The sequence below is a fragment of the Pseudomonas sp. FYR_5 genome, assembly GCF_043106315.1.
Classification (GTDB): domain Bacteria; phylum Pseudomonadota; class Gammaproteobacteria; order Pseudomonadales; family Pseudomonadaceae; genus Aquipseudomonas; species Aquipseudomonas putida_Y.
Genome location: NZ_JBICMK010000088.1, coordinates 1 through 57,671, shown reverse-complemented (window position 1 = coordinate 57,671; position 57,671 = coordinate 1). Strand labels below are relative to the sequence as shown.

Here is a 57,671-nt window from a genome sequence, read left to right as displayed (position 1 = left end):
AAGCCTGGCCGATGCCTGGGCCGCAGTGGAAAACCTGCCAGTGCTGGCGGACGAGCAGCACCTGGTGCTGGGCGAAGCGCTCACGGCCGTGGCGCACATGCACGCCCAAGGCCTTTGGCAGGAAGACCTGCACCTGGACAACCTGCTGCGCCATGCCGGCAAGCTGTACCTGATCGACGGTGCGGGCATAAGGGCGGAAACGCCCGGTCAGCAGTTGTCGCGTCCACGCGTGCTGGAAAACCTCGGGGTGTTTTTCGCCCAGCTGCCCAAGCGCCTGGAGCCGTTCATCGAAGAGCTGCTGGTGCATTACCTGCTGGCCAACGCCGAGCATGCGTTGCCGCTGGAAGCGCTGCAGAAACAGGTGGACAAGGTGCGCACCTGGCGCCAGAAGGACTATCTGGACAAGGCTGGCCGCGAGTGCAGCCTGTTCAGCGTCCAGCGCACCCTTTCGGGCTTGCAGGCGATCCGCCGCAGTGAGGTCGAGGCCCTGCAGCCTGTACTGGAGCAGGCCGATGCGCTGATCGACACCGGCCATTTGTACAAGACCGGTGGCGCTGCCAGCGTGGCGCGCATTGAGGTCAACGGTCGCCAGTTGGTGATCAAGCGCTACAACATCAAGAACACCGCGCATTGGTTCAAGCGCTTCTGGCGCCCGAGCAGGGCTTGGCATTCCTGGATTGAAGGCCACCGCCTGGAGTTCCTCGACATCGCCACGCCACGCCCCCTCGCGGTGCTGGAACAGCGGGTGCTGGGCCTGCGCAGCCGTGCCTACCTGGTCACCGAGTATGTCGACGGCCCGGACCTGACGGCATGCTTCGCGCCCTACGTCGAAAGCGGCGATGCGCCCGAGGAGCAGGTGGAGGCCTTGGTGCACGTGATGCAGCAGCTGATTCGCGAGCGCATCAGCCACGGCGACTTCAAAGGCCATAACCTGTTCTGGCACAACGGCCAGTGGTCGCTGATCGACCTCGATGCCATGTGCCAGCATGCCACCCAGCTCAGCTTCGCACCGGCCTATGCCCGTGACCGGGCACGGCTGCTGCGCAACTGGCCCAATGGCAGTGCCTTGCATCAGCGGCTGGACCGGTTGTTGCCAAAACTGGTCGACTGAGGCCGCCGGCTCCGCTGTCAGTGGGCCGGCGCTGGTTGATCTGGCAGTGTCAGCCAGTCACTGCTGCGCCCTGCCTGGCGAACGCGTATCTGCCACTGGCCGTTTTCGTGGCGCAGCACCGCCCACGGCACCACGCTGGCGTTGCTGGCAACGGCAATCTGCAAGTGGTAATGATCCGGCAGCAGGTGGCGGCGCACAGGTAACTGCCCGTCCTTGAGCGCCAGGTACAGCTGATCGTCAGCCTGAAAAAGCCCTTGTTCGATGTTTACCGGCAGGCCAGCCATTGGCACTTGCAGATAGCAGTCCTGCAGCAACTGCTTCAGGTCGGGCAACCCGTCGTACCAGAGCACCGGTGAGTCGATCACCCATTGCCCGTCGGCTTTGCGCTTGAGCGGTTGCTGCAGATAGGCATCTGGCTGGCCAGGGTCGATGGCCCGCCAGCGGTAGCCGTCGAAGCTGACCTGATAGTAGCGGTTGTCGTTGTCCTTGATGAAGTACAGCGACAGCCCACCAAACGCCGAGCGTTGTTCGTATACACCTTCATCGTAGATACCGTCTATGCGATAGCGCAGGCTGCTGCTGCCCGGTTTTACCTGGAGGCGTGCGGGTAGCGGCAGTGGCGGTGGTTTGGGGATCCCGCGCAGGGATCGGCGTAGCACTCTGGAACCCAGAAAACTGGTACCCGCATCGTTGAGGTGGCTAAGCGCCTGATAGGCATGCCGCATCACCCCTTCCACATCCTCTTGCTTGAAGGCCTCGGCGCCATCCCAGATGTCGATTGCCATGCGGCCGATCGACAGTACCAGCAACGCGCGGTTCGGCAGCAGCAGGCTGATGAAGTCCAGTAAGCGCCAGCTCAGCGCCATGACCGACTCCACATTCACTTCTCTGGTCGTCATGCTGTCGGCATCGGCCTGAGCAATCAGCGCCCGGGCTTCGGCCATGTAGTAGACGAAGAACAGGTCGTCCTGGATCTCGGGTGTCCTCAAATGCGTGCTCATGCGCCCCTTGTCCAGCAGCTGCTGCACCGTAGCAGCAGGCAGCAATGGCAGGCGCTCGGCCACATATGCTCTCAACGTGGGCTGCTGGCGCAATGTGCGAAGCAGTTCGCGGGTCGTGCGAAAACGGCGCCAGGCCCTGCGGTCCGGGGCATCCGGGGTGTACAGCACGCATGCCGGAGACTTGTAGGGGGTGCTGTTGAGCAGCAGCACGCCCTGCACGGTATGGCCCATGATGTTCAACTGGCGAACAGTGACCGGGTAGCCTGCTACTGGCGCACGCAAGGCATTGTGTGGTTGGTCCAGCACTGCGCGCACCCAGTTGTAGCCATGTTCGAAAGGGTCTTCGCCAAAGTGTCCGGCGTAGTGCGCCTTGACTGCTTCAGCGCGCATGCGTGCACGGTTGACCTTGCTGTGCGCAGTCAGGCGCCATTTGCCTGCTCTGGAACTGATGAGTTGGGTGTGCAGGTACTTTGCGTAGCTGTCACCCACGTTCAGTTCCCGGACCATGTGCTTGACATACTGCGGCGTGAGCCCGGCGGGCATGGCTTTGCCGTGGGCATGGATCACCCGGGCAGTCAGCCAGTAGTCGGTATCGAACCACGGCAAGTTCTTGAGGGCGATCTCTTCGAGGGTGTTGATTTCCTCGACCATCTCCACCATCTCGTGGCCCACGCGTCGCATGCCTGCATAGGTGACATAGGACGAGAGGGCGAAGGGATGCATGATTGCGCCCGTGCGGCGGGCGCGTACGACCACGATCTTGATCTCGCGAGGATCTGTTTCGTACCCCAGGTCATGGCTCAGGCGCTCGCGAAGGCGTGCGTTGGCCCAGGCCAGCAGGCTATTGCGTTGCTTGAAGTCGTCAAGGCTCAGCACTCCCGGGGCAGCAGCCTGCTCGGCGATTGCCACCAGCGTTTGCATGGCCTGCATCATATGGCTCAGGCCTTGCGCAGATGTATTGCGCAGCCAGTTGGGCAGGTTCTTCTCAAGCAATTGGGAGTAGCGTGTTTGCAGGATGGGCTTGGCGCCGACTTCGTGCCATAGCGTGAGGGCTTTACGTATTCGGGTGTGCTGGTCGGGTGAGCCGTTGCTCCACAAGCCGGTGTCACTCAGGCGTTGGCGTTGGGCTTCTATCACGCTGTCGATCTGGGCCTCCAGCAGGCTGTCGGCGTACCATTCATAGCGCAGGCGCTGTGACCGGCGAGCGCGGTCCGCCTGCGTGTCAGTGTACAGATGCAGCAGCGGTCTGCTCTGGAGTGGGTCTTCCAGGCGTTCGCAAAGCTCCAGGTGCAGTGCGGCAAGGGAGTCGAAGGCCTCGATGCCTTGTGACAGGCTGCACAGCAAGGCAGCGCCTGCGGCATCCTGAGGCGTGAGCATGTGGCCCTCGGCTGTACCGGCAACGATGATCAGTGTGCCTGGCAGGTAGCTTCGCCAGTTGGGCCGTAGGCCTTCCAGCAGAACGCGGTAGACCTGTGGCCTTTTGGCCAGGGGCATATGCCTGCGCTGGGAGGGTAGTGGCTGTTGCAGGCAGGCCCATAGTTGATCGGCTGAGCGGTAGCCCAAGGTCTCGTCGCCCAGGCGCAGTTCAACCTCGGCCAGCATCAGCGCCTTGCGCAGTGCCAGCAGCTTTTGTCTGGGGGTTTCGCCTTGCTCATCGGCCGTGGTCCAGAAGCTGGCCAGTTCGCCGTGCAGCCAGGTGCGTGTGTCGGGGGCGATGGGGTGTTGAAGGTCGAGGGTCGGGAGGCCGTCGAGCAGGTCACCGATCTGTCGGTCGATCTGTTCCAGTTGTTCGAGGGGGCGCATGGGGCGGGTCCTTGGTTGAGGAAACCCCATGCTTGGCAATAGCTGCGGTTGCGGGGTGGTAGCGGGCTAGTGCCCCCGACGCCAGAGCAGCCCGCGCAGGCTCAGCAGGGCCGGCAGGCCCAGGCCGGCCCAGGCCAGAACGTCCCAGCCACCGTCGCCGAGCAGTGCGGCGAACAGGCCCAGGAAGCCAAGCAGGGAAATCAACGCTGGCCAGGCGAAGAGGCGTGCAGTGGCTTGTGACCTGTGGCTCATGCGCGCGCCTCCCTGGGTTTACGCTGCTTGCCCCACCACAGGTAGAGGCCGCTGCCGAGCACGATGATTGTCAGCACGTCCAGTAACGCCCAGAGGATCTGCATCGGTCGCCCGCCGTAGTCGCCGAAATGCAGTGGCTGCGACAGGCCCATGGCATCCATGTACCAGGGACGGTCGCCTACGGCAGTCACTTCAAGGGTGCGAGCATCGATCAGTACCGGCGTGAACAGGTGCGAACTCAGGTGGGTGGCACCGTTCATGAACACCGCATAGTGGTGCTCGCTGGAGAAACGCGTGCCTGGAAACGCGATGAAATCCGGGCGCATGCCGGGTGCGGCCTGCTCGGCAATTTCCAGCAGGCGAGTGGCTGGGGCGCGCTCGACGAGCGGCGGGGCGTCGCGGTAGGGGGCAACCATCGCAGCCAGGCTGTCATTGCGCCAGGCCGCGATGACCAGGTCGGACAGGGCACTGATTACCCCGGTCACGCTCACCGTCAATGCCCAGGCCAGGGTGACCACGCCGATCAGGTTATGCAGGTCGAGCCAGCGCAGGCGGCGGGATTTCTTGTGGCGTACGGTGCCGAATTCCAGGCGGCGCATGAATGGCGCATAGAGCACGGTGCCGGAGACAATCGCGACGATGAACAATACGCCCATGAAGGCCAGCAGCAGCTTGCCCGGCAGGCCTGCGAACATGTCCACATGCAGGCGCAGCATCAGCATCATGAAACCGCCGTTGGCGGCCGGCATGGCCACCGCCTCGCCGGTGCGTGCATCGAGCATGAAGGTATGCGACAGGTTGGGATCGGTGCCGGCGGTGGCGGCGGTAATGGCGACCACGCCGTTGGGCTCGTCTTCATCGTAGCCGAAGTACTGCATGACCTCGCCGGGGCGATGTTGTTCGGCCTTGAGCACCAGTTGCTGCAGGCCGAGGTGCGGGGTGCCTGCCGGCATTTCACGCAGTTCAGGGGCGTCGCCTAGCAGGTGTTCGAGTTCGTGGTGGAAGATCAGCGGCAGGCCGGTGACTGCCAGCAACAGCAGGAACAGGGTACAGACCAGGCTGCTCCAGGTGTGGATCAAGGACCAGCGGCGGATGGTGGGGCTTTTCATCACGGTACCGATTGTTGTCGGTTGGAACCCGGGGCCGCAAGGCGGCCCCAGTTCACTCAGAACTTGTAAGTGGCGCTGGCGACAACGCTGCGCTCATCGCCGTAATAGCAGTAGTACGAGTCACAAGTAGAGAGGTAATCCTTGTTCAGCAAGTTGGTGGCGGTGACCGCTACCGACGCGCCCTTCAGGCTGCCGTTCAGGCGACCCAGGTCGTAATGCACCGACCCATCGAAGACGGTGTAGGCCTTGGCCTTGCCCAGGTAGGTATTGCCTTGGTCACCGTAGGTATTACCGGTATAACGCGCGCCCAGGCCGATGCCGAAGCCGTCGAGTACGCCTGAGTGCCAGGTGTAGTCGCCCCAGATGGACGCTTGCTGGTTCGGCATCAGTTGCAGACGGTTGCCTTTGAAATCGCCGTCCTGAACCTCGGACTTGGCCAGGGTGTAGGCGGCAATGACCTTCAGGTTGTCGGTCACATCGGAAACCGCTTCCAGCTCAAGGCCGCGGACTTTCACTTCACCGGTCTGACTGGTGATGGTCACACCACCGACCGTGTTGGTGACCGAGACGTTTTTCTGAGTCAGGTCGTACACGGCTGCCGACAACAGGGTGTTGGACCCCGGCGGCTGATACTTCACGCCCAGCTCCCACTGCTTGCCTTCGGTGGGCTTGAACGAATCCGAGGCCGACACACTGGCATTGCTGGACGGCTGGAACGACTCGGCATAGGACAGGTACGGCACGAAGCCCGAGTCGAACACGTAGCTGATGGCTGCGTTACCGCTGAATTTCTTGTCCCGCTGGGTATTGGTGGCATCACCCTGGTTGAAGAACTTGGTGCCGGTATGCACCCAGTCTTCACGACCGCCCAGGGTCAGGCGCCAGTTACCAAGCGCCATCTGGTCCTGCACATACAGGCCGGTCTGACGGGTTTTCTGGTTGTAGTCGTAAAACGCGGTCGAGCGATCCGGGCGAGTGATCGGCAACCCGTAGACCGGGTTGTTGACGTTGCTGTCCGGCACGTTGAAGTCGAAGATCGACAGGTAGTTGGTGTTGATGCGCTGGTGGTCCAGGCCGATCAACAGCGTGTGGTCGATGTCCCCGGTAGCGAAGTCCGCCTGGAAGTTGTTGTCCACCGCGAACTGGCTGATGTCTTCATCGGTGTTGGTGGACATGCGGCTGACAGTGCCATCGTCCTGCACCGGTGGCGAGCTCTTGTTGTAACTGCCAGGGGTGATGGTCTGGAACGACAGGTCCGACTTGGTGTAGCGCAGGTTCTGGCGGAACTGCCAGACGTCATTGATGCGGTGTTCGAAGGCGTAACCCAGCGCGTAGTAAGTGCGGTCGTAGAACTCGTAATCCGGGTCACCCAGGTTCTTGTGGTGCGAGATCTTGCCGAACGGCATGTCGATCTTGGTGCCCTGGATGGGCCGGAACTGGCTGGTGGCACCGGTATCGTCACGGGTGAACTGGGTGAGGAAGGTCAGCGTCGTGTCTTCGTCAATGTTCCAGGTCAGGCTTGGGGCAATGTTGTAGCGCTTGTTGTCGATGTGGTCAATCTGGGTGCCACTGTCACGGATAACGCCACTGAGGCCATAGAGAAAGCGACCTTCATCGTCGATCTTGCCGGTGCTGGCGAAGTTGATCTGGCGATGGTTGTCGCTGCCGTATTGAAGCTCGATTTCGTGAGCGCTTTCCGCTTGCGGGCGGCGGCTGACCATGTCCAGCAGGCCGCCAGGTGGGGTCTGGCCGTAGATCGAAGAGGCCGGGCCGCGCAGCAGGGCGAGGCGGTCGAGGTTCCAGGTTTCGGCTTTCGGGTTGGCGTACACGCCGCGGGGCAGCGGCAGGCCATCGAGGAACTGCGTTGGCTCGAAGCCGCGCACGCGCATCCAGTCATAACGGGTGTCGCTGCCGAAGCTGGCGGAGACGATGCCTGGCATGTAGCGCACTGCATCATCCAGGCTGTGTACACCGCGGTCTTTCATTTGCTCGCGGGTGGCGACAGAGATGGAGCGGGGGACTTCCACAAGTGCCGTGTCAGTCTTGGTGCCAGCAGCGGTGCGCTTGGCCACGTAGCCTTCAACCGGGCCCCAGGCGCTTTCGCTGGCGCTGGTGGCATTCACGGTGGTTTCCGGCAAGGCCAGGGTGCCATCCGGCACGGCCACCAGGCTGTAGCTGCCCGCAGTGCTCTGCTGCAACTGCAGGCCGGTACCGCTCAGGGCGGCTTGCAGGGCGCCCAGGCCGTCGTATTGGCCGCTGACCGGGGCCGAGGTGCGGCCGCTGACCAGTGCCGGGTCGATGGCCAAGGCAATGCCGGCCTGGCTGGCGATCTGGTTGAGGGTGGTGGCCAGTGGCGCGCTGGGCAGGTTGTAGGCGCGCGACGTGGATTGCTCGGCGGCGAACAAGACAGGGCTGGTCAGCGGGGCAGCCAGGCCGATGGCCAGGGCCATCAGGCTGGGGCGCAGGATATGATCAACGGCACGGGACATGCGGCGGTTCCTCGACGGGTAAGTGCTTGCTGCTTCCTTGCCGAGCGAGATCTGAAAAGTGACAGGGTGAATCTGAAAAATATTGAGAATTATTTAAAATGGGTTTTGCCAGCACCGGCCTCTTCGCGGGTGAACCCGCTCCTACGATGACCCCAATGTGTGTCCACCACCGTGGTAGGAGCGGGTTTACCCGCGAATACGGTGGCGGCTGCAACGGTGAACGGCTAGTGGAAATTGGCCAGCAGGCCCGGCCTCTTCGCGGGTGAACCCGCTCCTACGACGACCCCGATGTGTGTCCACCACCGTGGTAGGAGCGGGTTTACCCGCGAATACGATGGCGGCTGCAACGGTGAACGGCAGGTGGAGATTGGCCAGCAGACCCGGCCTATTTGGAAGTGACCTTCACCCACCACTGCGTATGCCGCTCGATCTTCACCGGCAACGCCGGCACCAGCGAGGCCAGCGCCAGGTCGGTGTTGGTCAGCGGGAAGCTGCCGGTCACGCGCAGGTCGGCGACCTTGGCATCCACCCCGAGGTAGCCGCTGCGATACTGGCCCAATGTGGCGAGCAGGTCGCCCAGGCGTACGTTGTCGACCACCAGCATGCCGCGGGTCCAGGCATCGGCACCGGCGGGCACCGTGCCAACCTGGCCGAGGCCGTTGGCGTTCATCAACACTTGCTGGCCTTCGCGCAGCACCTGTTCGTCGCCGCTGTCATGTGGCATGGCGGCGACCGAGGCTTGCAGCACTTCCAGGCGCGTACCGCCGGCTTCGCGGCGCACCAGGAAGCGCGTGCCCAGTGGCCGCAAGCGACCGTCTTCAGTGCGGACCAGCAGCGGGCGTGGGTCCTGGTGGCCGGTTTCGACCGAGATCTCGCCCTGATGCAGCACGATCACCCGTTGTGCGCCGGCATAGTCGATGTCCACGGCGGTGTGGGTGTTCAGGCTCAGCAGTGTGCCGTCTTCCAGGCGCAAGGTACGCAATTCACCCGTGGCGGTGCGCTGGTCGGCCAGCCAGTAGCTGGGTGCCAGCGACGGCGCACCGACCCATGCCAGCAGCGCGCCGAGCAGAAACGTGCCGGCCAGCCCGCCGCCAACCTTGCCAATGCGTCGTCGCAGGCTGACGCGCGATTGCAGCAACGCCTGGCGTGCCGGGCCAGCCGCCGCGCTAACGCGCTGGTCCATGGCGCCGAGCTGGCGCCAGGCACGTGCGTGTTCTTCGCTGGCAGCATGCCAGCGCATGAATTCATTGCGTTCATCAGGCGTGCCGCTGCTGTCACCGAGGCTGAGTTTCCAGGCAATCGCGGCTTCCAGAACCCGGGACGAAACAGGGACGTTGCTCACGTCGGCTCCCCGTACAGGGCTACGTAGCACTGGCGCATGCCTTGGGCGATGTACTGGCGCGCCCGTGATACCGAAACGCCAAGGCGCTCGGCAATCTCGGCATGGCCCATGCCGTCCAGACGGCTGTGCAGAAACGCAGTGCGAGCCTTGCTCGACAGCTTGCCGAGCAGGCGGTCGATGGCTTTGAGGTCTTCAAGGATCAGGTGCTGCATTTCTGGCGAGGGCTGTTCGGCTTCAGGGATCAGTGCCAGCTCGGCCAGGTAGGCCTGTTCCAGTGCGGCGCGGCGGAAGTGGTCGAACATCAGCCCCTTGGCCACGGCGGCCAGAAACGCGCGGGGTTCGCGGGGTGTGTCCAGTTGCTCACGACCGAGCAGGCGCACGAAGGTGTCCTGGCTCAGGTCTTCAGCACGTTGGCGGCAGGCCATGCTGCGTTGCAGCCAGGCGAGCAGCCAGCCGCGGTGGTCGCGGTACAGCGCACCGACCAGATCGGCGTGTGGGCTTTGTGCAGAAGACAAGCAGCGTCCCCCCGGAACGAATGCATTAACTAACGATAATTATTCGCGATTGTTGCAGAGGGGAGGGGGTGGGTGCAATGGACGCTTATCGGATTGCCATCATGGAAAAGGCTGAAGGGTATGCCTTGGAATTTTCAGTGCCTATCCCTACAAACCATGACTCTGCATCTTGCGCCGTCGCCACCCGCGCAACCGCTGCTCCAACTGCAGCGGGCTGTCCAGCTGCTGGCGCCGGGCCTGGCTGAACAGGATCAACGCCAGCTCTGCGGTCACCAGGGCATCAGCACTGGCATGATGGCGCTCTTCTACCTGCAAGCCAAACCGCGCCACCCAGTCATCCAGCCCGGCCTCGCGAAGCACCGTGTCAGGGTTGAGCATCGGTGCCAGTTCGGCAACGTCGAGGAACCGTGACTGCAAGCGATGCCCAAGGCTCTCCTTTAGCGCACGGGCCAGCATGCGCTGGTCGAATGACGCGTGAAACGCCAGCACCGGGCTGTCACCAATGAAATCGAGCAAATCCAGCAGGGCCTCGGCCGGGTCGCAACCGGCAGCCAGGGCGCTGGGGCCCAGGCCGTGGATCAGTACGCTGGCGTTGGTCTTCTGCAAAGGCCGGTGCAGCGTGCGTTCGAACTGCTGGGCAAAGTCGATGGCACCGTCTTCGATCGCCACTGCCCCGATCGACAGTACCTGGTCCCGGTTGGGGTTGAGCCCGCTGGTTTCCAGGTCCAGCACCACCCAGCGCTGCTCGCGCAGGGTGCATACCCCTAGCGGCACGGGCTTGGGCAACCGGGCCAGGCGCTGGCGTGTGGTGTGGTCCAGCTCGGGCGCGCTGGGGCGCAGCCAGGCGAACAGGCTCACAACTGGTACCGCAAGGCCAGGCTGCTTTGCAGGCGCTGGGCCTGGCGCAGCGACTCGCGCAGGATGCGCCGGTCCAGGTGGTTGAGGCTGTCCGGGTCGAGCCGGTTGGAGTAAGGCAGGTTGTCGCGTATCTGGCGCTGGTGCTGCTGCATGCGGGTTTGCTGGATGAAGTGGTAGGCCTCTTCATAGGCGGCGCCGTCCAACGGCTCGATCACGCCCTTGGCCACCAGTTGGCGCAGGCGCTCCAGGGTATTGCAGGCAGCTATGCCATTGGCCAGGGCCAGCAAACGGGCACCGTCGACGAAGGGCGTCAGGCCTTGGACCTTGAGGTCGAGGGTCGCCGCCTTGTCGTTGCCCTGGCGGGTCAGCACGAACTCGCGCAACCGGCCCACCGGCGGGCGTTGGCGCAGGGCGTTGTCAGCCATCATGCGCTGGAAGATGCGGTTGTCGGCTACCTGTGCCAGCAGGCCCTGGCGCAGTTGCTCGCAGCCTTGCTCGTCGCCCCACACCACACGCAGGTCGAAGTAGATGCTCGAACCCAGCAGGTTCTCCGGGCTGGCTTCGCGAACAAACCCGGCAAAGCGTCGCGCCCACTCGCTGCGCGACAGGCACAGTTCGGGGTTGCCGGCCATGACGTTACCCATGCACAGGGTGAAACCGCACTGGGCCAGGCACTGGTTGATGTATTGCGCCAGCGGCAGCAGGCGAGCGCGGATGGCGTCGGCCTCGGCGCTGTCGACCGCTTCGAAGAGGATGCCGTTGTCCTGGTCGGTGTGCAGGGTCTGCTCGCGTCGCCCCTCGCTGCCAAAGCACAGCCAGCTGAACGGCACGCCCGGGTCGCCACGTTCGGCCAAGGTCAGTTCGATGACCCGGCACACGGTATGGTCGTTGAGCAAGGTAATGATCTGGGTGATCTGCGTCGACGATGCGCCATGGGCCAGCATGCGTTCCACAAGCTGGCTGATTTCTCCGCGCAGTGAAACCAGCGTATCCAGGCGTGGCGCATGGCGTATGGTGCGCGCCAGGTGAACCAGATCGACCCGTTGCAAGGAAAACAGGTCGCGCTCGGAAACCACCCCACACAGGCGCCGGTTTTCCACCAGGCATACATGGGCAATATGCCGCTCGGTCATGGCCATGGCGGCATCGAAGGCGCTGGCCTGGGGTGGGAGGTAGAACGGTTTGGCTGTCATGTGCTGGTCGATGGCGGCGCCCAGGTCAGTATCTATTGTCGCCACCACCTGGCGCAGATCGCGCAAGGTGAAAATACCGATGGGGTAGCGCTGCGGGTCGACCACCACGATGCTGCCCACCTGTTGCTCGTGCATCAGCCGCACGGCTTCGCGCAGGGGCGTATCGGCGCTGCACACCACCGGATGGCGCATGGCCAGTTCCCCCAGGGGGGTGTTCAGCGAGTATTGGGTGCCGAGGGTTTCCACAGCGCGCTGGCGTACCTGCTGATTGACCTGATCAAGCAGGCTGCTGACACCGCGCAGGGCAAAATCCCGAAACACTTCAGACATCGAGAACACGCGGATGAATGCGGCCTTGTTCAGTTGCAGGCAGAAGGTGTCTTCTCCGGCGAGGTGCTCGGTGCGGGTTGCCCGCTCACCCAGCAGGGCTGCCAGCGGGAAGCACTCGCCGCTGGTGATCTCGAACGTGGTCTCGACACCCGGTTTGGCCAGGTGCTGGCGCTCGCCAACCACGCGGCCCTGTTTGACGATGTAGAAGTGCTCGACCGGCCCGTCGGCAGGTTTGACGATGCTTTCACCGCAGGCGTAGAAACGCAGCTGGCACTGCTCGACCAAGAAGGCCAGGTGGCTGTGCTCCATCTGGTTGAACGGCGGAAAGCGCTGCAGGAACTGCAATGTGCCCTGGATGTTTTGCAGTACTGCCGTCTTGCCCGCCTGGCTGTAGGCGTCCTTTTTACTCATGAAACTGACCGTATCGCTATGCCGAACTATATATATCTATATATAGGTACCGGCCATGTTGTTCTCTGCCTCCATGGTCGGCTTGCGGCGAGGTGGTGCCCATTGGACGTAAGTCTATGAGCGCCCCTGTCAGAGACCCGACGAAAGGAGAAACGGGTTACGCAAGTACTGCGGTCCTAATGCTGAAGCGGAATTATTTTGACGAGACAAGCATGCCCGAGCACACCGACATCCTGAGCGACGCCGAGCGCGAGGCCTTGGCCGTGATAAACCAGAGTGCGCCTGTGGCAGCCAGGCCGTTGGTGCTTGTGGTGGATGACAACGCCGTTAACCGGGAGGCGCTGATCCTGTACCTGAAAAGCCGGGGCATCGATGCGGTTGGGGCGGATGGGGCCGAGGAAGCCAGGTTGTACCTGCACTACCAGAAGCGTATCGGGTTGATGATTACCGATTTGCGCATGCAGCCTGAAAGTGGGCTGGACTTGATCAGGACAATTCGCGCGTCGGAGCGGGCGGCGTTGTCGATCATTGTGGTGTCGGGCGACACCGATGTGGAAGAAGCAGTGGATGTGATGCACTTGGGCGTGGTGGATTTCCTGCTCAAGCCGGTGGATTTGGGCAAGCTGTTGGAGCTGGTGAAGAGAGAATTGAAAATGGATTGATGCGCAGTGGGGGCCGCAAAACGGCCCCCTTGGCGCAGATGTTACTTACAACCCGTTACGTGCCTTGAACTCGCGGCGACGGCGGTGCAGTACCGGCTCGGTATAACCGTTCGGCTGCTTGCCACCTTCCACCACCAGCTCTACTGCCGCCTGGAACGCCACGTTGTCGTCGAAGTTCGGCGCCATCGGACGGTACAGGGCGTCGCCAGCGTTCTGCTGATCGACCACCACGGCCATGCGCTTGAGGCTTTCCAGCACCTGTTCCTGGCTGACCACGCCGTGGCGCAGCCAGTTGGCCAGCAACTGGGCGGAGATGCGCAGGGTGGCACGGTCTTCCATCAGGCCGACGTTGTTGATGTCTGGCACCTTCGAGCAACCCACGCCCTGGTCGATCCAGCGCACCACGTAGCCGAGGATGCCCTGGGCGTTGTTGTCCAGCTCGTTGCGGATCTCTTCGGCCGACCAGTTGGTGTCGGCAGCCAGCGGAATGGCCAGAATGTCGTCCACCGACGCCGGGGTACGTGAAGCCAGTTCACGCTGGCGCGCCTGTACGTCCACCTTGTGGTAGTGCAGGGCGTGCAGGGTGGCGGCAGTTGGCGACGGTACCCAGGCGGTGTTGGCACCGGCCAGCGGGTGGGCGATCTTCTGCTCGAGCATGGCGGCCATCAGGTCAGGCATGGCCCACATGCCTTTGCCGATCTGCGCCCGGCCTTGCAGGCCGGTGGCCAGGCCAACGTCGACGTTGTTGTTTTCGTAGGCGCCGATCCACTTCTCGTTCTTCATGGCACCTTTGCGCACCACGGCGCCGGCTTCCATCGAGGTGTGGATTTCATCGCCAGTGCGGTCAAGGAAACCGGTGTTGATGAACGCCACGCGTTCGGCGGCTGCCTTGATGCAGGACTTGAGGTTGACCGTGGTACGGCGTTCCTCGTCCATGATGCCGACCTTGACGGTGTTGCGCGGCATGCCCAGCAGGTCTTCGACCTGGCTGAAGATCTCGGCGGCGAAGGCCACTTCCTCAGGACCGTGCATCTTCGGCTTGACGATGTACACGCTGCCGCTGCGGGTATTCTTGCGGCTGGTGTTGCCGTTGAGGTTGTGCAGGGCGATCAGGTTGGTGAACAGCCCGTCCTGGATACCTTCGGGGATTTCGTTGCCTTGGGCATCGAGGATCGCCGGGTTGGTCATCAGGTGGCCAACGTTGCGCACGAACAGCAACGAACGACCGTGCAGGGTCACGCTGCCGCCGTCAGGCGTAGCGTACTCGCGGTCCGGGTTCATGGTGCGGGTGAAGGTTTTGCCGCCCTTGCTCACGCTTTCGGCCAGGTCGCCTTTCATCAAGCCCAGCCAGTTGCGGTAGACGATGACCTTGTCATCAGCGTCTACGGCTGCAACCGAGTCTTCGCAGTCCATGATGGTGGTCAGTGCCGACTCCATCAGGATGTCTTTGACGCCAGCGGCGTCGGTGCTGCCGACGGGGGTGCTGGCATCGACCTGGATTTCGAAGTGCAGGCCGTTGTGCTTGAGCAGCACGGCAGTGGGAGCGGCGGCGTCGCCGTGGAAGCCGATCAGTTGCGCATCGTCGCGCAGGCCAGTGTTGCTGCCGCCTTTCAGGGCAACAACCAGCTTGCCGCCTTCGATACGGTAGCCCGTGGAGTCAACGTGCGAGCCGGCTGCCAGTGGCGCGGCTTCGTCGAGGAAGGCGCGGGCGAAGGCGATGACCTTGTCGCCGCGCACCTTGTTGTAACCCTGGCCTTTTTCAGCGCCGCCTTCATCGCTGATGGCATCGGTGCCGTACAGGGCGTCGTATAGCGAACCCCAGCGAGCGTTGGCGGCGTTCAGGGCGAAGCGGGCGTTCATCACCGGCACGACCAGTTGCGGGCCGGCCATGTGGGCGATTTCTTCGTCCACGTTCTGGGTGGTGGCCTGGAAATCGTCGGCTTGTGGCAGCAGGTAGCCGATTTCCTGGAGGAATGCTTTGTAGGCTGCGGCGTCGTGGGCCTGGCCTTTGCGTGCCTGGTGCCAGGCGTCGATCTTGGCTTGCAGCTCGTCGCGCTTGGCGAGCAGGGCTTTGTTCTTTGGAGCGAGGTCATTGATGATCTTCTCTGCACCCGCCCAGAACTGCTCGGCGACGATGCCGGTCCCGGGGATGGCTTCGTTGTTCACGAAGTCGTACAGGACCTTGGCGACCTGAAGGCCACCGACTTGAACGTATCCAGTCATTGCTTGCCTCACTCTGCTCAGCTATTTCGCTCTTCTGTATTAAGCCTGTAGCGCTTCTCTAAACACGGCACCAGTGCATGCCCACGGGTTTGCTCGGGGGCGGCTGGGTGCGGCCTGCCAGACAGGCTGGCAGGCAGTGTGCGTATTTTCACAGGCGCCTTGGCAGACATCCAAACGACGTTTTGTAGTCCGCGCCACGGGATACTACATGAAGCAGTAGGCGGGGCAAAATCAGACTAAAAGCGCCGTTATGCGACCCGTTGGTCGCGTATGGTCACGCTGGGAGTGGGTATGTTCGCAAAAAACAGGTGGATTGTTCCAGATAAATCTTGAAACAGTACACGATTATCTGTGCGGATTGCCCTGCGGCAGGTTGCCGCGCCTTGCCTATACTGACTCGATCACCTGATTTTCTGCCGCCCGGCGCGGTCCGACACGAGGAAGGGCTTGTGGATCATCTTGTACTGACTGTAATTGCCCCTGACAAGGCCGGCCAGGTCGAACGAATTGCCCAGTGCATCGCCGACCACAGTGGTAACTGGCTGGAAAGCCGCATGTCGCGGATGGCCGGGCAGTTTGCTGGCATTCTGCGGGTGGCGGTGCCGGCAGAGAATTACGCCGAGCTTGTGGCCTCGCTGCAGGGGCTGGCCAGGTATGACATTCGCGTGCTGATTGCCGAGAGCGGGATCGAGCCTTCTTGCACTTGGAAGCCGATTGCCATGGAGCTGGTGGGTAACGACCGGCCGGGGATCGTACGGGACATTACCCGCTTGTTGGCCGAGTTGCAGGTAAACGTCGAGCGGTTTTCCACAGAAGTGCGGCCGGCGCCGATGAGCAGTGAGCCGTTGTTCCACGCCGACGCATTGCTGGCGCTGCCGTTGACCTTGCCGCTGGAAGAACTGCAGCAGCGGCTGGAGAGCCTGGCGGATGACTTGATGGTGGAGTTGAAGCTGCGGGCAGAGGATTGATCAGCGATTGCCGGGGCCGCTTTGCGGCCCAGTCGCGTTATCCCGATATCACGGGGAAGGCCCTGTGGATAACCTGGGGGTGTACCTCTCCAGCCCAGGTATCACGTGCCTTGCAGAGCTTTGCTCAAAAAACACCCAATTATCAGCAGCTTGTGCACAAAGCACGGGGACGAGGGTGTGGATAACCTATGGAGATGTCTCTGCAGGCCAATAGCTACATGGCCTGCAGAGTTTTGATCGTTTTTCGATCAGTTGCGTTTGCGCAAGCTCAGCCATGCATCCACGCTGTAAATCGCCAAACCTGCCCAGATGAACATGAAGGCCACCAAGGTGCTCGACGACAAATGCTCATCGAACAGCAGTACGGCCTGCAACAGCACCAAGGTCGGTGCCAGGTACTGCAGGAAGCCCAGCGTGGTGTACGGCAGGTGCCGTGCGGCGGCGTTGAAGCATACCAGCGGCACCAGCGTTACCGGCCCTGCGGCCATCAGCCACAGCGCCTCGCTGCTGGTATAGAACGCGCCCTGGGCACTCATCGCTGACGGGTGCAGCAGTAGCCAGCCAAGGGCCAGCGGTACCAGCATCCAGGTTTCCACCACCAGGCCTGGCAGTGCTGCTACCGGCGCCTGCTTACGGATCAGCCCATAGAAGCCGAAGCTCAACGCCAGCACCAGTGATACCCACGGCAGGCTGCCCACTTGCCACACCTGCTGCGCGACACCTACGGCGGCCATACCCACCGCCAGCCATTGCAGGCGGCGCAGGCGCTCACCAAGAATCAGCATGCCCAGCAGGACGTTGATCAGCGGGTTTATGTAATAGCCCAGGCTGGCCTCGAGCATACGGCCGTTGTTCACCGACCACACGTAGGTCAGCCAGTTACCGGCGATCAGTGCCCCGCTCAGTGCCAGGATGCCCAGCCGGCGCGGGTTGTTGCGCAGTTCACGCCACCAGCCGGGGTGTTTCCACACCAGGAGCAGCAGCGAGCCGAACAGTGCTGACCAGAGCACCCGGTGGACAATGATCTCCACCGCCGGGACGCTCTGGATTGCCTTGAAGTAGAGGGGGAAAAGGCCCCAGATGATGTAGGCGCTCAAGCCCAGTATGTACCCGCGACGCGGGTTTGCGGCGTGCATGCAGAATCCTTGCTTAGGTTGCTAAATAAAGCGACGCCTATTGTAGACAGAGGTGGGCGTGCTTCTAGAACAATTTCAGCGGTGTTTCATCCAGCGCAGCCATCTGTTCGCGCAAGGCGAGAATCTGGTCGCCCCAGTAGCGTGGCTGGCCGAACCAAGGGAAGCTGGGCGGGAACGCCGGGTCGTCCCAGCGCCTTGCCAGCCAGGCGCTATAGTGCAGCTGGCGCAGGGCGCGCAGGGGCTCGATCAGGGCCAGCTCGCGCGGGTCGAAGTCGTGGAACTCGTTATAGCCGTCGATCAGCTCGGCCAGTTGCCCCAGGCGCTCCTCGCGGTTGCCGGCCAGCATCATCCACAGGTCTTGCACCGCTGGGCCCATGCGGCAATCGTCGAGGTCGACCACGTGGTACACCTCGTCACGGTGCATCAGGTTGCCCGGGTGCAGGTCGCCGTGCAGGCGGATGAGCTGGTGTGGTGTGCGAGCGTAGATGTCCTCCACCCGCTTGAGCAGATCGCGGGCCACGGACTCGAACGCCGGCAGCAGTTCACGCGGGACAAAATTACCCTCCAGCAAGGTGTTCAGCGAGGCGTGGCCAAAGTTGTCCACAGCCAGTGCCTCACGGTGCTTGAACGGCTTGCTGGCGCCCACGGCATGCAGGCGGCCAAGTAACTGGCCCAGGCGATACAACTGGTCGAGGTTGCCAGGTTCGGGGGCGTGGCCGCCGCGACGTGGGAACAGCGTGAAGCGGAAGCCCTTGTGTTCGAACAAGGTGCGGTCATCGTGCTGCATGGGCGCAACCACCGGGACCTCGCAGTCGGCGAGTTCGGCTGTGAAGGCGTGTTCTTCGAGGATGGCCGCATCGCTCCAGCGGCCTGGGCGGTAGAACTTGGCAATCAACGGCTGCGCGTCTTCGATGCCCACCTGGTACACGCGGTTCTCGTAGCTGTTCAGCGCCAGCACCCGCGCATCGCTGAGAAAGCCCAGGCTTTCCACTGCGTCCAGGACCAGGTCGGGGGTGAGGGTGTCGAAGGGGTGGGACATGGTGGCTCCGGAGGGTAAGCGGCGTGGGGCCATGGTACCGCTTTATACCGGTGCCGGCCCCTTCGCGGGCGTGCCCGCACATTTCGGCCCAGATGCATCGGGTGGTGCGGTCCCTGTGGGAGCGGGCAAGCCCGCGAACCGCGCACCGCGCGGCCAGACTAAGCGGGAACCCCGATCAACACATAAGACGGGTGAAACTGCACCCGCACCACACTGCCATCCACGACCTGCTGGGCAGCCAACCAGTGCGCGTCAGCCATTGCACACAGGGTCTGCCCGTTGCCTAACGCCAGCCTGACTTCACTGGGCCCATCGACCTCTGCCAGCACTTCCTCCACCTTCGTGCAAAGGCAATTGCTCCCCGCTTCGGCCTCTTCCCCCTCCGCCAACAAGCGCACCCACCCGGCCTTGAGCAGCGCCACCACCGTTGTTCCCACTGTCAGCTCCAGGCGCGCCGTGCTGTCGTGGGTGATCAGCGCATCGATCTCCAGCCCGCCACTCAATGCCAGGCTGACGCGGTCATACCGGCCTTCTGGGCGCAGGGCGCTGACCTGGCCCTGCAACTGGTTGCGCGCACTGGTGCGCAGCATCAGGCGCCCGAGCAGGTCGAGGTCGCTGGATTCTTCGGCGGCTTCAAGGATTTGTGCCTGCAGGGCCTGCAGCCGTTGGTACAGGCGCAGCACCCGCTCGCCTTCCGGCGACAAGTGCGCACCGCCGCCGCCACGGCCACCGGTGCTGCGCTTGACCAAAGGTTGGCTGGCCAGATTGTTGAGCTCGTCGATGGCATCCCAGGCCGCCTTGTAGCTGATACCCGCTGCCTTGGCTGCGCGGGTGATCGAGCCTTGTTCGGCAATGTGCTGCAGCAGCGCGATGCGCTGTGGGCGGCGGGCGATGTGCTGGGTGAGAAGGGGGGGTAGGGACATGGGTATTCCGTATACAAGGGTGCTTTACAAATGGGCAGGTCGCGCCTGGTCATACATACCCCGGTTTGGGCGTACGTGCCAGGCAATACACATCCACCCGCCGTGCACCGGCCTTGCGCAGTGCCATGGCAATAGCCTGCGCAGTGGCACCGGTGGTCAACACATCATCGACGATGGCGACATGCTTGCCTTCCAGCTCCCCCGTTACCGCGAACGCCTGGCGCAAATTGCGCCGTCGTGCCTTGGCGCCCAGATGCTGCTGTGCCGGTGTCTCGCGGGTGCGGACCAGCAATCGCTCGTTGCATGTTACCCCGACGTGCGACGACAACCACCGCCCAAGCATCCCCGCCTGGTTGAACCCCCGCTCGCGCAGTCGACGCCTGGCCAAAGGCACAGGCAACAGCAGGTCAGGGCGAGGAAACCCTTCGGCATAGCGATACAGCAGCCCCTGCCCGAGTAGCTCAGCCATCAGGCGCCCCAAAGGCCATTGGCGATTGTGCTTGAAGCGGCTGATCAACGTGTCCACCGGAAAGCCGAACTGCCAAAGGGCAATGACCTGATCGAAGGCCGGCAAGCGGCGGCTGCACAGGGCGCAGGTCAGGCCGGCCATGGGCAAGGGCAGGGCGCAATGCCGGCATTGATCACCCAGCCAGGGCAGCGCCTGTTCGCAGGTGATGCACAGCGGGTAGTGCTGCTCGGCAGGCTCATCGCATAACAAACACTGCTGATTAATAAGTGAGCACTTGTAAACCAGTCGCTTCCAGTACAGTTGACAGTTCATAGGCCTTCCATGACTATGCGAGCTATCCGTGATGCGCTGGCGGGCTTTCCTGTCCCGGCGCCAGCTACAGCCTAAACAAGGAAACGCCGATGAGCGCCAGCACAACTGCAACAACACGTCACGACTGGTCCCTGGCCGAGGTCAAGGCGCTGTTCCAGCAACCGTTCAATGACTTGCTGTTCCAGGCGCAGACCGTGCACCGCGCGCATTTCGACCCCAACCGCGTGCAGGTTTCGACCTTGCTGTCGATCAAGACCGGTGCCTGCCCGGAAGATTGCAAATATTGTCCGCAGTCCGGCCACTACAACACCGGGCTGGAAAAACAGAAGCTGATGGAAGTGCAGAAGGTGCTGGAAGAAGCTGCCCGCGCCAAAGCCATCGGTTCTACCCGTTTCTGCATGGGGGCGGCGTGGAAGCACCCGTCGGCCAAAGACATGCCCTACGTGCTGGAGATGGTCAAAGGCGTCAAGGCCATGGGCCTGGAAACCTGCATGACCCTCGGCAAACTCGACCAGGAGCAGACCAAGGCCCTGGCCCAGGCTGGCCTGGACTACTACAACCACAACCTCGACACCTCGCCGGAGTTCTACGGCAGCATCATCACTACGCGTACCTACAGCGAGCGTCTGCAGACCCTGGCCTACGTGCGCGATGCCGGGATGAAAATCTGCTCTGGTGGCATTCTGGGCATGGGTGAGTCGCTGGACGACCGCGCCGGCCTGCTGATCCAGCTGGCCAACCTGCCGGAACACCCGGAGTCGGTGCCGATCAACATGCTGGTCAAGGTGGCCGGCACGCCGCTGGCTGAGGAAGAGGACGTCGACCCGTTCGACTTTATCCGTATGCTGGCCGTGGCCCGTATCCTCATGCCCAAGTCTCACGTGCGCCTGTCCGCCGGCCGCGAGCAGATGAACGAGCAGATGCAGGCCTTGGCCTTCATGGCGGGCGCCAACTCGATCTTCTACGGCGAAAAACTGCTGACCACCGCCAACCCCCAGGCCGACAAGGACATGCAGCTGTTCGCACGCTTGGGTATCAAGCCCGAAGCGCGTGAAGAACACGCCGACGAAGTGCACCAGGCAGCCATCGAGCAAGCGCTGGTCGAGCAGCGCAGCAGCGAGATGTTCTACGACGCCGCGACAGCCTGACATGGCTTTCGATCTGGCTGCGCGCCTGGCCGAACGGCGCGCCGCAGACCTGTATCGGCAGCGGCCATTGCTGGAAAGCCCGCAGGGGCCGGAAGTGGTGGTCGACGGCCAACGGTTGCTGGCCTTCTGCAGCAATGACTACCTGGGCCTGGCCAACCACCCCGAGGTGATCGCCGCCTGGCAGGCCGGCGCCGAGCGCTGGGGGGTGGGGGGTGGTGCCTCGCACCTGGTGGTTGGCCACAGCACCCCACACCATCAGGTTGAAGAGGCACTGGCTGAACTCACCGGCCGCCCGCGCGCCCTGTTGTTCTCCACCGGCTATATGGCCAATCTGGGCGCCATCACCGCGCTGGTGGGGCAGGGCGACACGGTGCTGCAAGACCGCCTGAACCATGCTTCGTTGCTGGATGGCGGGCTGCTCAGTGGTGCCCGCTTCAACCGATACCTGCACAACGACCCGGCCAGCCTGGCCAGCCGCCTGGACAAGGCAGTCGGCAATACCTTGGTGGTGACCGATGGCGTATTCAGCATGGACGGTGACCTGGCCGACCTGCCGGCGCTGGCCGATGTCGCCCGTGCCCGCGGCGCATGGTTGATGGTTGATGACGCCCATGGCCTGGGTACCTTGGGCGCACAGGGCGGCGGTATCGTCGAGCACTTTGGCCTGGGCGTGGATGACGTACCGGTGCTGATCGGCACGCTGGGCAAGGCTTGCGGCACTGCCGGCGCCTTTGTTGCTGGCAGCGAAGCGCTGATCGAGGCGCTGGTGCAATTTGCCCGCCCCTACATCTACACCACCAGCCAGCCACCGGCGCTGGCCTGCGCCACACTCAAGAGCCTGGAGCTGCTGCGCCGCGAAACCTGGCGGCGGGAGCATCTGGCAGCCTTGATTCGCCAGTTCCGGGAAGGCGCGCAGCAGATGGGACTGCAGTTGATGGACAGCCCGACGCCAATCCAGCCCATCGTGATCGGCGACAGTGGGCAGGCGTTGCGCCTGTCACACCTGCTGCGTGAGCGCGGCTTGCTGGTGACGGCCATCCGCCCACCCACCGTGCCGGCTGGCAGTGCACGCCTGCGGGTGACCCTGAGTGCCGCGCACAGCGAGGCGCAGGTGCAGCTATTGTTGAATGCATTGGCCGAGTGTTATCCACAGTTGGAGAACGCCGATGCGTAATCGACTTGTTCTGTTGCCTGGCTGGGGCTTGGGAACTGCTGCGCTGGAGCCGCTGGCGGCTAGCCTGCGTGGTCAGGACGCCCGCCTGCAGGTAGAGCTGATGCCCCTGCCAGAATTGGCCCACAGTGATGTGCAGGCCTGGATCGACCATCTGGACCGCAAGCTGCCCAACGATGTCTGGCTGGGTGGCTGGTCACTGGGTGGCATGCTGGCCAGCGCGCTGGCGCACAAGCGTGGCGACCATTGCTGCGGGCTGCTGACCTTGGCCAGCAACCCCAGCTTCCTGGCCCGGCCAGACTGGCCCCACGGCATGGCCGAAGACACCTTCGGCACCTTCCTCGACGGCTGCCGCAGCCATACCCAGGTCACCCTCAAGCGCTTCCGTACCTTGTGCAGCGACGGCGCCCTGCAGCCGCGCACCCTGTTGCGCCAACTGGGTGTCGGCGTGCCGGATACCGACCCGTTGTACCTGGCCACTGGCCTTGAAGTGCTGGCCAAGCTGGACACCCGCGAAGCCTTGCAAGCCTATGGAGGCCCGCAGCTGCACCTGTTTGCCGGCAGCGATGCGCTAGTGCCGGCAGAGGCGGCAAAGGCGTTGAGCGAGCTGTTGCCCGATGTGGAAGTGGGCCTGGTCGAAGACAGTTCCCACGCGTTCCTGCTGGAGTACCCGCAGGAGCTGGCGACGGGCATCAAGAGTTTCCTGCATGAGAGTGGCGATGACTGACCTTTCCCGTCCGACCCTGCCCGGCGCATTGCCCGACAAGCGCCAGGTGGCGGCCTCGTTCTCCCGCGCCGCAGCGAGCTATGACAGCGTGGCGGCCCTTCAGCGCGCTGTTGGTCTGAGCCTGATGGAGCAGTTGCCGGTAGGCCTGCAGCCGTCACACTGGCTGGACCTGGGCAGTGGCACCGGCCATTTCAGCCGCATGCTGGCTGAGCGTTTCACCCAGGCCTGTGGCCTGGCGGTGGATATTGCCGAAGGCATGTTGCTTCACGCCCGTCATGTAAAGGGCGGGGCGCAGTATCACGTGGTTGGCGACGCCGAGCGTTTGCCGCTGCGCGATGGCAGCGTCGATCTGGTGTTTTCCAGTCTGGCGGTGCAGTGGTGCGATCAGTTCGCCAGTGTGCTGGCCGAGGCGCAGCGGGTGCTGCGCCCAGGCGGTGTACTGGCCTTCAGCAGCCTGTGCGTGGGCACCCTCGACGAACTGCGCGCCAGCTGGCAGGCGGTGGATGGCCAGGTGCATGTAAACCGCTTCCGCCGTTTCGAAGACTACCAGCGCCTGTGTGCAGCCAGCGGTTTTGAACAGCTTGAGCTGGAGCGGTGCCCGCATGTGCTGCACTACCCGGATGTGCGCAGCCTGACCCACGAACTGAAGGCGTTGGGGGCGCACAATCTGAACCCTGGGCGACCTTCCGGTCTCACCGGCAGGGCGCGAATGCAGGGCCTGTTGCAGGCCTATGAGGCATTTCGCCAGCCCGCGGGGCTGCCAGCCACCTATCAAGTGGTCTATGGTGTGTTGCGCAAGCCACAGGCGTAAGGGGAGCACGATGAGCCAGGCCTTTTTCATTGCGGGTACCGACACCGATGTTGGCAAGACCACCATCGCCGCCGGCCTGTTGCATGCGGCGCGTTTGCAGGGCATGAGCACGCTGGGTGCCAAGCCGGTTGCCTCAGGCTGCACGATGACGCCGAAAGGCTTGCGCAATAGCGATGCCCTGGCGCTGATCGACGAAAGCACGGTCAAGCTGCCCTATGAGCAGGTCAATCCGTTTGCCTTCGAGCCTGCTATTGCCCCGCATGTCGCGGCGCGCGAGGCAGGGGTGACGCTGGCAGTGCCAGACCTGCTCGCGGCGATGCGCAATGTGCTGCAACAAAATGCCGACTTCACCCTGATAGAGGGAGCCGGTGGCTGGCGCGTACCGCTGTCGGGTCTGGATAACCTGTCCGACCTTGCCGTTGCCTTGCAGTTGCCGGTGATTCTGGTGGTAGGCGTGCGGTTGGGTTGCATCAGCCATGCCTTGCTTAGCGCCGAGGCGATCGAGCGCGATGGGCTGCAGTTGGCGGGTTGGGTGGCAAACATCATCGAGCCGCGCACCTCGCGCCTGGAAGAGAACCTGGCCAGCCTTGCAGAGCGCCTGCCGGCGCCTTGCCTGGGGCGGGTTCCCAAGCTCAAGCAGGCCAGTGCCGACATGGTGGCTGAGCATCTGCAACTGGATCTGCTGGATTAGTGTGTTGCAGGCCCGGCCTCTTCGCGGGTAAACCCGCTCCTACGAGGGAACGCATACCGTTGTAGGCGCGGGGTTACCCGCGACTAGGCCAGTGCAGGAATACCCAAGGCCTATCAACTGGCATTGAGCCATTAGGGATTTAAACGGGCCTTTTTGTCCCCAGCCTGTTTTAATTGGGGCTGTTCGTCATCCAGCGTCAATGGAGTCCTGACATGGAAATCACCGGTAGCTCCGCCTACTACGCGGGCCTGAGCGCAATCCAGACCGGGCAGAACCGCGTCGATCAGGCTGCCAGCCAGATCGCCAACACCACTGCCGAACGCACCGCCACTAGCCAGTCCAGCGATTTTCAGGCCGAACGCTTGCGCGCGGTCGACCGCAGCCAGCAGATGGACATGGCCACCAGTGTCGTGCAACAGGCGGTGGGCAAGACCGAAGTCGAGCTTGGCGCAAAGGTCGTCAAGGCATCCGACGAAATGCTTGGCCGGATCATCGACACCTACGCCTGAACACTTGCGTCATCCCCTATTTCAGCGCCTGCCCATGTAGGAGCGGGCTTGCCCGCGAATGCGTCCGATCAGACAACAATTTTGTCTGGTCGGGCCTCTTCGCGGGCAAGCCCGCTCCTACAAGGGTTTGTGCCATGGTATGACTGATTTGCCATTTTCCGTGGCGTAAATGGCACCATAGTCCATCCTTGACAGAAAGCTAAGCTAAACGTAAGTTTCAAACAACTGTTTGATCGGCTTCCGCCAAGCGCGGGTCACCCCACAGAACTCACCTAGAGGTTCATCGCCATGCCTGACTACAAAGCCCCCTTGCGTGATATCCGCTTCGTTCGCGACGAGCTGCTTGGCTATGAAGCGCACTATCAGAGCCTGCCGGGCTGCCAGGACGCCACGCCCGACATGGTCGACGCGATCCTTGAAGAAGGCGCGAAGTTCTGTGAGCAGGTGCTGTCGCCGCTGAACCGTGTGGGTGACCAGGAAGGCTGCACCTGGAGCGAGTCGGGGGTGAAAACCCCAACCGGCTTCAAAGAAGCCTACGAGCAGTTCGTCGAAGGCGGCTGGCCTAGCCTGGCGCATGACGTCGAGCACGGCGGTCAAGGCCTGCCAGAGTCGCTGGGCCTGGCCCTGAGCGAAATGGTCGGTGGTTCGAACTGGTCGTGGGGTATGTACCCAGGCTTGTCGCATGGCGCGATGAACACTATTTCTGCGCATGGCACTGCCGAGCAGCAGCACACCTACCTGACCAAGCTGGTGTCCGGCGAGTGGACCGGCACCATGTGCCTGACCGAACCGCACTGCGGTACCGACCTGGGCATGCTGCGCACCAAGGCCGAGCCACAGGCCGACGGCAGCTACAAGGTGTCGGGCACCAAAATCTTCATTTCGGCCGGCGAGCACGACATGGCCGGCAACATCGTCCATATCGTTCTGGCCCGCCTGCCGGACGCACCGGCCGGTACCAAGGGTATTTCGCTGTTTATCGTGCCGAAGTTCCTGCCCAACGCCGAGGGTGGCGTGGGTGAACGCAACGGCGTGAGCTGTGGCTCGATCGAACACAAGATGGGCATCCACGGTAACGCTACCTGCGTGATGAACTTCGATGCTGCCACCGGCTACCTGATTGGCCCTGCCAACAAAGGCCTGAACTGCATGTTCACCTTCATGAACACTGCTCGCCTGGGGACTGCGCTGCAAGGCCTGGCCCACGCCGAGGTGGCGTTCCAGGGTGGCCTGAAGTACGCCCGCGAGCGTCTGCAGATGCGTTCCCTGACCGGCCCGAAAGCACCGGACAAGGCCGCTGACCCGATCATCGTCCACCCGGACGTGCGTCGCATGCTGCTGACCATGAAGGCCTTCGCCGAAGGCAACCGCGCGATGGTTTACTTCACCGCCAAGCAGGTGGACATCGTCAAGTACAGCCAGGACGAAGAAGAGCGCAAGAAGGCCGACGCCCTGCTGGCGTTCCTGACCCCGATCGCCAAGGCATTCATGACCGAAGTCGGTTTCGAAGCCGCCAACCACGGCGTGCAGATCTACGGCGGCCATGGCTTCATCGCCGAATGGGGCATGGAGCAGAACGTGCGCGACAGCCGTATCTCCATGCTGTACGAGGGCACTACCGGTATTCAGGCCCTCGACCTGCTCGGTCGTAAAGTGCTGATGACTCAGGGCGAAGCACTGAAGGGCTTCACCAAGATCGTGCACAAGTTCTGCCAGGCGCAAGAAGGTAACGAAGCGGTCAAGGAGTTCATCGAACCACTGGCGGCCATCAACAAGGAGTGGGGCGAGCTGACCATGAAAGTGGGCATGGCTGCCATGAAGGACCGTGAAGAAGTGGGTGCGGCTTCGGTCGATTACCTGATGTACTCCGGCTATGCCTGCCTGGCCTACTTCTGGGCCGACATCGCCCGCCTGGCCGCCGAGAAACTGGCAGCCGGCACCAGCGAGGAGGCGTTCTACACCGCCAAGCTGCAGACTGCCCGCTTCTACTTCCAGCGCATCCTGCCACGTACCCGTACCCATGTGGCGACCATGCTGTCGGGCGCCAACAACCTGATGGCGATGGACGAAGAGCACTTCGGTCTGTCGTACTGATACTGGCGCTGTACCCAAAAACCCGCCTGCCCTGACCGGCAGGCGGGTTTTTTACGTCTTCAGGTTCAGCCGCGAAAGGGCCGGGTCTGCTGGCCAATCTCCACCCGCCGTTCACCATTGCCGCCGCTACCGCATTCGCGGGTAAACCCGCTCCTACCACACTGATCGGTGGTGGCCACACATCAGGGGTTGGCCACAGGCCGTCGTGTAGGAGCGGGTTCACCCGCGAAGAGGCCGGCCCTGCTGGCCAATCTCCACCCGCCGTTCACCGTTGCCGCCACCACCGTATTCGCGGGTAAACCCGCTCCTACGCCGGATCGGTGGTGGACACAGGTCGGTGATTGGGCGCAGGCCCTCGTAGGAGCGGGTTTACCCGCGAAGGATGCAACACGGTGCATGGGAAGTTCGTTCATCCAACCGCAAATTCAACTGTTCCAGTGCACTGCCGATGAAGTGAGGGCACAATGCCATTATTGATCTGCCGGGTTGGAGATTACCCTTGTTTCGTCTTAACGCTGTTCGCGCTAGCCACTTCCTGCCGTCGCTGTTCTTGTTGCTGGCAGGGCTCGCCGCAGCCTATGTGAGAGACCTCAGCGTCTTTTTCACATCGCTGTTCAATGTCCTGCCTACCTTGGTTCTACTGCTGGGCGGCGCCTACTGCGCGGTTTACCGCCGCCAGCGTGAGCTGTTTCTGATGCTGACGGTGTACATCGCCTACTTCCTGCTCGATACCCAGACCGACTTCTACCGTGACCATGGCCGCGTGCGTGAGGACGCAGCGGTGATCTTCCACCTGGTCTGCCTGCTGCTGCCGGCGCTGTTCGGGCTGTATGGCGCCTGGCAGGAGCGTACGCACCTGCTGCAGGACCTGGTCGCCCGCGGTGCCGTGCTGTTTGCCGTGGGCAGTGTGGCGGTGGCCCTCCAGCAAAGCTACCCCGAGGCGTTGCTGACCTGGTTGGCGGAGATCCGCTGGCCGGCTTTGCATGGTCACTGGATGAGCCTGATCCAGATGGTCTACCCACTGTTCCTTGGTGTGTTCATTCTGCTGGTGGTGCAGTACCTGCGTGCACCCCGGCCGCTGCACGCCGCGCAGTTGATCGGCCTGCTGGGCATTTTCTGGATGCTGCCGCAAACCTTCATCCTGCCGTTTACCCTGAACATCATGTGCAGCCAGGTAATGCTGATGATCGCCGCAGCAGTGGCGCACGAGGCTTATCAGATGGCTTTCCGTGACGAGCTGACTGGCCTGCCGGGGCGCCGTGCGCTGAACGAGCGCATGCAGCGCCTGGGGCGTAACTATGTCATCGCCATGACCGATGTCGACCACTTCAAGAAATTCAACGACACCCACGGCCACGATGTCGGTGATCAGGTGCTGCGGTTGGTCGCCAGCCGCTTGTCCAAGGTCACCGGCGGTGGCCGCGCCTACCGTTATGGTGGGGAAGAGTTCGCCCTGGTGTTCGCCGGCAAGACCGCCGAGGAATGCGTGCCGCATGTGGAGGCTGTGCGTGAAGTAATCGCTAATTACGTGATGCACCTGCGCGACCAGCACAACCGCCCGCAGGACGATACCGCCGGCCGCCAGCGCCGCGCTGGCAGCGGCGGCGGCACGGTTTCGGTCACCATCAGCATTGGTGTGGCCGAGCGCCAGGCGGATCATCGCAACCCCGAGGCGGTACTGAAATCCGCCGACCAGGCGCTTTACAGCGCCAAAGGTGCGGGGCGCAATTGTGTCATGGTGCATGGGCGACAATCACCGCGTGGGGCAGTGCGTACGGCGTGACCGAGTTAGACTATGCAGTCGATTGATGACCCTATGTCTCGCAAAAGTTGTTCGGTTACACTGCCAGTAACCCCAGTGTCGCGGTTCCCCGAGACCGCCCCGACCCGACTAGCGAGAGGTTGTCATGGCTGACTATAAAGCGCCCCTGCGCGACATGCGCTTCGTACTGAATGAAGTCTTCAACGTGGCCGAGCAGTGGACGCAGTTGCCCGGTCTGGCCGAGGTTGTCGATGCCGACACGGCCATGGCCGTGCTGGAAGAAGCCGGCAAGGTCACCGCCAAGACCATTGCGCCGCTCAGCCGCGCCGCCGACGAAGAGGGCTGCCACTGGGACAACGGTGTGGTGCGCACCCCAGCCGGTTTCATCGAGGCCTACAACACCTACGCCGAAGGCGGCTGGGTGGGCGTGGGCGGTGACCCGATGTTCGGCGGTATGGGTATGCCCAAGGCCATCTCGGCCCAGGTCGAGGAAATGGTCAACGCGTCCAGCCTGGCCTTCGGCCTGTATCCGATGCTGACCGCCGGCGCCTGCCTGTCGATCAACGCCCACGCCAGCGAGGCCTTGAAGGCAAAATACCTTCCGAACATGTATGCCGGCGTTTGGGCCGGTTCCATGTGCCTGACCGAGCCACATGCCGGCACCGACCTGGGCATCATCCGTACCAAGGCCGAGCCCCAGGCTGACGGCAGCTACAAGGTCAGCGGCACCAAGATCTTCATCACCGGCGGTGAACACGACCTGACCAAGAACATCATCCATCTGGTTTTGGCCAAGTTGCCGGATGCACCGGCGGGGCCGAAAGGGATTTCGCTGTTCCTGGTGCCGAAGTTCCTGGTCAATGAAGACGGTAGCCTCGGTGCGCGGAACCCGGCCAATTGCGGCTCGATCGAGCACAAAATGGGCATCCAGGCCTCGGCTACCTGTGTGATGAACTTCGACGAAGCTGTCGGCTACATCGTCGGTGAGCCGAACAAAGGCCTGGCGGCCATGTTCACCATGATGAACTACGAGCGCCTGGGCGTCGGCATTCAAGGCCTGGCGTCGGCCGAGCGCTCCTACCAGAACGCCGTGGAGTACGCCCGCGATCGCCTGCAAAGCCGTGCCCCGACTGGCCCGCAAGCCAAGGACAAGGCTGCCGACCCGATCATCGTCCACCCGGACGTGCGTCGCATGCTGTTGACCATGAAGGCGCTGATCGAGGGTGGCCGCGCCTTCTCCACTTACGTGGCCATGCAACTGGACAGTGCCAAGTACAGCGAAGACGCCAGCGTGCGCAAACGCAGCGAAGAGTTGGTGGCACTGCTGACGCCGGTGGCCAAGGCCTTCCTCACCGACCTGGGCCTGGAGTGCGCAGTGCACGGCCAGCAAGTATTTGGCGGGCATGGCTACATTCGTGAATGGGGGCAGGAGCAGTTGGTGCGCGATGTGCGCATTACCCAGATCTACGAGGGTACCAATGGCATCCAGGCCCTCGATCTGATGGGGCGTAAAGTGGTGGCCAGCGGCGGGGCATACTACAAGCTGTTCTCTGATGAGATCCGCCAGTTCATTACCCGTGCAGGCAGCGAACTGGACGAATTCACCACGCCACTGGGTGCTTCGCTCGATCAGCTCGATGGGCTGACCGAGTGGGTATTGCAGCAGGCCAAGGGCAACCCGAATGAAATTGGTGCGGCTTCGGTCGAGTACCTGCATGCCTTCGGCTATGTTGCCTATGGCTATATGTGGGCACTGATGGCGCGGGCGGCGCAGGCGGGTGAGGGAGATGCGGCGTTCTATTCGGGCAAGCTGGGTACGGCGCGGTTCTACTTTGCGCGGTTGCTGCCACGGGTGGATTCGCTGGTGGCTTCGGTGAAGGCGGGAAGTGAGTCGCTTTACCTGCTGGATGCCGAGCAGTTCTGATCGTTTTTTGGGGCCGCGAAGCGGCCCCAGCCATGACATATCTGTGGATGAATCTCCTGTGTAAGCTTTTTCCTACACGACGTGGTGACTTTTCACCACTGTTCTAAGATTGGATCCACGGTTAATCTTTACCACATGGACGTTGCGCAGGAAGCGCAAAGGACAGATCAAGGACGACGACGAAGGACCACCTGCCAGGATGGCGGGGCGATACGGATGTCACAGGGAAACAGTCTGGAAAACCCCGCTTCGGCGGGGTTTTCTTTGCGTGCGTGTTTTTCAGGCCAGCACATCCCGCGGTGATGCCCCCAACAGGCGGGCGTCCGTCTCTTCCTCCAGCAACGTGCGCAGCAGCTCTACAGAGGCCTGCTGGCGCTGGGCATCGCGAAATACCAGGCCAACCTTCAACGGCACGCGCGGCTCGCTCAACGGCTTCCACAGCAGCCCTTGGTCATCTTCGGCGGCCTCCTTGGCGCGCCCTGGAAGAATAGTGGCCAGCGCCGTGTGCGCGAGGCTATCGAGAATCCCTGCCATATTGTTCATCTCTGCCTGCACCTGCGGCCGTCGGCCCTGGCTGGCCAACTGCGCCTGCCAGATCTGGCGGATCTGGAACTCCTCGCCCAGCATCAGCATGGGCAACTCGGCGGCCTGGCGGATGGACACCTTCTTGAAGTCCTTCAGCGGGTGGGTATCGGGTATGACCAGTTGCAGCTCATCTTCGTACAACAGCAGGCCATGCAGCCCTGGCTGGCGCGGCGGCAGGTAGCTGATGCCGATGTCCAGACTGCCGTTGAGCAGGCGGCGTTCGATCTCCAGCCCCGACAACTCGTAAATCTGCACGACCAGGTGAGGTTGAGCCTTGCGCAGGCGTTCAAGCAGCTGCGGTACCAGGCTTGGCCGCACGGTCTGCAATACACCGATAGCCAAGGTGCGCAGCGACTGGCCCTTGAAGTTGCGCATGGCCTCGTGGGCACGCTGCAGGCCGTCGAGCAACGGCAGGGCATGGTTGTATAACGTGTGGGCGGCCAGGGTCGGCAGCAAGCGTTTATTGCTGCGCTCGAACAGGCTGAGATCGAGGCTGTGTTCCAACTGGCGGATTTGCTGGGAAAGCGCCGGCTGTGACAGCGACAGGCGTTCGGCGGCGCGGCCTACGTGGCCTTCTTCGTACACCGCGACGAAATAACGCAGTTGACGGAAATCCATAAGAAACACTTATCGAAAATGCTGGAAAAACGAAATGGTCGAAAACCCTGTTGAAGCCTAGTCTATCGCCGTATTCCAAAGGGTTACAGCGATAATTCGGTCGATTGTTACCCCGGATGAAAAACACTTTTGATAGGCAAGGCAAAATATCGAGTGTCGGCATCAAGACCGCACCGTGGCTGCCCTTTACCGTGATTGGTTGGAGCCCTGATGAACCTGTTCAACCTGCGCCGCTCGGCTTCTGCCGCCGCCGCCGAGCCCAAGCGTGCGCCGGTGATCGTGCCGCAAGCATCTGAGCTGTCACCTGAGCGCCTGATGCCCGGCGCCGAACGTGCAGCGCAGGTATTCGTGCGTGGCCAGGGCTCCTGGTTGTGGGACAACGAGGGGCATGCCTACCTGGACTTCACCCAGGGCGGTGCGGTCAACAGCTTGGGCCACAGCCCCAGCGTGCTGGTCAAAGCATTGGGCAATCAGGCTCAGGCCTTGATCAACCCGGGCTCGGGCTTCCACAACCGTGGCCTGCTGGGGCTGGTCAACCGGCTGTGTCAGAGTACCGGCAGTGACCAGGCCTACCTGCTCAACAGCGGTGCCGAGGCCTGTGAAGGGGCGATCAAGCTGGCGCGTAAGTGGGGCCAGCTGCACCGCAATGGCGCCTATCACATCATTACTGCCAGCCAAGCCTGCCATGGCCGTAGCCTGGGCGCGCTGTCCGCGTCCGATCCGCTGCCATGCAATCGCTGCGAACCTGGCCTGCCAGGTTTCAGCAAGGTGCCGTTCAACGACCTGGCGGCGCTGCACGCCGAGGTGGACTCACGCACCGTGGCGATCATGCTCGAGCCGATACAGGGTGAGGCGGGCGTTATTCCCGCTACTCAGGAATACCTCAAAGGCGTGGAAACGCTCTGCCGCGAACTGGGCATCCTGCTGATCCTAGATGAGGTGCAGACCGGTATTGGTCGCTGTGGTGCGCTGTTGGCCGAGGAGCTCTATGGCGTGCGTGCCGACATCATTACCTTGGGCAAGGGCCTAGGGGGCGGCGTGCCGCTGGCCGCCTTGCTGGCCAGGGGCAAGGCATGCTGCGCCGAGCCTGGTGAGCTGGACGGCAGCCACCATGGCAACGCGCTGATGTGCGCCGCCGGCCTGGCGGTGCTGGACAGCGTGCTGGAACCTGGCTTTCTGGCCCAGGTTCAGGATAACGGTCGTCACCTGCGTGAAGGCCTGAGCCGCCTGACCGGGCGCTATGGTCAGGGTGAAGTGCGCGGTCACGGGCTGCTATGGGCCCTGCAACTGAAAGAAAACCTGGCCCGCGAGCTGGTGGCTGCGGCCCTGCACGAGGGCCTGCTGCTCAACGCGCCGCAAACGGATGTGGTGCGCTTTTCTCCGGCGCTGACTGTGAGCAAAGGCAACATCGACGAAATGCTGCTGCGCCTGGCGCGCGCTTTCGCCCGCCTGCATGCCCAGCAGCAGGCCCGTCGCGAAGTGCCAGCGTAGCGGCCTGCCAAAGAATTCAACGAACCGTCTGGCGTTCCTGCGCATCGCCCCTGGCCTGTTTCATTCGGCCCGGGGCGTTTTTTTTTGCCTGTGGAACCTCTACGGCTGGGAGCTAGTCTTTGATGTAACCCTTCAGGAGAGACTCGCATGGACTTTATTCGCATCATCATCGCCATTCTTCTGCCACCTCTGGGCGTGTTTCTGCAGGTGGGGTTTGGCGGGGCGTTCTGGCTGAATATTCTGCTGACCTTGCTGGGATACATTCCGGGGATCGTGCATGCGGTGTATATCATCGCCAAGCGTTGATACAGGCAGAGATTGGCCCCTGCAGGAGCAGCGCAAGGTCGCTCCTGCTCGGGGCGCCTGGAACTATTGCGCCAACACCCGGCAATAGAATTTCCACTCTTCTTCCAAGGCATGCGCCAGGTTCTGCGCTTTGCGGAACCCGTGCCGCTCCTCCGCATAAAAATGCCCTTCAGCGTCGATCCCGTTGGCCTGTAGCGCCGCCAACATGGCGCGTGTCTGCTCCGGCACCACCACCGCATCCAGCTCACCCTGGAAGAAAATCACCGGCACCTTGATGCGCTGCGCATGCAGCAGCGGCGTGCGCTGGCGATAGCGTTCAGCGTCCCGCTGCGGGTCGCCGATCAGCCAGTCCAGGTAATCCCCTTCGAACTTGTGCGTGGCACGGCCAAGGGCTAGCGGGTCGCTGACCCCATAGAGGCTGGCGCCAGCGCGGAACACGTCATGGAACGCCAAGGCGCACAAGGTGGTGTAGCCACCGGCGCTACCGCCGCGGATAAACGCCTTGTGCTTGTCGACCAGGCCTTGAGCAGCCAGGTATTCGACCGCCGCGCAGGCATCGGCCACGTCACTTTTGCCCCAGCGCTGGTGCAGGGCCTGGCGGTATTCCCGACCATAGCCGGTGCTGCCCCGGTAGTTGAGGTCGGCCACGGCAAAGCCACGCTGGGTCCAGTACTGGATGCGCGGGTCGAGCACGGGATAGCAGGCTGAGGTTGGCCCGCCGTGGATGAACACCACCAGCGGCGCGGCGCCTTGCGACTGCGCTGGCGGGTAGAAGAAACCATGGGCCTGCTCGCCGCCACTGCCGTAGTGGATCGACTGTGGCAGGCTGATTTGCCCTGCCGGCAGCATTTCGGCACCGCCGGCCAGCACACGTACGTCGTGGTTGCTGCGGTCAATGGCAATGACTGCTGGTGGGCTGATGGGCGAGGCGGCAATGGCATACAGGTGTTCGCTGTCCATGGCCAGGCTGCGAAAGCGTGTGTAGGCACTGGCGAAATGCTCCATACGGCCATCTTCGCCACGCAGCCCCAATTGCCCGAAGCCGTCTTCGAACCAGCTGGCCAGGTAGCTTTGCGGGCTCAGTGCCAACCAGGTACAGGTCCCCAATTGCCAAGGCGCAGCAGCATGGTCCGCCGGTGCGGCAGGCAACGCCTGCCATTGGCCATCGACCTCACCCCAGGGTTGCCAGAAGCCATTGCGGTCGGACAGGCAGTAGAGCCGACCTTCGGCATCGAAGCGTGGTTGTTGCAACGATTCTTCTGCGGCGGCTACACATTGCGCCGGCCCCCAGTGGCCGCTGGCATCGCGCGTGCGACACATCAGCCGGGTGACGGTCCAGGGCTGCGCCGGGCGGTCCCATTCGATCCACGCCAGGCGCTGGCCATCGGCACTGACGGCAGGCGAGGCGTAGAAGTCGGCACCCTCGGCGAGCACCTCGCGGCGGCTGTCACCCAAAGCGACCAGGCGGTGCTCTACCTGCTCGGCATGGCGCTCTTCGACGGCCAGTACGTGGCCGTCGTGCCACTGCACATCGCCATAGCGGCAGCTGGCATCCTGGGTCAGTGCACGTGGTAACAGATCGTCCAGCGGCTGGGTGTAGACCTGCTGGTCCTTTTCGTTGACGAACACCAGCCCGTCGCCGCCCAGGCAGAAGCTGCCACCACCATATTCGTAGACTCGACTGCGCACGCTGAAGCCGTCCGGGGTCAGGCAGCGGGCTTGGTAGTGCAACCAGTGCCAGATACGGCAAGCACCGTCGGCCGGGCGGAATTCGTTCCAGAACAGCCCGTCGGCACTGACCTTGAGTTCGGCGAAGTCGGTACCGGCGGCCACTGCCTGGGCCGCGCTGAATTCAGCCGCGGGCGATGACACGGGAGTTTCGATCATTGCGGAAGGTCATCTGTTCGATCGCGAGCTGGGCGGTTTCTGCCTCCTCGCGGGCTTTGAGGATGATGCCGTGCTCGGTCGACTTGGCGCACACCGGGTCGGCATTGCTGGCATCGCCGGTCAGCATGAAGGCCTGGCAGCGACAGCCGCCGAAGTCCTTTTCTTTCTCGTCGCAGGAGCGGCAAGGTTCGCGCATCCACTCATAGCCACGGAAGCGGTTGAAACCGAACGATTCATACCAGATATGGTGCAAGTCGTGGTCGCGTACATTCGGGAACTGCACGGGTAGCTGGCGGGCGCCGTGGCAGGGCAATGCGGTGCCGTCCGGGGTGATGGTGAGGAACAGGTTGCCCCAGCCGTTCATGCAGGCCTTGGGGCGCTCTTCGTAGTAGTCAGGGGTAACGAAAATAAGCTTGCACGGGTTGCCCTCGGCCTTGAGCTTGTCCCGGTATTCGTTGGTGATACGTTCGGCCCGCTCGAGCTGCGCGCGGGTTGGCAGCAGCCCCAGGCGGTTGAGGTGCGCCCAGCCATAGAACTGGCAAGTGGCGAGCTCGACAAAGTCGGCCTCCAGGGCAATGCACAACTCGATGATGCGGTCGATCTTGTCGATGTTGTGCCGATGGGTGACGAAGTTGAGCACCATCGGGTAGCCATGGGCTTTTACCGCGCGGGCCATTTCCAGCTTCTGTGCAAAAGCCTTTTTCGAGCCGGCCAGCAGGTTGTTCACCTGCTCGTCGCTGGCCTGGAAGCTGATCTGGATATGGTCCAGGCCAGCCTTCTTGAATTCGGCGATGCGCGCCTCGGTCAGGCCAATGCCCGAGGTGATCAGGTTGGTGTAGTAACCCAGGCGGCGGGCCTCTGCGATCAGTTGAGCAAGGTCCTGGCGTACCAGCGGTTCACCGCCGGAAAAGCCGATTTGTGCGGCACCCATTTCCCGCGCTTCAGCCATGACCTTGAACCACTGTTCGGTGCTCAGCTCCTGGCCCTGGGCGGCGAAGTCCAGCGGGTTGGAGCAGTAAGGGCACTGCAGCGGGCAGCGGTAGGTGAGCTCGGCCAGCAGCCACAGCGGCAGGCCGACCTCGGGCGTGGGCGGCAACTCAGGCGAGGACGATCCAGTGTTCGGCACGGGCCACCTCCATGAACTGCTCGATGTCGTCCGCCACTTCCGGGACACCGGGGAATTGCTGTTCGAGTTCGCTGATAATCGCTGCCACGTCACGCTGGCCGTCGATCAGGCCACCGATCAGGCTCGCGCTGTCGTTGAGCTTGATCATGCCTTCGGGGTACAGCAACACATGGCCCTTTTGCGCCGGCTCGTACTGGAAACGATAGCCGGGGCGCCAGTTCGGTACCTGCTTACGGTCGAAACTCATAGGGTGATTCCCTTGTGCCACACCCGTTCCTGGGTGACGGAGTGATAGGGCGGGCGGTTCAGTTCGTAGGCCATGCTCATGGCATCGAGCATGCTCCAGAGGATATCCAGCTTGAACTGCAATATCTCCAGCATACGCTCCTGGCCCGCGCGGGTGGTGTAGTGCTGCAGGGTAATCGCCAGGCCGTGTTCCACATCGCGCCGAGCCTGGCCCAGGCGGGTACGGAAGTACTCGTAGCCGGCGGGGTCGATCCACGGGTAGTGCTGTGGCCAGCTGTCCAGGCGCGATTGGTGGATTTGCGGGGCGAACAGCTCGGTCAGCGAGCTGCTGGCGGCTTCCTGCCAGCTGGCGCGGCGGGCGAAGTTGACGTAGGCGTCCACAGCAAAGCGCACGCCGGGCAATACCAGTTCTTGCGAGCGCAATTGGTCCGGGTCCAGCCCGACAGCCTGGCCCAGGCGCAGCCAGGCTTCGATGCCGCCATCCTCGCCAGGCGCACCATCGTGGTCGAGCAGGCGCTGGATCCACTCGCGGCGCACTTCGCGGTCCGGGCAGTTGGCCAGGATCGCGGCATCTTTCATCGGGATGTTGACTTGGTAATAAAAGCGGTTGGCCACCCAGCCCTGGATCTGCTCGCGGGTGGCGCGACCTTGGTACATCGCCACGTGGTATGGGTGATGGATGTGATAATAGGCGCCCTTGGCGCGCAAGGCCTGCTCGAACTCGGCAGGGGACATAGGCAGTGCGTCGCTCATTCGGCTGGCTCCTGTAAAGCGATTGTCAGGGCTGACACATATTCACCCTGTGGGAGCGGGCATGCCCGCGAACACCGGCGAAGCCGGTGCCATACACCGTGTTGGATGCTTCGCGGGCATGCCCGCTCCCACAGGGCCTGTGTCGCATCACGGACTGTTTTACAACTCGATGCTCATGCCATCGAAGGCAACTTCCACACCGCGGCGCAGGACTTCGGCGCGCTCGGGGGAGTTTTCATCGAGAATCGGGTTGGTGTTGTTGATGTGGATAAGCACTTTGCGCTGGCGCGGGAAGCCGTCGAGCACTTCCAGCATGCCGCCAGGGCCGTTCTGGGCCAGGTGACCCATCTCGCGGCCGGTGCGGGTGCCCACGCCACGGCGCTGCATTTCGTCGTCTTCCCACAGGGTGCCGTCGACCAGCAGGCAGTCGGCACCGTGCATCATCGCCAGCAGCTTTTCGTCGACCTGGCCCAGGCCCGGGGCGTAGAACAGCTTGCCGCCGGTGCGGGTGTCTTCGACCATCAAACCAAGGTTATCGCCCGGGTGCGGGTCGAAGCGGTGTGGCGAATAAGGCGGCGCGGCGCTACGCAGGGGGAAGGGGGTGAACTTGAGGTTGGGGCAGGCGTCGATCACGAAGCTGCCTTCCAGCTCGATACGGTTCCACTGCAGGCCACCGTTCCAGTGGCTGAGCATGTTGAACAGCGGGAAACCGGTGGTCAGGTCCTGGTGGACCATGTCCGTGCACCACACCTGATGCGGGCAGCCTTCGCGCAGGCTGAGCAGGCCGGTGGTGTGGTCGATCTGGCTGTCCAGCAGGACGATGGCGTTGATGCCGGTGTCGCGCAGGGCCCGGGCCGGCTGCATCGGCGCAAAGGCCTGCAGTTGGGCGCGGATGTCGGGCGAGGCATTGCACAGTATCCAGTGCACACCGTCGTCGGACAGGGCGATGGATGACTGGGTGCGCGCCGTGGCTTGCAGGGTGCCATCACGGTAGCCCTTGCAGTTGACGCAGTTGCAGTTCCACTGCGGGAACCCGCCACCGGCGGCGGAGCCGAGAACCTGGATGTACATGGCCACTCTCTATGCAGAAACCGGATCGGAAAAAACGAAAACGCCCCGGCAGGCCGAGGCGTGAAACCCTAAGCCTGGCTTAGCGGTTAGCGAAGTACATAGTAACTTCGAAGCCGATACGCAGGTCAGTGTATGCAGGTTTGGTCCACATGGAATTACTCCTTCCGAATGAGGGTTGGGTTGTTCAGCTACTACTTGGGTACCGCCATGCGTTGGCAGTTCCCTGAAACCGGGATTGCGCTATCTTACAAGAAAAATTTGAACCGGAAGGTTAATTATTCGAGAAGCGCCGTTGCAGTTCGCGTAATAATCATCGATTTTCGCCCTGTCAGGAAGTGTCTGGCGCGGCAGCGTTGGCCAAGCATAGCCAAGCGGAACCTGTGTCGAGCAGGTTGCTCAGCAGGTGGTCCAGATCCGTCTGCCGCGTAGTCAGAATAGACCTGCGCAGCACATCCAGCCTATTGGGTTGTGTGGCCAAGTATGTCTGCCACGCCCATTCGGCGACATCGGCGTTGGCCATGGCGGGCTCGTCGAATTGCCCAGCCAATGCCTGGCGAGCGGCCGGGTCAAGGGTGACGCCATGGCGCAGCAGGTCGAGCAGGTGGCCGAGCACCTGTGCCTGGCCGGTGTGGGGGGACTGCACGCCGAACAGCAGCCCACCGACCCCCTCGACCTGACGAAAGGCGCTGAACACCGCATAACCGAGTTGCAATTCCACCCGCAGGCGTTGGTAAACCGGCCCTTGCAGCAACTGGGCTAACAGACGGCCTGCGGCTTCTTTGGCCGCAGGCAACGGGTAGAACAGCAGCAGGGCATGTTCGCTGCCTGGCACTTGGGCGTGCTGCCAGCGGTGGTTTGCCCATGTTGGCAGGGGGCCAGGCCGCGAGCCTTGCCCAGGGCACTGCTGCAGCGCAGTGCCCAAGGCGTTTAGCGCGGTATCCTCGAAGCCTGCAGCCATGCCATGCCACTCGGTGTGCAGCCACAGGCTGTCGAGTTGCCGCTGGTTCAGCGTGTCGGCGGGCACCGCTGCGGGCAGGCTACCCCGTACCGCGTCTGGCAGTTGCTTGAGCAGGGCCCTGATGGGGATCAGGACCGGGGGCTGCGCCGTGCAGGGCAGCCAGCAACTGGCAGGTGGCTTGAGCATCAAGGCCAATGCTTGTTCCACTGCGCGCAGCACTGCTGCTGGCAGGCCGGCGCAGCGCAACTGCCAGTATTCTCCGGCGCTGCTGTACTGCAGTTGCACGGAGGCGCGGTCACAACGTTCCTGCAGTGGTGCCAGGGCCTGTTCCAGCACACGCTGCAAGGGCTGGCGCAAAGGTGAAGGTACATGCCAGCGCAGGTACAGCGCAGCGTATTGGCGCGTGGGCGGGAGCTGGTCACTGATCTTCAGCGCTGCCGGCAGCGGCTGCGCCTTGGCATGGGGCAGGTCTGCCATCAGCAATGGGTCGACTGGCAAGTGCTGCCAATTGCCATGGTCGCTACCTGGCAGGCTTTCCAGCAGGGCGCCAAGCGCCTGCAACCCTTGGGTATTCAGCTTGGCGAACGGCTGGCCTGTGCTGTCCCGGCGGGCCAGCTCGAGCGCGCTGGCACTGTGCGCACGGCTGCGCTGCAGCAAGCCGAATTGGTGGTTCAACTGTTCGCGGTCGGCCTGGCGGATGAACCTGAACCAACCTTGCAGCAGGGCGCAGGTTTCGTCCGGGCAAGCGTCGGTACTTAGCTTCAGGTCAAGGTGCCACAGCAGCTGACCGGCAAACGCGTACAGCTTTTCGGCCGTGAAGCTTTGTAGCCAGCCACGCTCGCGAAGCGCGCCCAGCCAGGTACCTGGGCGGCTGTCCTCCAGGTAAGCGAACAGCAGTTCCAAGGCTTGCTCGGCGCCGCTGGGGAGGCCTTGGTGAGTGAAGGTCAGGGAGCTAGCGATTGCTGGCAGTGGCGGCGGCGGCATTTGCGGCCCGCGCTCACCTGCGGCGAACAGTTCGGCATGCTGCCGGGCAAGGCGTTCAAGTTCATCCAGCGGCTGCGGCCCGCAAAGGCTCAAGCAGATCTGGCCGCCTTGGTAGAAGCGCTGATGAAAGCCCGCAAGCGCTTGCTGGAAGGCCGCATCGTGCAAGGCCAGGGTGTATCGATTGCCAGCATGAAAAGCGCCCAGTGGATGCTTGGCTGACACTGACTGCAGCAGGGCGAACTGTTGTTGGGCCGATGGATTGCGCGACCAGGCGATGAATTCGGCGTGGATCACTTCGCGTTCACGGCGTTGGCGTTCGATGCCCAGATCCGGTTCTGCCAGCATTTGGCACAGGCGCTCGAGACCGCCGCCTAGCGCGTTGGGTGGCACCTCGAAGAAAAAGTCGGTGGCGCGTTCACGGGTGCTGGCGTTGACCTGTCCGCCCAGGGCTTGTACGTAGCGCATCAGGCCGTCTTCCAGCGGGAAGCGCGGGGTACCGAGGAAGAACAGGTGTTCGAGGAAGTGCGCCAGACCGGGCCATTTGGCAGGTGCGTCGTGGCTACCCGCATGCACCCGCAGTGCGGCGGCCGAGCGTTTGAGGCGCGGGGCGTGGCGCAGGGTCAACTGCAAGCCGTTGACGAGGGTGAGTTGGCGAGTGGCGTCAGGCATGGGGGCTCCGGTGGCGGCTTTCCATGCTAACCGATTTGTTTGCAGGCTCGGCCTATTCGCGGGGTATGGCGCCGGTATGAAAGGCAGCGCAGATCCCGTGGGAGCGGGCGTGCCCGCGAATGGGCCGCATAGCGGCCCCTGTCAGCCTTTACGCAGGTGCAGTTCCTGGCGCAAGTCGATCAGGTAGGGAAACGCCATGCGCCCCTGCACCACCCGTTCATGTTCCAGCTCTGCCAACAACTGGCACTCATCCCGCCCAGCCATGGCCAGTAAACTGCCATCCGGGCCGATGATGCTGCTCTGCCCGCAATACTGGATCTCGTCTTCCGCGCCGCAGTAGTTGGCATATACCAGGTAGCACTGGTTTTCCTGCGCCCGTGCCCTCACGGTCACCTGGCAGGTAAAGTCGTACGGCGTCATGTTCGCCGTCGGCACCAGGATCAGCTCGGCGCCATCCAGCGCCAGGCGCCGGGCGTTCTCCGGGAACTCGATGTCGTAGCAGATCAGCAGGCCAACCTTCCAGCCTTCCAGTTCCACTACCGGGAAGTGGTCGGCGCCTGGGCTGAACATTGAGCGGTCCAGTTCACCGAACAGGTGGGTCTTGCGGTAATTGCTCAGGCTGCGGCCATGCGCATCGATCAACTGCACGCTGTTGTAGATCGCCCCGTCATCGCCGCGCTCCGGGTAGCCATAGACAATGGCGATGCGATGCGCCTGGGCGATTTCCACCACGGTCATGGCTGCCGGGCCATCGGCGGCCTCGGCCAGGCGCTCGACCTGGGCCAGGCCGATGTTGTAGCCGGTCAGGAACATCTCCGGGCAGACCAGCAACCGGGCGCCTTGTGCGGCCGCCAGCTGCGCCTGGTGGCGCAGCCGTTGCAGGTTGCCGGGCACGTCCAGTGGCTTGGGTGCACCTTGGTACAGAGCGATGCGCATGGTGCCTCCTTGTCTCAATCCGCCAGGGCGATCGGGCCGATTTCGTTGAACACATCGCCTGGGCCTGGGTTGTCGGGGTGGGTGTGGCCACCCAAGTGGTTCATGATACCCCACACCGCATTCAGCGACGTCTGCACCGCGCCTTCAACCCAGGCGGGGGTCCATGACACGTCGTCCCCGGCAATGAAGATACCGCGCTGCTCCGCTGGCATGTCCTGCTGCATGAAGTGCGCGTACATGCGCTGGTTGTAGCGGTAATGGCCGGGAAGCGCGCCTTTGAAGGCGCCGAGGAAGTACGGGTCGGCCTCCCAGGAAACCGTGATCGGGTCGCCGATGATATGGCCGGCGATATCGGTCTTCGGGTAGATCTTCTTCAGCGCATCCAAGGCCAGTTGCACGCGCTTTTCCACCGGGTGCGGCAGCATCTTCAGTGCGTCGCTCATCCACGAGTACGACAGGCAGATCACCCCGGGCTTGTCGTTGCCGTTGTCGAACAGGTAAGTGCCGCGGGTGAGTCGATCGGTGAGGGTCATGCTCAGCAAGTCACGGCCGGTTTCCGGGTCCTTGTCCTTCCAGAACGGGCGGTCGACCATGACGAAGGTTTTCGACGACTGCATGTAGCGGGTACGGTCCAGGGCCATCCACATCTTTTGCGAGAACAGCGATTCCTCGCAGTCGATCTGGGTGGTCAGCAACCAGGTCTGGCAGGTGGCGAGTACTGCGCTGTAGTGGCGGGTATCGCCCCAGTTGTCGGTGACCGCCAGGCGGCCATCGGCGGCGCGGGCAATGCGCTTGACCCCGGTACGTGGTGCGCCGCCATGCAGCGTGCTCAGGCTGGTGCCCTCTGGCCAATGCACGCAGCGTTCCGGTACGTGGCGCCAGATGCCCTGTGGCACTTGTTCCACGCCCCCGACCACCAGGTGCTGGTGGTCGTCGCAGTTGGTCATCACCACGCGGAAGATTTCCAGCATCGAGTTGGGGAAGTCCGAGTCCCAACCGCCGGTGCCGAAACCGACCTGGCCGAACACTTCTCGGTGCTGGAAGCTCAGCTTGGCAAAAGAGCGCGAGGTGGCGACGAAGTCGTAGAAGGTGCGGTCGTCCCACAGCGGCACCAGCTTGTTCCAGAGTTCCTTCAGGCGCGGTACATCACGGTCGCGGATGGCCTGCTGGATATCGGCGAACTGCGCACCGCTCTCCAGCGCATCGGCCCAGGCGTCGGCGACCTCATGAAACAGTTGCGGCAGGTCGGTGGGCTTCTCGGCGTAGTAGGTCTGGCCTTCCAGGTCGATCACTGTGCTGCCCGAAGCCGGGGTCAGCGGGTTGGGGAAGGGTTTGGTTTCCAGGCCCAGCTTGTCGACGTAGTGGTAGAAGGCGGTGGACGACACCGGGAAGCGCATGCCACCCAGCTCGGCAACGATCCCGTCAGTGCCATTGAAGGCTTGCGAGCGCAGCCGGCCGCCCAGCCTGGACGCCTCGTACACCACCGGCTTGAGGCCCAGCTTCATCAGCTCGTAGGCCGCTACCAGGCCGGCGATACCGGCACCGACAATGGCCACCTCTTCCCCATGGCGCTCAGCCGGAATGCTGCCCAGGCCTGCCGGGTGTTCCAGCCAGTCGTCGAAAGCAAAAGGGAAGTCCGGGCCGAAAATGGTGATTGGCTTCTTGCCGTCGGCGGGGTGGCGGTTCTTCTTGTTCATGAAATGACCTTGCCAGAGAGGCTGCGCGAGGAGCGGAGCCTGAGTATAGGAGATGCCTGGCTGTCATTTTAGGGAGTGGGGTGTTCGTAATTAAGGTGCAGAGTGTTGTCTGAATGTAGTTAGTTTCGTCGTAATGATTAAGCTCATGTTCATTAAGACGAAGCAGCCGGTCGAGGTAATTCAAAAACCGCCCTGGCCCTTTGTAGGAGCGGGTTTACCCGCGAATGCGTCGGTAGATTCTCTGCCCCATTCGCGGGTAAACACGCTCCTACAACCGGCCTCATCGATAACCCCACCCGAGCGCCAGTCCGTTCAAAGCGGCTGTCCACGGTCCACCTTGCTGCTGAGAATGATCGACGTGGTGGTTTTCTCCACCCCGTCGACACTGCCAATCTGGTCGAGCAACTGATCCAGCTGCTCGGGCGAGTCCGTACGCAGCCAGGCCACATAGTCGAATTCGCCGCTTACCGCACACAGCTGCTGCACCTGGCCCATGGCACTCAGGCGCCGCACCACGTCCTTGCCGGAACGCGGCTGTACCTTGATCCCGACATACGCCTGCAACCCGCCGCCTATCACACTCTGGCCCAGGCGTACGCCATAGCCGGAGATAACCTTGTTTTTCTCCAGCCGCTCCAGGCGCGAATTGACGGTGGTGCGGGCGATGCCCAACTGGCGGGCGAGGGTGGCGACGCTTTCGCGGGCGTTGATTTGCAGCAGGGCGATCAGCTGGCGATCGATTTCATCCAGCGTGATGGAGCGGGAATCCGACATGGCGAGTCTCTACGGTTGGCCCGCTAGCCTAGCCAGCCTGTGCCAATCAGGGCAAGGCCAGGTGCAGTCGATCACCGTTGATGGCGTCGGTTTGGCACTTTCTGTGAGAACGGCCGCGTATCTCTGAAGGCTGCGTCTTCGGCACTAATTCGGCATGATGAAGCGGTAGTCCAACGGGAACCTCAGCGTGAACCTCGACCACCTGCTCGAATGCTGGCGACTGGAAGTCGCCAACAAGAAAAGGCCCGGACGCCGTATCAGCCTACTGTTCAACGTGCTGCGCCGCGCACGCAAGGACAACAAACTACGTTTTCTCTTCGCCTATCGCCTGGCCCAGTACCTCGACGCCCGCGGCGGCCTGGCCCGGCGCCACGCCAGGCGCATGCAGCAGCGGCTCAACCTAAAGTACGCCATAGACATCGACATCTGCGCCCAGATCGCCCCCGGCCTGCGCATCGCGCACCTGCCTGGGGTGGTGATTACCCGGTACGTCAGCATCGGGCGCAATTTCTTCGTCCGGCAGAACTGCTCGATCGGCATCAAGACCCTGGGGCTGGATGAGTACGCCCTGCGCATTGGCGACAACGTCAGCATGGGCGCCAACAGTTGCATCGTTGCTGATCGTATCGACATTGGCGATGACGTGGTGATTGGCGCGATGTCGTTGGTTACGCGGGACATTCCGCCTGGCATTACCTTCTACAACCCGCGACAGGTCGAGATGCGTCCGGGAGGGGGTTAACCAACAGCGGTACATTTGTGGACGTTGGCAGAGGGGGTGGTGGAGCAGACTGGGAGGGTTCTTATGGGTTTGCCCATAGTAGATGGCCTCGCCCGATGGACTGGATCGTGCAGTGGTGCGGCCTTCTTCGTTTATCCCCAGGCGCCGCGCCAGTGATGAGCGCACCGAACGAATACGCAAAGACTTGAGGCAGTTGGCTCTGTAGCCAGCTTCTTGGCGTCCGTTGTCACGGGGCAGGCCCAGGTTCATTCATAGGCTTGCTCATCTGTGAGCCGATTAGCGAGCATATTCGGCTCATTTTGTGAGCTGATTATGGCGGCTATTCGGCTCATTGTCTGATCCTCAAGCTAGGGTGTTTGGCTTGAAGTATCGATAGGGCGCCTTTCCGCGATTATCGGCGTGCTGGGTGATCGGCTTCTTGGTGGGGCTGATTTCGCTGAGATAGTGTCTCAGCGCCACTTCCAAGGTCATGCGCTCGGCGCCGCTGCGCTGGATGTACACCCCCCTGACCATTTATTTCTTGCGGGCATGAAAAAGCCGCGCAGTGCGCGGCTTCTAAGCTGGTGGGCCCACACGGACTCGAACCGTGGACCAAAGGATTATGAGTCCTCTGCTCTAACCAACTGAGCTATAGGCCCTCAGTAAGTGGGCGGATTATAACGAGGGTTTCGCACCTGTGCCATCTGAAAGATCCGATAGTGCTATGCGAAGAAACGCGGCTGCGAATTCCTCTGGTGGTAGCGGGAGGCTGACGATGTAGCCCTGGATCTGCTCGCAGCCCTCGGCCGCCAGAAAACGCTGCTGGGCCTGGTTTTCCACGCCTTCGGCAATGATGGTCAACTGCATGCTGCGGCCCAAGGCAATGATCGCCCGGGCGATGGCGGCGTCGTGTGGGTCGTCGGGCAGGCCGCGGATGAACGACTTGTCGATCTTGAGGATGTCCAGCGGCAGGCGCTTCAGGTAGCTCAGCGACGAATAGCCGGTGCCAAAGTCGTCGATGGCCAGCTGTACGCCGAGTTTCTTCAACTGGTACAGCACGGCCAGGGCCTCTTCTGCCTGGCTCATGATGAAGTTTTCGGTGATTTCCAACTGCAGGTCACCGGCCTTCAACTGATGGTGCTTGAGCAGTTGTTCGATGCGCCGTGCCAGGTGTGGGTGGCGCAGCTGGGCGCCGGCAAGGTTGATCGACAGCGGGCCGAAGGGTTCATAGTGCTGCTTCCAGGCCTGCATCTGCCGGCAGGCTTGCTCCAGTACCCAGTCGCCGAGCTGCAGGATGGTGCCGTTCTCTTCCGCCAGGTGGATGAAGTGTTCCGGCGGTACCTCACCAAAGGTCGGGTGGCTCCAGCGGATCAGCGCTTCAGCACCCACCAGGCTCTGGGTTTTAAGGCTGAGCTTGGGCTGGAAGCACAGGCTCATTTCGTTGCGTTCGACGGCCCGGCGCAGTTCATGCTCCAGGGCGATGCGCTCGCTGGCCTGGGCGGTGAGGTCGCGGGTGTAGGCTTCGACGCGGTTACGGCCTTTGGCCTTGGAGCGGTACATGGCGGCGTCGGCGTTGCGGATCAGTGTGGAGACGTCGGTGCCATCCTGTGGGTAAAGACTGATGCCGATGCTGGCGCTGGTGAAAAACTCGTGCTCGCCGGCCTGGAACGGTGCGTTGAAGCAGGCCAGTAGCTTGTTGGCGATAGTGCTGGCGTCACTGGGCTTGTGCAGGCCGGGCAGCAGAATAATGAATTCGTCGCCACCCAGGCGGGCTACGGTGTCAACGTCGCGTACCTGCTCTTTCAAGCGCTGGGCGATGCCCTTGAGCAGCAGGTCACCGACCGGGTGGCCAAGGCTGTCGTTGATGTGCTTGAAGCGGTCGAGGTCCAGGAACAGCACTGCGCCTTGGCGGTTGGAGACTTGCGCGCAGGTGAGTACGCCCTGCAGCCGGTTTTCGAACAGGGTGCGATTGGGCAGGCCGGTCAGCGGGTCGTGGTGGGCCTGATAGTCGAGTTTGGCCTGGGCGTGCTTGATGCTGGAGATGTCTGCAAAAACCGCCACGAAGTGGGTGATCTCGCGGTCGCTGTTGCGCACGGCACTGATGGTCAGCCAGCTTGGGTAAAGTTCGCCGTTCTTGCGCTTGTTGTAGATTTCGCCCTGCCAGTGGCCCTCGTCGGTAAGCTGGTGCCACATGGCCAGATAGAAAGCGCTGTCGTGCTGGCCAGAGGCGAGCAGGCGCGGGGTCTGGCCGAGGGCTTCGATCTCGCTGTAGCCGGTGATTTCACTGAAGGCGCGGTTGACGGCACTGATGCGCTGGTCAATGTCGGTGATCAACACGCCTTCGGCAGTGTTCTCGAACACGGTGGCGGCCAGTTGCAGCTTTTCTTGCATCAGGTGACGCTCGGTGATGTCGCGGGCGATGGTCAGCATGCAGTCGACGCCGGTAATCGGCAGGGGGCGGGCGGACAGCTCGCAAAGGCGGATCTGCCCGTCGCTGCGACGGATATGGCAGGTGAAGTCGCGCACGAAGCCGTCGCGGTTGAGCTGGTCGACCAGGCGTTTGCGCTCGTTGAGGTCGACCCAGATGCCCAGGTCCAGCGAGGTCTGGTCGATGGTTGGGTTGAGGGCGTAGCCGGTGAGGCGGCAGAAGCCCTCGTTCACCTCCAGCAGCAACCCGTCGCTCTGGCGCGACAGCAGCAGGCCGTCGGGCGAGGCGTGGAAGGCCTTTGCGAACTTTTCTTCTGAAGTTTGCAGCTGCTGCTGGGTCTCCTTCAGCTGGCTGATGTCGCGTACTGCCACAACCAGCGCGGGCGTGCCGTCCAGTTCGAAGGTTTCGGCCGAAGTCAGGCCGGTGAACAGTTGGCCGTTGCTGCGGCGGAAGCTCATTTCCAGGTTGCGGATACCACCTTGGTGCAATCTTTCAAGCAGGAGCGGGCCACTGCCTTCTATGCCCCAAAGGTCAAGGTCGGTGGCGGTGCGGCCAATGACCTGGTCTGGCGGCAGGCCGATCTGCTCTTCAAACGCCTCGTTTACCTCCAGCAGGCAGCCATCGCTGTGGCGGGCGATCAGCAAGATATCGGGGCACTGCTGGAATACCGAGGCGAACTTCTGTTCGGACAGGCGCAGGGCGTCCTCAGTGCGCTTGGTTTCGCTGATGTCGATCATCAGCCCGCGCATCACGGGCTGGTGGCCGTGTTCGATCATGCTGACGATGTTGCGTACCCAGAGGGGCTGGCCGTCAGCCCGGATCACCCGGTAGTCCAGGCTGTGGTCCCGCCCCGCTGCGGTCTCGCTGTCGCAGTAGGCCTGGGCCCAGAGCGCGTCCTCCGGGTGCAGGATGCTGCGCCAGAAACCGGGCCTGAGCCAGTCACTCAATGGGTAGCCGAGCAGGTCCTCGGCATGGGGGGAAACGTAGCTGTAGGTGAAGTCGTTGGCATCGGCTTCCCAGGCGATGGCTGACAGGCTCTCGACCAGGCCGCGATAGTGGTATTCGCTGCTGCGCAGCTCTTGCTCCAGGGCGATGCGCCGGGAAATTTCCGAGCTGAGCCGGCGGTTGATGCGAATGACCGCTGCCAGTACAGCCATCAGCAACAGCACCGCTGGCAGGCCATACACCAGCATGTCGGACCAGAACATCCGCTGGTCGACCACATTGCCTACCCAGTGCTGCTGGATCTGGCTGATTTCGCTGCTGCTCATGTCGGCCATCACTTTATCGAGAATGCCGACCAGCACGCTCTTGTCGCGGGGGACGGCCATCGCCAGCTGATAACGGTAGGGCGTTTCGCCGCTGACGTAGAGGCCTTCGAGCTTGAGTTGGCGCAGGCTCCAGATACTGGAAGCGAGGTCGCCGACCACGGCATCCACCTGGTCGGTGGCCAGGGCTTGCAGCGTGGAGCTGACGTTTGGCAGGGCAACCAGGTTGAGGTCCGGGTGGTGGGTGCGCAGCAACTCGTGCGGGGCGTAGTTTTCTACCACGGCGATTTTCAGGCCGTACAGGTCAGCCAGCTTTCGCGGTTGTGCGCCGCCTTTGTGCGCGAGGATGACAATGGGGAAGTCGAGGTATGGGCGAGTGAAGGCCAGGAAGCCCTGGCGTTCCGGGGTGGACATGATGCCGGGCAGCAGGTCGATACGGCTTTCCCGCGCCTGCGCCAGCACCTCGGTCCAGCTGCTGGGTTCGACCGGTTTGAACGTCACACCCAGGCGCTGCTGGATCATGGCGATGTAGTCGGCGGCCAATCCCTGGTAACGGCCCTCCTGGTCGCGAAACTCGAACGGTGGCCAAGAGGCGTCTACGCCCAGGTTGAGCTGCGGGTGGGCAGCCAGCCAGGTTTTCTCCTCATCTGTCAGGGTCAGGGCGCCGGCCGTTGTGTTCCACAGAATCAGGATCAGCAACAGAATGGCCGGCTTCAGGGACATGGCAGCCTCGCACTCAGGTGGTCTGAAGTCGAGTGTAGACGGGCATTGCTGCAGGCGTGCAACGGAAGGGGGGCTTTATGTGGCGGGCCACTAAAGAAAAACCCCGGCCTGGGCCGGGGTTTTGTCATCACTCGTCGAGGAAGGAGCGCAGGTGCTCGCTGCGAGTCGGGTGGCGCAGTTTGCGCAACGCCTTCGCTTCGATCTGACGGATCCGCTCACGCGTTACGTCAAACTGCTTGCCCACCTCTTCGAGGGTGTGGTCGGTGTTCATGTCGATACCGAAACGCATGCGCAGCACCTTGGCTTCGCGTGCAGTCAGGCCCGAGAGCACGTCACGGGTGGCTTCCTTGAGGCTTTCGACCGTGGCTACATCGATCGGGGACTGCATGGTGGAGTCCTCGATGAAGTCGCCCAGGTGCGAATCTTCGTCGTCACCGATCGGGGTTTCCATGGAGATCGGCTCTTTGGCGATCTTCAGTACCTTGCGGATCTTGTCCTCAGGCATTTCCATGCGCTCGCCCAGCTCTTCCGGCGTCGGTTCACGACCCATTTCCTGCAGCATCTGGCGGGAAATACGGTTGAGCTTGTTGATCGTCTCGATCATGTGCACCGGAATCCGGATGGTGCGTGCCTGGTCGGCGATCGAACGGGTGATCGCCTGACGGATCCACCAGGTGGCATAGGTCGAGAACTTGTAGCCGCGACGGTATTCGAACTTGTCCACCGCTTTCATCAAGCCGATGTTGCCTTCCTGGATCAGGTCGAGGAACTGCAGGCCACGGTTGGTGTACTTCTTGGCGATGGAAATCACCAGACGCAGGTTCGCCTCGACCATTTCTTTCTTGGCGCGGCGGGCCTTGGCTTCACCGATCGACATGCGACGGTTGATTTCCTTGATCTCGGCAACGGTCAGGCCGGTTTCGGTCTCAAGGTCGATCAGCTTCTGCTGGCAAGCGACGATGGCAGCGTTCTTTTCACCCAGGGCGGCTGCCCACTTGGTGTTACGCTTGGCCAGGTCACCGCTCCAGGTCTGGTCGGTTTCGTTGCTCGGGAACATGCGCAGGAAGTCGGCTCGCGGCATGCGGGCGTCACGTACGCACAGCTGCATGATGGCGCGTTCTTGCTGTCGCAGACGGCTCAGGGCGTCACGTACACGCTCGACCAGTACCTCGAACTGCTTCGGTACCAGCTTGATCGGCATGAACAGGTCAGCCAGGGCCTGCAGGGCCTCGATGCTTTCCTTGTGGTTACGACCATTTTTCTTCAGGACCTTGGAGGTTACCTGAAGCTGATCGGATACCGCACCGAAGCGCTGGGCCGCGACGACCGGATCCGGGCCGCTCTCGGCCTCTTCCTCGTCGTCACCGCTTTCGGACTCTTCTTCGTCGTCGTCGGACTCTTCCTTCGCCGCAGCGGCCTTGGCGCCAGGGATCGGCACTTCTTCGGTTGGCGCGGCAATGTTGTCGTCAGGGTCGATGTAACCGCTGAGAACGTCCGACAGGCGGCCACCCTCGGTAGTGACGCGGTCATATTCGCCGAGAATGTAGTCGACAGTGCCCGGGAAGTGAGCGATAGCGCCCATGACTTCACGAATGCCTTCCTCGATACGCTTGGCGATTTCGATCTCGCCTTCGCGGGTCAGCAGCTCGACAGTACCCATTTCGCGCATGTACATGCGCACCGGGTCGGTCGTGCGGCCGATATCGGTTTCAACTGCCGCCAACGCAGCAGCGGCTTCTTCGGCCGCGGCTTCATCGGTGTCGGCTTCCGCCAACAGAAGGGCATCCGCATCCGGAGCACTCTCGAATACGTTGATCCCCATGTCGTTGATCATGCGGATGATGTCTTCCACCTGTTCCGGATCTGAAATATCCTCAGGCAGGTGGTCGTTGACCTCCGCGTAAGTCAGGTAGCCCTGCTCACGACCGCGGGTGATCAACTCTTTGATACGAGACTGCTGTTGCGCTTTTCCGGACATAACACCCTATCCACTGAAGGTCTTGGCGGGCAAAAAACAAGCCGAGGATTATACCCGAGCATGGGCCTCACGCGCCAGATGAGGTCGGCGTTTGTGCGGGAACATTTCGGCTCAGCAGGGCGAGGAGCTGGGTTTTTTCCTCGCTGGTCAATTCGCTTTGACGTGATTTCCTGAGCAATTGTTCCAGGCTGCGCTCGCGTTGGCGGGCGGACAAGCTAGTTATGGTGTCGAAAAACTGTTGTTCAAGGTTGTCGGCCACGATAAGCCATTCCTTTTCCGCCAGGGCCCGCAGCAGGCGGCCCTGTTCGGTGCCATGCCAGCGTGCGATCAACTGCATTGAGCTTAGCCCAGGATTTTTCTGCGCGGCTTCGATCAGTGCAACCAGCAGTTGGCTGTACAGGTGTTCTTCGTCGGCGAAGTGGCTGGCATCCTCCACCTTGCCGGCCAGCAGCGGATGGTGCAGCAGGGTTCGCAGGGCGGCCAGGGTGGGCGGCTCGACCGGTGCTGGCACGCGGGGAGGTGCTTCGTCGCGTTGTTGCCAGGGCTTGCCGCCCTTGCGGTTCTTGTCCCAGGGCTTGTCGCTCCACGGCTTCTTGCTGCCACCCTTGTTGGGTTTCCATGCCTGCTCCTGATGAACGGGGGCAAAGTCGTGCTGCGGCATGTCGCCGTAGTCGGGGGTGTAGCTGGCCATGGCATCGTAGTCGTAGCCAGGGTCGTAGTCCGGCACGCTGCTGCCCGTCGGGGCGTGTTGCGCCAACTGCTCGACCTGCTGCGGGTCGAGGCCGGTGATTTCCCTCAGGCGGTTGCGCATTAGCTGGCGCAGGTTGGCGCCGGGGATTTTTTCGATCAGCGGTGCGGCCAAGGTCGCCATATGCGCCTTGCCTTCCAGTGAGCGCGGGTCGGCTTCGACGCCAAGTTGCTCGAAGAAGTAGTCGGCCAGCGGTTGGGCGTGCTGGTTGATGCGGGCCATGAAGGCGTCGGTACCTTCGGCGCGCACCAGGCTGTCCGGGTCTTCGCCTTCGGGCAGGAACAGGAAGCGCGCGCGACGGCCGTCCTGCAGGTTCGACAATGTCGATTCCAGTGCGCGCCAGGCGGCCTTGCGCCCGGCCTGGTCGCCGTCAAAACAGAACAGCACGCTGGGCACCACGCGGAACAGGCGCTTCAGGTGCTCTTCGCTGGTGGCGGTGCCAAGGGTGGCCACGGCATTGCGCAGGCCTTGCTGGGCCAGGGCAATGACGTCCATGTAGCCCTCGACGACGATGATCTCGTCGAGGTTGCGGTTGTGCTTGCGTGCCTCGTACAGCCCGTACAGCTCCTGCCCCTTGTGGAACACCGGGGTTTCCGGGGAGTTCAGGTACTTGGGCTTGTCGTCGCCGAGCACCCGGCCACCGAAGGCGATGATGCGCCCGCGGCTGTCACGTATCGGGAACATCACCCGGTCGCGGAAGCGGTCGTAGCGCTTGCCGCTCTCGGCGTTTTCGATCAGCAGGCCGGCATCGATCATCACCTTCTGCTGCAAGGTGTCGGCACCCAGGTGCTTGAGCAGGTTGTCCCAGCCGGGCGGGGCAAAGCCCAGGCCGAAGTCGCGGGCAATTTCCCCGGACAGGCCGCGGCCCTTGAGGTAGTCCACCGCTGCCTTGCGGGACGGGTGGCTGCGCAGGGCCTGGCGGTAGAACTCCGAGGCGGCGTCCAGTAGCGGATACAGTGGCGAGTCCGTCGGCTGGCGCGGCTTCTGGTCGCGGCGGCCTTGCTCGCGGGGCACTTCCATGCCCGCGGCGCGGGCCAGTTCCTCGACGGCCTGGGGGAAGTCCAGGTTGTCGTGGTCCATGACAAAGCCCAAGGCGTTGCCACCGGCGCCACAACCGAAGCAGTAGTAGAACTGCTTGTCGGGGCTGACCGTGAAGGACGGGGTTTTTTCTTTGTGGAACGGGCAGCAGGCGGAGTAGTTCTTGCCGGTTTTTTTCAGCTGGACGCGCGAACTCACCACGTCGACGATGTCGAGGCGGTTGATCAGGTCGTCAATGAAACTCTGGGGAATCAGCCCGGCCATGGCAGTCTCGTTATCTGGCAACTGGCAAGTCTAATCGCTCACGCGCCGAAGGGGGCGAGTGCTGCTTGGGGAAGTGCGAGGGAATGTGCTCGTCGCCAGCCCCTAAGGGCTCGTCAGTCGGACGTGCACGTCTGGTCATACAGCAAGGAGGACCAGCTCTGACGTTTCAGGCAGGTTGCCCATGATGCAGTTCGCATGAAGCTTGTGCAGGGCCTTGAGCTAGCTGCTCAAGTTTGAAGCGACCACTGCCATCGCCCGGGGGTTAGCCGGGCAGGGCAGAAGCTTTGCGTTGAACGCCTGTATTAGTACAGACGAACGGCGCGGCGCTGTTCGCGCTGAACTTTCTTGGCGTGACGCTTAACAGCAGCAGCTGCTTTGCGCTTACGCTCTGCGGTCGGCTTCTCGTAAAACTCGCGGCTACGAACTTCAGCCAGTACACCGGCTTTTTCGCAGGAGCGCTTGAAACGACGCAGAGCTACGTCGAAGGGTTCGTTCTCTTTAACTTTGACGGCTGGCATCCAGGGCTACCTTAATTCATTACCGGGGTAGACGTGCTCCTGGCAAAACAAAGGTGTGCTGGAGAACGTCGGTTTTCAAGGGTTGCGGATGTTAACCCTTAGCAAGCCGGAATGCAAAGCCTCTGATCGAAAACCGCTGGTCGGCACCCGACACGGGGACTATCATGCGCGGCTTCGAATTCAGCCCCCACAAGGGACGAGCCCATGCTAGTACTGGGATTGGAAACATCCTGCGACGAAACTGGTGTCGCATTATACGACAGTGAACGCGGTTTGTTGGCCGACGCACTGTTCAGCCAGATCGACCTGCACCGCGCCTTCGGTGGCGTGGTGCCTGAGCTTGCCTCGCGTGATCACGTCAAGCGCATGCTGCCGCTCATCCGCCAGGTGCTGGACGAGGCAGGTTGCGTTGCCACCGAAATCGACGCTATCGCCTACACCGCGGGCCCCGGCCTGGTCGGCGCCTTGCTGGTGGGCGCATCCTGCGCCCAGGCGCTGGCCTTTGCCTGGGACATCCCGGCGATCGGTGTGCATCACATGGAGGGCCACCTGCTGGCGCCCATGCTGGAAGAAAACCCGCCGGAGTTTCCGTTCGTCGCTTTGTTGGTTTCCGGTGGCCATACCCAGCTGGTTCGGGTCGATGGCATCGGTCAATACGAACTGTTGGGCGAGAGCCTGGACGATGCTGCCGGTGAAGCGTTCGACAAGACCGCCAAGCTGATCGGCCTCAATTATCCCGGTGGTCCGGAAATCGCGCGTCTGGCCGAACAAGGTGTGGCCGGGCGCTTCGTGTTCCCACGGCCAATGACCGATCGGCCAGGCCTGGAATTCAGCTTCAGTGGCCTCAAGACCTTCGCCCTGAACACCTGGCAGCAATGCAAGAATGCTGGCGACGACAGTGAGCAAACCCGTTGCGACCTGTCTCTGGCATTCCAGCAGGCGGTGGTGGAGACTTTGACCATCAAGTGCAAGCGGGCGCTCAAGCAGACCGGCCTAAAGCGCCTGGTCATCGCGGGTGGCGTGAGTGCCAACAAGGCCCTGCGCGCGTCCCTGGAGGACATGCTCGGTGGCATCAAGGGCAACGTGTACTACGCGCGCCCGCAATTCTGTACCGACAATGGTGCGATGATCGCCTATGCCGGTTGCCAGCGCCTGTTGGCCGGGCAGCAGCAAGACCTGGGGATCAGCGTGCAGGCACGCTGGCCGATGGAGCAGTTGCCGCCGCTGTAAGGTAGGGCGTCGAAGGTTCAGAAGTGGCGTTCGCGCCCTGCAAACAAGTCGCGCAGGTTGTTGCGGTGGCGCCACACGATCATCACTGTCAGTACGCTGATCGGTAGCAGGGCCTCCGGCTCGCGCCAGGCCAGCAACGGCAAGGTGAGTGGCGTGGCAATCAGTGCCGCCAGTGAGCTGGTGCGCGTGAGGTAGAAGGTCAGCAGCCAGGCGCCGATGGCCAGCAGCGCTGCCGGGAAATACAGGCCCATGAGCATGCCGGCTGCTGTCGCCACGCCCTTGCCGCCCTTGAAACGGAAGTACAGGGGGAACAGATGGCCCAGCACCGCGCATATGCCCACCCAGGCCTGCGCGTGCAGGTCCAGCCCGGCAGCGCGGGCGAGCAATACCGGCAAAAGGCCCTTGCACAGGTCGCCTAGCAGGGTCAGGATCGCCAGTTTACGGCCTGCCAGGCGTAGCATGTTGGTGGCGCCGGCATTGCCTGAACCGCTGGAACGCGGGTCCGGGCTGCCCGAGAGGCGGCTGAGAACAATGGCGAAGGACAGCGAGCCGAGCAGGTAGGCGAGCAACGCCAGTAACCAAAACATGCTAACTATTCCGGGCGAGGACGCCCTGATTCTAACGGCGCCAGTCGCCCTTGTCGTGCTGTGGAGAGAAGTGCTTGGACAGAGTGTTCATCGAAGGCCTGGAAGTCGATACCGTCATCGGTGCCTATGACTGGGAGCGGGATATTCGCCAGTGCTTGCGCCTGGACCTGAGCTTTGCCTGGGACAACCGCCCGGCCGCCGCCGGAGACGACCTGAACCTGGCGCTGGACTATGCCAGTGTGTCGGCGCGCATCCAGGCGTTTGCCGAACAGGCCCGTTTCGAGCTGGTTGAGACATTTGCCGAGCGCCTGGTGGCAACCCTGATGGACGAGTTCCACATCCCCTGGGTGCGGTTGAAGCTGACCAAGCCGGGCGCGGTGCCGGCGGCCCTTGGTGGTGTAGGCGTGGAGATCGAGCGCGGATGTCTCTGAGCACGGTTTACCTGGGACTGGGCAGCAACATCGACCGTGAGGCGCATTTGTGCGCCGGGCTCGATGCGTTGGCTGGCATCCTGACTGACATGCGCTGTTCGCCGGCCTTCGAAAGCCAGGCGGTGGGCATCAAGAGCGGGCCGTTCATCAACTTCGTGGTGACCGGGCAAACCGCGTTGCCGTTGATCGAGCTGGACCGCCGGCTGAAGTTCATCGAGGCCGACAATGGCCGCTATGCACCGGACCGCAAGGGGTTGCCGCTGGATATCGACGTGCTGATGTATGGCGATTTGCACGGTACCTTCGATGGGCTGGTGCTGCCCCGGGCCGAGATCCTGAAGAATGCCTTTGTGCTGTGGCCACTGTCGTTGCTGGCACCCGACCTGGTGCATCCGGGGGTGGGCAAGCGCATGGCGCAGCTGTGGCAGGAAGCGCAGATCGATCAGGTACTGGCCCCGGTCGCCTTTGAGTGGCGCGGGTTGCAGTTGACGCCCGCTTGAGCCTGTATCGGCCTCTTCGCGGGTGAACCCGCCCCTACAACGGCCTGTGCCCAACCCTAGATGTGTGCCCCCTGTAGGAGCGGGTTTACCCGCGAATACGGTGGTGGCTGCGACGGTGAACGGCGGTTGGAAATTGGCCAGCAGGCCCGGCCC

At 62.7% G+C, this 57,671-nt stretch carries 47 protein-coding genes, 1 tRNA gene and 1 pseudogene (1 of these 49 running past the window's edge); 18 read left to right on the top strand and 31 right to left on the bottom strand.

The window, feature by feature from the left end; genetic code table 11:
• Positions 1–1,111, top strand: the 3' portion of a protein-coding gene (locus tag ACF8RA_RS15980) for a lipopolysaccharide kinase InaA family protein (protein ID WP_392519352.1). 332 nt of this gene lie to the left of the window's left edge; 1,111 of the gene's 1,443 nt are visible here — the last part of the coding sequence; its start codon lies beyond the left edge, outside the window; it ends in the stop codon at positions 1,109–1,111.
• A gap of 17 nt (positions 1,112–1,128) precedes the next feature.
• Here ACF8RA_RS15980 and ACF8RA_RS15975 read toward each other — a convergent pair whose 3' ends face one another.
• The 8 genes from ACF8RA_RS15975 to ACF8RA_RS15940 form a co-directional block, all read right to left on the bottom strand.
• On the bottom strand, positions 1,129–3,915 hold the full coding sequence (locus ACF8RA_RS15975) for a dermonecrotic toxin domain-containing protein (protein WP_392519351.1): 2,787 nt from the start codon (positions 3,913–3,915) through the stop codon (positions 1,129–1,131).
• 66 nt (positions 3,916–3,981) lie between these two features.
• A complete protein-coding gene (locus tag ACF8RA_RS15970; RefSeq protein ID WP_176683543.1) occupies positions 3,982–4,167 on the bottom strand; it encodes a hypothetical protein in 186 nt (61 codons plus the stop codon).
• A complete protein-coding gene (locus ACF8RA_RS15965) occupies positions 4,164–5,276 on the bottom strand; it encodes a PepSY domain-containing protein (RefSeq protein WP_176683542.1) in 1,113 nt (370 codons plus the stop codon). The genes ACF8RA_RS15970 and ACF8RA_RS15965 overlap by 4 nt, the downstream gene beginning before the upstream one ends.
• Before the next feature lie 56 nt (positions 5,277–5,332).
• A complete protein-coding gene (locus ACF8RA_RS15960) occupies positions 5,333–7,765 on the bottom strand; it encodes a TonB-dependent siderophore receptor (RefSeq protein ID WP_176683541.1) in 2,433 nt (810 codons plus the stop codon).
• 385 nt (positions 7,766–8,150) lie between these two features.
• The gene (locus tag ACF8RA_RS15955) at positions 8,151–9,107 is read right to left on the bottom strand and encodes a FecR family protein (RefSeq protein ID WP_176683540.1); all 957 of its coding nucleotides are present in this window, start codon (positions 9,105–9,107) and stop codon (positions 8,151–8,153) included.
• The gene (locus ACF8RA_RS15950) at positions 9,104–9,622 is read right to left on the bottom strand and encodes an RNA polymerase sigma factor (RefSeq protein ID WP_392519350.1); all 519 of its coding nucleotides are present in this window, start codon (positions 9,620–9,622) and stop codon (positions 9,104–9,106) included. The genes ACF8RA_RS15955 and ACF8RA_RS15950 overlap by 4 nt, the downstream gene beginning before the upstream one ends.
• Positions 9,623–9,769: 147 nt before the next feature.
• On the bottom strand, positions 9,770–10,480 hold the full coding sequence (locus tag ACF8RA_RS15945; RefSeq protein ID WP_176683538.1) for a 3'-5' exonuclease: 711 nt from the start codon (positions 10,478–10,480) through the stop codon (positions 9,770–9,772).
• Positions 10,477–12,414 carry a putative nucleotidyltransferase substrate binding domain-containing protein gene (locus ACF8RA_RS15940; protein ID WP_392519349.1) on the bottom strand — a complete coding sequence of 646 codons (1,938 nt, stop codon included), beginning with the start codon at positions 12,412–12,414 and terminating at the stop codon, positions 10,477–10,479. Before ACF8RA_RS15940 ends, ACF8RA_RS15945 begins: the two co-directional genes overlap by 4 nt.
• A gap of 116 nt (positions 12,415–12,530) precedes the next feature.
• On the opposite strand from ACF8RA_RS15940, the gene ACF8RA_RS15935 reads away from it, so the two are divergent.
• A complete protein-coding gene (locus ACF8RA_RS15935; RefSeq protein WP_021782678.1) occupies positions 12,531–13,076 on the top strand; it encodes a response regulator in 546 nt (181 codons plus the stop codon).
• 45 nt (positions 13,077–13,121) lie between these two features.
• On the opposite strand, the gene ACF8RA_RS15930 is transcribed toward ACF8RA_RS15935, so the two are convergent.
• Entirely contained in the window at positions 13,122–15,299 is a 2,178-nt protein-coding gene (locus ACF8RA_RS15930; protein WP_392519348.1) for a malate synthase G, read from the bottom strand.
• Positions 15,300–15,748: 449 nt separating this feature from the next.
• Here ACF8RA_RS15930 and ACF8RA_RS15925 point away from each other — a divergent pair, with 449 nt between their 5' ends.
• Positions 15,749–16,267, top strand: a complete 519-nt coding sequence (locus tag ACF8RA_RS15925) for a glycine cleavage system protein R (RefSeq protein ID WP_010951709.1) — start codon at positions 15,749–15,751, stop codon at positions 16,265–16,267.
• Positions 16,268–16,515: 248 nt separating this feature from the next.
• Here ACF8RA_RS15925 and rarD read toward each other — a convergent pair whose 3' ends face one another.
• The 4 genes from rarD to ACF8RA_RS15905 form a co-directional block, all read right to left on the bottom strand.
• Positions 16,516–17,403 (bottom strand): EamA family transporter RarD, encoded by an 888-nt coding sequence (gene rarD / locus ACF8RA_RS15920; RefSeq protein ID WP_209968575.1) that lies wholly within the window; start codon positions 17,401–17,403, stop codon positions 16,516–16,518.
• A 64-nt stretch (positions 17,404–17,467) separates the two neighbouring features.
• Entirely contained in the window at positions 17,468–18,442 is a 975-nt protein-coding gene (locus tag ACF8RA_RS15915) for a serine/threonine protein kinase (protein ID WP_176683533.1), read from the bottom strand.
• A 158-nt stretch (positions 18,443–18,600) separates the two neighbouring features.
• Positions 18,601–19,365: a TOBE domain-containing protein gene (locus tag ACF8RA_RS15910; RefSeq protein ID WP_176683532.1), complete on the bottom strand. Its 765-nt coding sequence runs from the start codon at positions 19,363–19,365 to the stop codon at positions 18,601–18,603.
• A 49-nt stretch (positions 19,366–19,414) separates the two neighbouring features.
• Positions 19,415–20,146, bottom strand: a complete 732-nt coding sequence (locus ACF8RA_RS15905; RefSeq protein ID WP_392519346.1) for a ComF family protein — start codon at positions 20,144–20,146, stop codon at positions 19,415–19,417.
• An 89-nt stretch (positions 20,147–20,235) separates the two neighbouring features.
• Between ACF8RA_RS15905 and bioB the strand changes: the two genes are divergently transcribed.
• The 9 genes from bioB (at position 20,236) to ACF8RA_RS15860 (ending at position 30,983) form a co-directional block, all read left to right on the top strand.
• A complete protein-coding gene (bioB, locus tag ACF8RA_RS15900) occupies positions 20,236–21,294 on the top strand; it encodes a biotin synthase BioB (RefSeq protein WP_014589423.1) in 1,059 nt (352 codons plus the stop codon).
• Position 21,295: 1 nt separating this feature from the next.
• On the top strand, positions 21,296–22,468 hold the full coding sequence (gene bioF, locus ACF8RA_RS15895; RefSeq protein WP_392487833.1) for an 8-amino-7-oxononanoate synthase: 1,173 nt from the start codon (positions 21,296–21,298) through the stop codon (positions 22,466–22,468).
• A complete protein-coding gene (locus tag ACF8RA_RS15890; RefSeq protein WP_392519345.1) occupies positions 22,461–23,192 on the top strand; it encodes an alpha/beta fold hydrolase in 732 nt (243 codons plus the stop codon). The genes bioF and ACF8RA_RS15890 overlap by 8 nt, the downstream gene beginning before the upstream one ends.
• Positions 23,185–24,003, top strand: a complete 819-nt coding sequence (gene bioC / locus ACF8RA_RS15885; RefSeq protein ID WP_176683528.1) for a malonyl-ACP O-methyltransferase BioC — start codon at positions 23,185–23,187, stop codon at positions 24,001–24,003. The genes ACF8RA_RS15890 and bioC overlap by 8 nt, the downstream gene beginning before the upstream one ends.
• Positions 24,004–24,013: 10 nt before the next feature.
• Positions 24,014–24,694, top strand: coding sequence for a dethiobiotin synthase (gene bioD / locus ACF8RA_RS15880; protein WP_176683527.1), 681 nt, complete (start codon positions 24,014–24,016; stop codon positions 24,692–24,694).
• A gap of 212 nt (positions 24,695–24,906) precedes the next feature.
• On the top strand, positions 24,907–25,203 hold the full coding sequence (locus tag ACF8RA_RS15875; RefSeq protein WP_049587144.1) for a hypothetical protein: 297 nt from the start codon (positions 24,907–24,909) through the stop codon (positions 25,201–25,203).
• 288 nt (positions 25,204–25,491) lie between these two features.
• On the top strand, positions 25,492–27,297 hold the full coding sequence (locus ACF8RA_RS15870; RefSeq protein ID WP_209968558.1) for an acyl-CoA dehydrogenase C-terminal domain-containing protein: 1,806 nt from the start codon (positions 25,492–25,494) through the stop codon (positions 27,295–27,297).
• 499 nt (positions 27,298–27,796) lie between these two features.
• On the top strand, positions 27,797–29,080 hold the full coding sequence (locus ACF8RA_RS15865) for a diguanylate cyclase (RefSeq protein ID WP_021782689.1): 1,284 nt from the start codon (positions 27,797–27,799) through the stop codon (positions 29,078–29,080).
• A gap of 124 nt (positions 29,081–29,204) precedes the next feature.
• Positions 29,205–30,983, top strand: coding sequence for an acyl-CoA dehydrogenase C-terminal domain-containing protein (locus ACF8RA_RS15860; RefSeq protein WP_392519344.1), 1,779 nt, complete (start codon positions 29,205–29,207; stop codon positions 30,981–30,983).
• A 279-nt stretch (positions 30,984–31,262) separates the two neighbouring features.
• Here the strand turns inward: ACF8RA_RS15860 and ACF8RA_RS15855 are convergent, their stop codons facing one another.
• A complete protein-coding gene (locus ACF8RA_RS15855; protein WP_176683524.1) occupies positions 31,263–32,186 on the bottom strand; it encodes a LysR family transcriptional regulator in 924 nt (307 codons plus the stop codon).
• A gap of 210 nt (positions 32,187–32,396) precedes the next feature.
• Here ACF8RA_RS15855 and ACF8RA_RS15850 point away from each other — a divergent pair, with 210 nt between their 5' ends.
• Entirely contained in the window at positions 32,397–33,677 is a 1,281-nt protein-coding gene (locus ACF8RA_RS15850; protein ID WP_176683523.1) for an aspartate aminotransferase family protein, read from the top strand.
• 147 nt (positions 33,678–33,824) lie between these two features.
• Positions 33,825–33,983, top strand: a complete 159-nt coding sequence (locus ACF8RA_RS15845) for a YqaE/Pmp3 family membrane protein (protein ID WP_003177654.1) — start codon at positions 33,825–33,827, stop codon at positions 33,981–33,983.
• A gap of 63 nt (positions 33,984–34,046) precedes the next feature.
• Here the strand turns inward: ACF8RA_RS15845 and ACF8RA_RS15840 are convergent, their stop codons facing one another.
• From ACF8RA_RS15840 to ACF8RA_RS15795, 10 genes are all read right to left on the bottom strand, one after another.
• Positions 34,047–35,870, bottom strand: coding sequence for a prolyl oligopeptidase family serine peptidase (locus tag ACF8RA_RS15840; RefSeq protein WP_392519343.1), 1,824 nt, complete (start codon positions 35,868–35,870; stop codon positions 34,047–34,049).
• A complete protein-coding gene (gene pqqE / locus ACF8RA_RS15835; RefSeq protein WP_021782694.1) occupies positions 35,836–36,996 on the bottom strand; it encodes a pyrroloquinoline quinone biosynthesis protein PqqE in 1,161 nt (386 codons plus the stop codon). The genes ACF8RA_RS15840 and pqqE overlap by 35 nt, the downstream gene beginning before the upstream one ends.
• A complete protein-coding gene (pqqD, locus tag ACF8RA_RS15830; RefSeq protein ID WP_176683521.1) occupies positions 36,968–37,243 on the bottom strand; it encodes a pyrroloquinoline quinone biosynthesis peptide chaperone PqqD in 276 nt (91 codons plus the stop codon). The genes pqqE and pqqD overlap by 29 nt, the downstream gene beginning before the upstream one ends.
• A complete protein-coding gene (gene pqqC / locus ACF8RA_RS15825) occupies positions 37,240–37,995 on the bottom strand; it encodes a pyrroloquinoline-quinone synthase PqqC (RefSeq protein ID WP_003255592.1) in 756 nt (251 codons plus the stop codon). Before pqqC ends, pqqD begins: the two co-directional genes overlap by 4 nt.
• Before the next feature lie 159 nt (positions 37,996–38,154).
• Complete coding sequence (pqqB, locus tag ACF8RA_RS15820; protein ID WP_021782697.1) at positions 38,155–39,066, bottom strand: pyrroloquinoline quinone biosynthesis protein PqqB; 912 nt, start codon at positions 39,064–39,066, stop codon at positions 38,155–38,157.
• 79 nt (positions 39,067–39,145) lie between these two features.
• Positions 39,146–39,217 (bottom strand): pyrroloquinoline quinone precursor peptide PqqA, encoded by a 72-nt coding sequence (gene pqqA, locus ACF8RA_RS15815; protein WP_003243383.1) that lies wholly within the window; start codon positions 39,215–39,217, stop codon positions 39,146–39,148.
• Between the two features lie 177 nt (positions 39,218–39,394).
• Entirely contained in the window at positions 39,395–41,677 is a 2,283-nt protein-coding gene (pqqF, locus tag ACF8RA_RS15810; protein WP_392519342.1) for a pyrroloquinoline quinone biosynthesis protein PqqF, read from the bottom strand.
• Between the two features lie 141 nt (positions 41,678–41,818).
• Positions 41,819–42,613 (bottom strand): carbon-nitrogen hydrolase family protein, encoded by a 795-nt coding sequence (locus tag ACF8RA_RS15805; protein WP_176683518.1) that lies wholly within the window; start codon positions 42,611–42,613, stop codon positions 41,819–41,821.
• Between the two features lie 14 nt (positions 42,614–42,627).
• Positions 42,628–44,310, bottom strand: a complete 1,683-nt coding sequence (locus tag ACF8RA_RS15800; RefSeq protein WP_209968540.1) for an NAD(P)/FAD-dependent oxidoreductase — start codon at positions 44,308–44,310, stop codon at positions 42,628–42,630.
• Between the two features lie 312 nt (positions 44,311–44,622).
• Positions 44,623–45,084, bottom strand: a complete 462-nt coding sequence (locus ACF8RA_RS15795; RefSeq protein ID WP_003255583.1) for an Lrp/AsnC family transcriptional regulator — start codon at positions 45,082–45,084, stop codon at positions 44,623–44,625.
• A gap of 187 nt (positions 45,085–45,271) precedes the next feature.
• On the opposite strand from ACF8RA_RS15795, the gene ACF8RA_RS15790 reads away from it, so the two are divergent.
• The gene (locus ACF8RA_RS15790) at positions 45,272–45,826 is read left to right on the top strand and encodes a serine acetyltransferase (RefSeq protein ID WP_392487828.1); all 555 of its coding nucleotides are present in this window, start codon (positions 45,272–45,274) and stop codon (positions 45,824–45,826) included.
• Between the two features lie 393 nt (positions 45,827–46,219).
• Here the strand turns inward: ACF8RA_RS15790 and ACF8RA_RS15785 are convergent.
• From ACF8RA_RS15785 to rpsU, 6 genes and pseudogenes are all read right to left on the bottom strand, one after another.
• A pseudogene (locus ACF8RA_RS15785) lies at positions 46,220–46,339 on the bottom strand (site-specific integrase); the annotation flags it as partial.
• Between the two features lie 48 nt (positions 46,340–46,387).
• Positions 46,388–46,464 (bottom strand) — tRNA-Ile (locus ACF8RA_RS15780).
• Between the two features lie 16 nt (positions 46,465–46,480).
• Positions 46,481–50,224, bottom strand: a complete 3,744-nt coding sequence (locus ACF8RA_RS15775) for an EAL domain-containing protein (protein WP_392461893.1) — start codon at positions 50,222–50,224, stop codon at positions 46,481–46,483.
• A 127-nt stretch (positions 50,225–50,351) separates the two neighbouring features.
• Positions 50,352–52,202, bottom strand: a complete 1,851-nt coding sequence (gene rpoD, locus ACF8RA_RS15770) for an RNA polymerase sigma factor RpoD (protein ID WP_176683511.1) — start codon at positions 52,200–52,202, stop codon at positions 50,352–50,354.
• Between the two features lie 67 nt (positions 52,203–52,269).
• Positions 52,270–54,252, bottom strand: coding sequence for a DNA primase (dnaG, locus tag ACF8RA_RS15765; protein WP_209968404.1), 1,983 nt, complete (start codon positions 54,250–54,252; stop codon positions 52,270–52,272).
• Between the two features lie 302 nt (positions 54,253–54,554).
• Positions 54,555–54,770 carry a 30S ribosomal protein S21 gene (rpsU, locus tag ACF8RA_RS15760; protein WP_003255575.1) on the bottom strand — a complete coding sequence of 72 codons (216 nt, stop codon included), beginning with the start codon at positions 54,768–54,770 and terminating at the stop codon, positions 54,555–54,557.
• A gap of 204 nt (positions 54,771–54,974) precedes the next feature.
• On the opposite strand from rpsU, the gene tsaD reads away from it, so the two are divergent.
• Positions 54,975–56,000, top strand: a complete 1,026-nt coding sequence (gene tsaD, locus ACF8RA_RS15755) for a tRNA (adenosine(37)-N6)-threonylcarbamoyltransferase complex transferase subunit TsaD (RefSeq protein WP_176683509.1) — start codon at positions 54,975–54,977, stop codon at positions 55,998–56,000.
• A 17-nt stretch (positions 56,001–56,017) separates the two neighbouring features.
• On the opposite strand, the gene plsY is transcribed toward tsaD, so the two are convergent.
• Complete coding sequence (plsY, locus tag ACF8RA_RS15750; RefSeq protein ID WP_014589441.1) at positions 56,018–56,587, bottom strand: glycerol-3-phosphate 1-O-acyltransferase PlsY; 570 nt, start codon at positions 56,585–56,587, stop codon at positions 56,018–56,020.
• Positions 56,588–56,661: 74 nt separating this feature from the next.
• Between plsY and folB the strand changes: the two genes are divergently transcribed.
• Entirely contained in the window at positions 56,662–57,018 is a 357-nt protein-coding gene (gene folB / locus ACF8RA_RS15745) for a dihydroneopterin aldolase (RefSeq protein WP_176683508.1), read from the top strand.
• Positions 57,009–57,518 (top strand): 2-amino-4-hydroxy-6-hydroxymethyldihydropteridine diphosphokinase, encoded by a 510-nt coding sequence (gene folK / locus ACF8RA_RS15740; RefSeq protein ID WP_209968398.1) that lies wholly within the window; start codon positions 57,009–57,011, stop codon positions 57,516–57,518. The genes folB and folK overlap by 10 nt, the downstream gene beginning before the upstream one ends.
• The last annotated feature ends 153 nt before the right edge of the window (positions 57,519–57,671 follow it).

Bases quoted from the DNA above. Each gene is read 5' to 3' on its own strand.
- ACF8RA_RS15975 (WP_392519351.1), bottom strand. From the start codon at position 3,915: ATGCGCCCCCTCGAACAACTGGAACAGATCGACCGACAGATCGGTGAC.
- ACF8RA_RS15970 (WP_176683543.1), bottom strand. From the start codon at position 4,167: ATGAGCCACAGGTCACAAGCCACTGCACGCCTCTTCGCCTGGCCAGCG.
- ACF8RA_RS15965 (WP_176683542.1), bottom strand. From the start codon at position 5,276: ATGAAAAGCCCCACCATCCGCCGCTGGTCCTTGATCCACACCTGGAGC.
- ACF8RA_RS15960 (WP_176683541.1), bottom strand. From the start codon at position 7,765: ATGTCCCGTGCCGTTGATCATATCCTGCGCCCCAGCCTGATGGCCCTG.
- ACF8RA_RS15940 (WP_392519349.1), bottom strand. From the start codon at position 12,414: ATGAGTAAAAAGGACGCCTACAGCCAGGCGGGCAAGACGGCAGTACTG.
- ACF8RA_RS15935 (WP_021782678.1), top strand. From the start codon at position 12,531: ATGAGCGCCCCTGTCAGAGACCCGACGAAAGGAGAAACGGGTTACGCA.
- ACF8RA_RS15930 (WP_392519348.1), bottom strand. From the start codon at position 15,299: ATGACTGGATACGTTCAAGTCGGTGGCCTTCAGGTCGCCAAGGTCCTG.
- rarD (WP_209968575.1), bottom strand. From the start codon at position 17,403: ATGCACGCCGCAAACCCGCGTCGCGGGTACATACTGGGCTTGAGCGCC.
- ACF8RA_RS15915 (WP_176683533.1), bottom strand. From the start codon at position 18,442: ATGTCCCACCCCTTCGACACCCTCACCCCCGACCTGGTCCTGGACGCA.
- ACF8RA_RS15910 (WP_176683532.1), bottom strand. From the start codon at position 19,365: ATGTCCCTACCCCCCCTTCTCACCCAGCACATCGCCCGCCGCCCACAG.
- ACF8RA_RS15905 (WP_392519346.1), bottom strand. From the start codon at position 20,146: ATGAACTGTCAACTGTACTGGAAGCGACTGGTTTACAAGTGCTCACTT.
- bioB (WP_014589423.1), top strand. From the start codon at position 20,236: ATGAGCGCCAGCACAACTGCAACAACACGTCACGACTGGTCCCTGGCC.
- bioF (WP_392487833.1), top strand. From the start codon at position 21,296: ATGGCTTTCGATCTGGCTGCGCGCCTGGCCGAACGGCGCGCCGCAGAC.
- ACF8RA_RS15890 (WP_392519345.1), top strand. From the start codon at position 22,461: ATGCGTAATCGACTTGTTCTGTTGCCTGGCTGGGGCTTGGGAACTGCT.
- bioC (WP_176683528.1), top strand. From the start codon at position 23,185: ATGACTGACCTTTCCCGTCCGACCCTGCCCGGCGCATTGCCCGACAAG.
- bioD (WP_176683527.1), top strand. From the start codon at position 24,014: ATGAGCCAGGCCTTTTTCATTGCGGGTACCGACACCGATGTTGGCAAG.
- ACF8RA_RS15875 (WP_049587144.1), top strand. From the start codon at position 24,907: ATGGAAATCACCGGTAGCTCCGCCTACTACGCGGGCCTGAGCGCAATC.
- ACF8RA_RS15870 (WP_209968558.1), top strand. From the start codon at position 25,492: ATGCCTGACTACAAAGCCCCCTTGCGTGATATCCGCTTCGTTCGCGAC.
- ACF8RA_RS15860 (WP_392519344.1), top strand. From the start codon at position 29,205: ATGGCTGACTATAAAGCGCCCCTGCGCGACATGCGCTTCGTACTGAAT.
- ACF8RA_RS15855 (WP_176683524.1), bottom strand. From the start codon at position 32,186: ATGGATTTCCGTCAACTGCGTTATTTCGTCGCGGTGTACGAAGAAGGC.
- ACF8RA_RS15850 (WP_176683523.1), top strand. From the start codon at position 32,397: ATGAACCTGTTCAACCTGCGCCGCTCGGCTTCTGCCGCCGCCGCCGAG.
- ACF8RA_RS15845 (WP_003177654.1), top strand. From the start codon at position 33,825: ATGGACTTTATTCGCATCATCATCGCCATTCTTCTGCCACCTCTGGGC.
- ACF8RA_RS15840 (WP_392519343.1), bottom strand. From the start codon at position 35,870: ATGATCGAAACTCCCGTGTCATCGCCCGCGGCTGAATTCAGCGCGGCC.
- pqqD (WP_176683521.1), bottom strand. From the start codon at position 37,243: ATGAGTTTCGACCGTAAGCAGGTACCGAACTGGCGCCCCGGCTATCGT.
- pqqC (WP_003255592.1), bottom strand. From the start codon at position 37,995: ATGAGCGACGCACTGCCTATGTCCCCTGCCGAGTTCGAGCAGGCCTTG.
- pqqB (WP_021782697.1), bottom strand. From the start codon at position 39,066: ATGTACATCCAGGTTCTCGGCTCCGCCGCCGGTGGCGGGTTCCCGCAG.
- pqqF (WP_392519342.1), bottom strand. From the start codon at position 41,677: ATGCCTGACGCCACTCGCCAACTCACCCTCGTCAACGGCTTGCAGTTG.
- ACF8RA_RS15805 (WP_176683518.1), bottom strand. From the start codon at position 42,613: ATGCGCATCGCTCTGTACCAAGGTGCACCCAAGCCACTGGACGTGCCC.
- ACF8RA_RS15800 (WP_209968540.1), bottom strand. From the start codon at position 44,310: ATGAACAAGAAGAACCGCCACCCCGCCGACGGCAAGAAGCCAATCACC.
- ACF8RA_RS15795 (WP_003255583.1), bottom strand. From the start codon at position 45,084: ATGTCGGATTCCCGCTCCATCACGCTGGATGAAATCGATCGCCAGCTG.
- ACF8RA_RS15775 (WP_392461893.1), bottom strand. From the start codon at position 50,224: ATGTCCCTGAAGCCGGCCATTCTGTTGCTGATCCTGATTCTGTGGAAC.
- rpoD (WP_176683511.1), bottom strand. From the start codon at position 52,202: ATGTCCGGAAAAGCGCAACAGCAGTCTCGTATCAAAGAGTTGATCACC.
- dnaG (WP_209968404.1), bottom strand. From the start codon at position 54,252: ATGGCCGGGCTGATTCCCCAGAGTTTCATTGACGACCTGATCAACCGC.
- rpsU (WP_003255575.1), bottom strand. From the start codon at position 54,770: ATGCCAGCCGTCAAAGTTAAAGAGAACGAACCCTTCGACGTAGCTCTG.
- tsaD (WP_176683509.1), top strand. From the start codon at position 54,975: ATGCTAGTACTGGGATTGGAAACATCCTGCGACGAAACTGGTGTCGCA.
- plsY (WP_014589441.1), bottom strand. From the start codon at position 56,587: ATGTTTTGGTTACTGGCGTTGCTCGCCTACCTGCTCGGCTCGCTGTCC.
- folK (WP_209968398.1), top strand. From the start codon at position 57,009: ATGTCTCTGAGCACGGTTTACCTGGGACTGGGCAGCAACATCGACCGT.